The organism is Lewinella sp. 4G2 (genome assembly GCF_001625015.1).
In the GTDB taxonomy this organism is placed as follows: Bacteria; Bacteroidota; Bacteroidia; order Chitinophagales; family Saprospiraceae; genus Neolewinella.
Window position 1 is genome coordinate 2,364,530 of sequence record NZ_LVWJ02000014.1, and the last position, 57,671, is coordinate 2,422,200.

General features: G+C 55.1%; 42 protein-coding genes (1 of these 42 cut by a window edge). 25 read left to right on the plus strand and 17 right to left on the minus strand.

The window, feature by feature from the left end; genetic code table 11:
* Positions 1-193: the beginning of a glycosyltransferase family 39 protein gene (locus tag A3850_RS10095; RefSeq protein WP_068216142.1), read on the minus strand. The gene continues 1,310 nt to the left of window position 1, outside the view; the window shows 193 of its 1,503 coding nt (coding positions 1-193); its start codon is at positions 191-193; its stop codon lies off the left edge, out of view.
* Between the two features lie 369 nt (positions 194-562).
* On the opposite strand from A3850_RS10095, the gene A3850_RS10100 reads away from it, so the two are divergent.
* From A3850_RS10100 to A3850_RS10115, 4 genes are read left to right on the plus strand one after another with little or no spacing between them, the layout of a single operon-like run.
* On the plus strand, positions 563-2,200 hold the full coding sequence (locus tag A3850_RS10100) for a peptidase domain-containing ABC transporter (RefSeq protein WP_068216145.1): 1,638 nt from the start codon (positions 563-565) through the stop codon (positions 2,198-2,200).
* A gap of 4 nt (positions 2,201-2,204) precedes the next feature.
* A complete protein-coding gene (locus A3850_RS10105; RefSeq protein ID WP_068216147.1) occupies positions 2,205-3,584 on the plus strand; it encodes an HlyD family secretion protein in 1,380 nt (459 codons plus the stop codon).
* 6 nt (positions 3,585-3,590) lie between these two features.
* Positions 3,591-5,015: a TolC family protein gene (locus A3850_RS10110; RefSeq protein WP_068216148.1), complete on the plus strand. Its 1,425-nt coding sequence runs from the start codon at positions 3,591-3,593 to the stop codon at positions 5,013-5,015.
* Positions 5,016-5,022: 7 nt separating this feature from the next.
* Positions 5,023-5,451, plus strand: coding sequence for a thioesterase family protein (locus tag A3850_RS10115; protein WP_068216149.1), 429 nt, complete (start codon positions 5,023-5,025; stop codon positions 5,449-5,451).
* Here the strand turns inward: A3850_RS10115 and A3850_RS10120 are convergent.
* The 3 genes from A3850_RS10120 to A3850_RS10130 form a co-directional block, all read right to left on the minus strand.
* Positions 5,446-7,116 carry a membrane dipeptidase gene (locus tag A3850_RS10120; RefSeq protein ID WP_068216150.1) on the minus strand — a complete coding sequence of 557 codons (1,671 nt, stop codon included), beginning with the start codon at positions 7,114-7,116 and terminating at the stop codon, positions 5,446-5,448. The genes A3850_RS10115 and A3850_RS10120 overlap by 6 nt on opposite strands.
* Before the next feature lie 51 nt (positions 7,117-7,167).
* Positions 7,168-8,394, minus strand: coding sequence for an NAD(P)/FAD-dependent oxidoreductase (locus A3850_RS10125; protein ID WP_197494090.1), 1,227 nt, complete (start codon positions 8,392-8,394; stop codon positions 7,168-7,170).
* 225 nt (positions 8,395-8,619) lie between these two features.
* Positions 8,620-10,149, minus strand: a complete 1,530-nt coding sequence (locus A3850_RS10130; RefSeq protein ID WP_068216152.1) for a sodium:solute symporter family protein — start codon at positions 10,147-10,149, stop codon at positions 8,620-8,622.
* Between the two features lie 125 nt (positions 10,150-10,274).
* Between A3850_RS10130 and A3850_RS10135 the strand changes: the two genes are divergently transcribed.
* The 3 genes from A3850_RS10135 to A3850_RS10145 all read left to right on the plus strand — a co-directional run bounded on the left by A3850_RS10135 (position 10,275) and on the right by A3850_RS10145 (position 13,728).
* Entirely contained in the window at positions 10,275-10,949 is a 675-nt protein-coding gene (locus A3850_RS10135; protein ID WP_068216154.1) for a GDSL-type esterase/lipase family protein, read from the plus strand.
* A 36-nt stretch (positions 10,950-10,985) separates the two neighbouring features.
* Positions 10,986-13,130, plus strand: coding sequence for a methionine--tRNA ligase (metG, locus tag A3850_RS10140; RefSeq protein WP_068216156.1), 2,145 nt, complete (start codon positions 10,986-10,988; stop codon positions 13,128-13,130).
* A gap of 178 nt (positions 13,131-13,308) precedes the next feature.
* Positions 13,309-13,728, plus strand: a complete 420-nt coding sequence (locus A3850_RS10145; RefSeq protein WP_068219655.1) for an Hsp20/alpha crystallin family protein — start codon at positions 13,309-13,311, stop codon at positions 13,726-13,728.
* Between the two features lie 56 nt (positions 13,729-13,784).
* On the opposite strand, the gene A3850_RS10150 is transcribed toward A3850_RS10145, so the two are convergent.
* Positions 13,785-15,248 carry a DUF389 domain-containing protein gene (locus tag A3850_RS10150; RefSeq protein WP_068216158.1) on the minus strand — a complete coding sequence of 488 codons (1,464 nt, stop codon included), beginning with the start codon at positions 15,246-15,248 and terminating at the stop codon, positions 13,785-13,787.
* A 68-nt stretch (positions 15,249-15,316) separates the two neighbouring features.
* Positions 15,317-16,330: a right-handed parallel beta-helix repeat-containing protein gene (locus A3850_RS10155; RefSeq protein WP_157501046.1), complete on the minus strand. Its 1,014-nt coding sequence runs from the start codon at positions 16,328-16,330 to the stop codon at positions 15,317-15,319.
* Between the two features lie 462 nt (positions 16,331-16,792).
* Between A3850_RS10155 and A3850_RS10160 the strand changes: the two genes are divergently transcribed.
* The 4 genes from A3850_RS10160 to A3850_RS10175 all read left to right on the plus strand — a co-directional run bounded on the left by A3850_RS10160 (position 16,793) and on the right by A3850_RS10175 (position 26,508).
* On the plus strand, positions 16,793-17,854 hold the full coding sequence (locus A3850_RS10160) for a PorP/SprF family type IX secretion system membrane protein (protein WP_068216162.1): 1,062 nt from the start codon (positions 16,793-16,795) through the stop codon (positions 17,852-17,854).
* Positions 17,855-17,881: 27 nt separating this feature from the next.
* Positions 17,882-20,638 (plus strand): hypothetical protein, encoded by a 2,757-nt coding sequence (locus A3850_RS10165; protein ID WP_157501048.1) that lies wholly within the window; start codon positions 17,882-17,884, stop codon positions 20,636-20,638.
* A 30-nt stretch (positions 20,639-20,668) separates the two neighbouring features.
* Positions 20,669-25,288, plus strand: coding sequence for a PKD domain-containing protein (locus tag A3850_RS10170; protein ID WP_157501050.1), 4,620 nt, complete (start codon positions 20,669-20,671; stop codon positions 25,286-25,288).
* Positions 25,289-25,542: 254 nt separating this feature from the next.
* The gene (locus A3850_RS10175; protein WP_068216168.1) at positions 25,543-26,508 is read left to right on the plus strand and encodes a magnesium transporter CorA family protein; all 966 of its coding nucleotides are present in this window, start codon (positions 25,543-25,545) and stop codon (positions 26,506-26,508) included.
* 106 nt (positions 26,509-26,614) lie between these two features.
* Here the strand turns inward: A3850_RS10175 and A3850_RS10180 are convergent, their stop codons facing one another.
* The 3 genes from A3850_RS10180 to pheS form a co-directional block, all read right to left on the minus strand.
* A complete protein-coding gene (locus A3850_RS10180; RefSeq protein ID WP_068216170.1) occupies positions 26,615-28,459 on the minus strand; it encodes a DUF1501 domain-containing protein in 1,845 nt (614 codons plus the stop codon).
* A gap of 73 nt (positions 28,460-28,532) precedes the next feature.
* The gene (locus tag A3850_RS10185) at positions 28,533-30,221 is read right to left on the minus strand and encodes a DUF1800 family protein (protein WP_157501052.1); all 1,689 of its coding nucleotides are present in this window, start codon (positions 30,219-30,221) and stop codon (positions 28,533-28,535) included.
* 257 nt (positions 30,222-30,478) lie between these two features.
* A complete protein-coding gene (gene pheS / locus A3850_RS10190; protein WP_068216176.1) occupies positions 30,479-31,537 on the minus strand; it encodes a phenylalanine--tRNA ligase subunit alpha in 1,059 nt (352 codons plus the stop codon).
* Positions 31,538-31,711: 174 nt separating this feature from the next.
* On the opposite strand from pheS, the gene A3850_RS10195 reads away from it, so the two are divergent.
* Complete coding sequence (locus tag A3850_RS10195) at positions 31,712-32,965, plus strand: O-antigen ligase (RefSeq protein ID WP_068216178.1); 1,254 nt, start codon at positions 31,712-31,714, stop codon at positions 32,963-32,965.
* A 51-nt stretch (positions 32,966-33,016) separates the two neighbouring features.
* On the opposite strand, the gene A3850_RS10200 is transcribed toward A3850_RS10195, so the two are convergent.
* The 4 genes from A3850_RS10200 to A3850_RS10215 form a co-directional block, all read right to left on the minus strand.
* The gene (locus A3850_RS10200; RefSeq protein WP_068216180.1) at positions 33,017-33,316 is read right to left on the minus strand and encodes a putative quinol monooxygenase; all 300 of its coding nucleotides are present in this window, start codon (positions 33,314-33,316) and stop codon (positions 33,017-33,019) included.
* A gap of 142 nt (positions 33,317-33,458) precedes the next feature.
* A complete protein-coding gene (locus A3850_RS10205) occupies positions 33,459-34,049 on the minus strand; it encodes a hypothetical protein (protein WP_068216182.1) in 591 nt (196 codons plus the stop codon).
* A gap of 57 nt (positions 34,050-34,106) precedes the next feature.
* A complete protein-coding gene (locus A3850_RS10210) occupies positions 34,107-35,219 on the minus strand; it encodes an energy transducer TonB (RefSeq protein ID WP_197494033.1) in 1,113 nt (370 codons plus the stop codon).
* Between the two features lie 313 nt (positions 35,220-35,532).
* A complete protein-coding gene (locus A3850_RS10215) occupies positions 35,533-36,621 on the minus strand; it encodes a glycosyltransferase (protein ID WP_068216186.1) in 1,089 nt (362 codons plus the stop codon).
* Positions 36,622-36,883: 262 nt separating this feature from the next.
* On the opposite strand from A3850_RS10215, the gene A3850_RS10220 reads away from it, so the two are divergent.
* Positions 36,884-37,381, plus strand: a complete 498-nt coding sequence (locus A3850_RS10220) for a hypothetical protein (protein WP_068216188.1) — start codon at positions 36,884-36,886, stop codon at positions 37,379-37,381.
* A gap of 640 nt (positions 37,382-38,021) precedes the next feature.
* Here the strand turns inward: A3850_RS10220 and A3850_RS10230 are convergent.
* Positions 38,022-39,005: a pyruvate dehydrogenase complex E1 component subunit beta gene (locus A3850_RS10230; RefSeq protein WP_068216192.1), complete on the minus strand. Its 984-nt coding sequence runs from the start codon at positions 39,003-39,005 to the stop codon at positions 38,022-38,024.
* 200 nt (positions 39,006-39,205) lie between these two features.
* Between A3850_RS10230 and A3850_RS10235 the strand changes: the two genes are divergently transcribed.
* The 3 genes from A3850_RS10235 to mnmD are packed head-to-tail and all read left to right on the plus strand — an operon-like array spanning position 39,206 to position 40,473.
* Positions 39,206-39,388, plus strand: coding sequence for a hypothetical protein (locus tag A3850_RS10235; protein WP_068216194.1), 183 nt, complete (start codon positions 39,206-39,208; stop codon positions 39,386-39,388).
* Between the two features lie 55 nt (positions 39,389-39,443).
* Positions 39,444-39,779 carry a bacillithiol system redox-active protein YtxJ gene (gene ytxJ, locus A3850_RS10240; RefSeq protein ID WP_157501054.1) on the plus strand — a complete coding sequence of 112 codons (336 nt, stop codon included), beginning with the start codon at positions 39,444-39,446 and terminating at the stop codon, positions 39,777-39,779.
* A gap of 1 nt (position 39,780) precedes the next feature.
* Positions 39,781-40,473, plus strand: coding sequence for a tRNA (5-methylaminomethyl-2-thiouridine)(34)-methyltransferase MnmD (mnmD, locus tag A3850_RS10245; protein ID WP_068216196.1), 693 nt, complete (start codon positions 39,781-39,783; stop codon positions 40,471-40,473).
* 103 nt (positions 40,474-40,576) lie between these two features.
* Here mnmD and A3850_RS10250 read toward each other — a convergent pair whose 3' ends face one another.
* Entirely contained in the window at positions 40,577-41,224 is a 648-nt protein-coding gene (locus A3850_RS10250) for a hypothetical protein (RefSeq protein WP_068216198.1), read from the minus strand.
* Positions 41,225-41,446: 222 nt separating this feature from the next.
* On the opposite strand from A3850_RS10250, the gene ribD reads away from it, so the two are divergent.
* Positions 41,447-42,529 carry a bifunctional diaminohydroxyphosphoribosylaminopyrimidine deaminase/5-amino-6-(5-phosphoribosylamino)uracil reductase RibD gene (gene ribD, locus A3850_RS10255; protein ID WP_068216200.1) on the plus strand — a complete coding sequence of 361 codons (1,083 nt, stop codon included), beginning with the start codon at positions 41,447-41,449 and terminating at the stop codon, positions 42,527-42,529.
* Between the two features lie 311 nt (positions 42,530-42,840).
* Positions 42,841-43,764 (plus strand): hypothetical protein, encoded by a 924-nt coding sequence (locus tag A3850_RS10260; protein WP_068216202.1) that lies wholly within the window; start codon positions 42,841-42,843, stop codon positions 43,762-43,764.
* Between the two features lie 230 nt (positions 43,765-43,994).
* On the opposite strand, the gene lepA is transcribed toward A3850_RS10260, so the two are convergent.
* A complete protein-coding gene (lepA, locus tag A3850_RS10265; protein WP_068216204.1) occupies positions 43,995-45,782 on the minus strand; it encodes a translation elongation factor 4 in 1,788 nt (595 codons plus the stop codon).
* 537 nt (positions 45,783-46,319) lie between these two features.
* On the minus strand, positions 46,320-46,913 hold the full coding sequence (locus A3850_RS10270) for a hypothetical protein (RefSeq protein ID WP_068216206.1): 594 nt from the start codon (positions 46,911-46,913) through the stop codon (positions 46,320-46,322).
* Between the two features lie 227 nt (positions 46,914-47,140).
* Between A3850_RS10270 and A3850_RS10275 the strand changes: the two genes are divergently transcribed.
* From A3850_RS10275 to A3850_RS10305, 7 genes are all read left to right on the plus strand, one after another.
* On the plus strand, positions 47,141-48,175 hold the full coding sequence (locus tag A3850_RS10275) for a hypothetical protein (RefSeq protein WP_068216208.1): 1,035 nt from the start codon (positions 47,141-47,143) through the stop codon (positions 48,173-48,175).
* A gap of 214 nt (positions 48,176-48,389) precedes the next feature.
* Entirely contained in the window at positions 48,390-48,599 is a 210-nt protein-coding gene (locus A3850_RS10280) for a hypothetical protein (RefSeq protein ID WP_068216210.1), read from the plus strand.
* Positions 48,596-49,528: a YheT family hydrolase gene (locus tag A3850_RS10285; protein ID WP_068216212.1), complete on the plus strand. Its 933-nt coding sequence runs from the start codon at positions 48,596-48,598 to the stop codon at positions 49,526-49,528. Before A3850_RS10280 ends, A3850_RS10285 begins: the two co-directional genes overlap by 4 nt.
* Positions 49,529-49,584: 56 nt before the next feature.
* The gene (locus tag A3850_RS10290) at positions 49,585-50,094 is read left to right on the plus strand and encodes a hypothetical protein (RefSeq protein WP_068216214.1); all 510 of its coding nucleotides are present in this window, start codon (positions 49,585-49,587) and stop codon (positions 50,092-50,094) included.
* Positions 50,095-50,138: 44 nt separating this feature from the next.
* On the plus strand, positions 50,139-51,410 hold the full coding sequence (gene purD / locus A3850_RS10295; protein ID WP_068216216.1) for a phosphoribosylamine--glycine ligase: 1,272 nt from the start codon (positions 50,139-50,141) through the stop codon (positions 51,408-51,410).
* Between the two features lie 150 nt (positions 51,411-51,560).
* The gene (locus A3850_RS10300) at positions 51,561-54,353 is read left to right on the plus strand and encodes a two-component regulator propeller domain-containing protein (protein WP_082921745.1); all 2,793 of its coding nucleotides are present in this window, start codon (positions 51,561-51,563) and stop codon (positions 54,351-54,353) included.
* A gap of 256 nt (positions 54,354-54,609) precedes the next feature.
* Positions 54,610-57,669, plus strand: coding sequence for a TonB-dependent receptor (locus tag A3850_RS10305; RefSeq protein ID WP_068216218.1), 3,060 nt, complete (start codon positions 54,610-54,612; stop codon positions 57,667-57,669).
* Positions 57,670-57,671 lie beyond the last annotated feature (2 nt).

The window sequence follows — 57,671 nt, forward strand, 5'->3', positions numbered from 1 at the left end:
AGCTGCGCGGGTTAAAGATATTCGCGTCGTGGCGGACGAAGTTGCGGATGTTCCACACCGTCTGCGCCTGGCGGATCCCGTGCACCCCCTGAATCTCCGTATTTAAATGCGGCCCGTGCTGCAGCAAGCTGACGCCGATGGCCAGCAAAAGCAGGATAAAGCAGAACCGAAACGAGTGGATGGTCTGGTGCATCAATAGGGTGGGGTGGAGCAAGCGGGCCTATTGGACCGGCGGGCGGGCAAGCGCCAACAAAGGTCGCACAATTATTTAACCCGTACTAAAGTGGAGGGGGAGCCTTGCCTCCGAAATAAGGCCGAAATACGGACCAATTGGGGGAAAGTCAGACAAGCCCGATCCGGCGACCCTAAAGGAGGCAAAATTGGCTGACTACTAACGGTCTAGCAAGACGGTGCATTTGTCGGCTACTGCCATCGGGTTACCATTGGGAAACTCTTTACACTAAGGCGAATAAATGCAGTCAACAAGGGGCGGAATTGTGGGTTAAGCAGGAGTCACTTGTTCTAACACCGGGCCAAAATCCGGACTTTAACCAGCCCGTAAATGACCCAAACGCCGCCCGTCAAAAGGTTTTGGAGCCTACTTACTCAGTACCGATCGGAACTGAGGGCGATTTACGTATTCGCCATCCTTAATGGTATTGTTAACCTGAGTTTACCGCTGGGTATACAGGCCATCATCAATTTCATCCAGGCGGGGGAAGCTACTTCCTCGTGGGTATTCCTGGTGTGTATTGTCCTTGCCGGCATCACCATTACGGGGATTCTTCAGGTCCTGCAGCTCCGTATTTTGGAGGACGTGCAACAGAATCTGTTCGCTCGCTCCGCCTTTGAGTTTGCTTACCGCCTACCTAAGATCAGTTTTATTCAGCTGGACCGCGTCCACGCACCCGAGCTCGCTAATCGCTTTTTCGATACGCTCACGATTCAAAAGGGTTTGCCAAAGATCGTGATCGACTTCTCGTTAGCGGCCTTTCAGATTGTGTTTGGGATGATCGTCCTGGCGATCTACAGCCCCTACTTTATTATCCTAGCGGTCTCCTTGGTACTGATCCTGTACGTGATCTTTAAGGTGACCGGCCCCCGCGGCCTTGATACCAGCCTGATGGAGAGTAAGTACAAGTACCGCCTGGTACACTGGCTGGAGGAGATCTCCCGCAACAATCGGACCTTCAAACTGAATACGAGTAGCAAGTTTCACCTGGACCGCACCGACGACATCGTGGAGGGTTACCTTTCCAACCGGGAGAAGCACTTCCAGGTCATCATCAACCAGTACCGCGCCTTCATTGGTTTCAAAGTATTCATTGCCGCTGGTCTGCTCTTTCTGGGGGGGTGGCTGGTGTTCGCCCAGGAAATGAACATCGGGCAATTCGTAGCCGCGGAGATCATCATCATCCTGATCATCAACTCGGTGGAAAAAGTGATGCGCATCATCGATACGATCTACGACGTGTTGACGGCACTCGATAAGATTGGCTACGTGACCGACCTGGAGTTGGATAGCAACTCCGGCATGGCGACCGTCGATCAGGACAGCCCGATTGGCATCCGCGCCTCCGAAATTGAGTTCTCCTTCCCCGGCGACCGGCATAACGTGATCGACAATCTGTCCTTTAACATCGCGGCGGGAGAGAAAGTCATCCTCACGGGCAAGACCGGTAGCGGAAAGACCGTATTACTGCAAGTGCTGGCGGGTATCTACCAACTCAACGACGGGGAGATCTACCTCAACGGTATCCCCCTCACGACTTACAACCGGGAGGCGCTGAACCATAAACTCGGCGTCGCTTACCCCACCAACCAGATTTTTGAGGGCACCCTCCGGGAGAACATAACCCTCGGCCGGGAAATTAACGGTCAACGCCTTGCGGAAGTCACGGAACTACTAAGATTAAACGATTACCTCGTCCACCAGCCAAAGGGCCTGGACTCCTTCGTGGATAGCGGTGGCCGCCGTTTGCCCCGCTCCATCATTCAAAAGATCATGATTGCCCGCCTCATCATTGGCTCCCCCAAACTGCTGTTGATGGAGGATCCACTCATGTTCGTCAGCGACGACGAGAAAGACCGCATCATTGAATACATGATGTCACCCGATCGCCCGTGGACGGCCGTAGTCGTCTCCAACTACCACTACTGGGGCAAGCGCGCTACCACTACCCTTAACCTAGACCGATAGACCCATGCTGAACATCACCGAAAACACCATTTCCGGGTGGGTAGATACGGACCGACTTAAATCATTTCAACTGGTCAAGGCTGCCCATGGCCACCGTTGGACGATGCTGGCTTTCTCCGCCATCATGTTCCTGGCGCTGGGCTGCTTGTTCCTTCCCTGGACGCAGAATATTAACACGAAGGGCTACGTCACCACTCGTTCGCCGGATGCACGTCCGCAGGGTATTCAGGCCGTTATCGACGGGCGTATTGAGGAGTGGTACGTACAGGAGGGTGATTTCGTAGCCGCCGGCGACACCATCGCCTACCTGACGGAGATCAAAAATGAGTATTTCGATACGGCGTTGGTGGATCGTACCCAGGAACAGGTCGACGCCAAGCGCCTGGGCGTGCAGGCCTACGATAATAAGGTGGATGCGCTTCGCGCCCAGTACACCGCTCTCCAGCAAGCCCTGACCTACAAGCGTGAACAGGTCCGGAACAAAATCATACAGGCCCGCAACAAGATCACTATCGACAGTGCGGACCTGGCAGCCAACGTAGCCAATCTAGAGATTGCCGAGAATCAGGTAGTACGAATCCGTGAACTGTACGAGCAGGGGTTAAAGTCGCTCTCCGATCTACAGGAGAAAGAACTTAAAGTACAGGAATCCCGCGCCAAGGTCACCTCCCAACGTAACAAGTTGATCAACCAACGTAATGAGCTTTCTAACGCCATCCTCGAGCAATCCCTGACGGAGCGCGAGTACGCTGAAAAGCTGGCTAAGGTGCTTTCCGACCAGCAAACCGCGCTTTCCTCCCGCGCCGAAGGCCTCGGCGAAACGGCCAAGTTGGAGAACCAGCTCAGCAATTATTCCTTCCGCCGGCAATTCTACTACATCCGGGCTCCCCAAAATGGCTACCTGACTAAAACGGTAAAACAGGGCCTGGGAGAGATTATCAAAGCGGGCAGCGACATCGCTACCATTGCGCCCAGTAATCCCGAACTGGCCATCGAGATGTACGTGCAACCCCAGGACCTTCCCTTGGTCGACATTGGGGAAGAGGCACGCATTCGTTTCGACGGTTGGCCCGCTATCGTCATCAGCGGTTGGCCCGAGGCTTCCACGGGGATCTTTACCGGAGAAGTAGTCGTCATCGATCGCTTCATCAGCGACAATGGGAATTACCGTATTCTCATCAGCCCCAAACCGGGGGAACGGGACTGGCCGGAAGCCTTGCGGGTGGGTACCGGCGCCCGCGCGTTCTTGCTGCTGAACGACGTACCACTTTGGTACGAACTCTGGCGCCAACTGAATGGCTTCCCCGCCAAATTTTACGAGGAGGATGCTAAGGACCTTCCGGAAGAACTTAAGAAGAAAGCCCCGCTTAAATCGGTTAAATAACTGCTGATGCTCCCCAAACAATTTCTCTGGAGTGTGCTCTTTGCTCTATGCATTGTCAGCGATCAGGCGATCGCCCAGACACCCGTGGGCGCGGAAGCGAATATCTTCACGCTGGAGGAATACCTGACCAACGTCCAACTCTACCACCCGATAGCCCAGCAGGCCGGCCTGCTGACGGAGGCCGCGCGGGCGGAGTTGCTTTTCGCCCGTGGTTTTCTCGACCCCATGCTCGAGGCGGATTGGTCACAAAAGAATTTCGACGATAAACTTTATTATCAGAATTACCGGGGCAAACTAAAAGTCCCGACGGTTTTTGGAGTAGACGTCGTAGCCGGTTACGAACAAACGGATGGCGTATTCCTAAACCCAGAAAATACGACGGATAAATTCGGGCTGTGGAACGTTGGCTTGGAGGCTGACCTCCTGCAGGGACTCATCGTAAACGAGCGCCGGATCGCGCTGGAGCGCGCCCGCGTCATTCAGGACCTCAACGAAAGCGAACGACTGGTTGCGCTAAACGATTTGCTTTACGATGCTGGGATGGCGTACGTGGACTGGCAGCAATACTATAATAATGGTATCGTTCTGGACACCAACGTCGTGCTCGCCGAGACCTATTTTGAAAGCACGCGCCTCAGCTTTATTAACGGCGAGTATACGGCGATGGATACGCTTGAGGCCTTTATTCTATTACAGGATGCACTGACGGACCGCCAGAAGAATGAGAACGAATTAATTAAGGCTCGGCAATCACTGGAAAATTACCTGTGGTTTGATGGGACACCACTGGAGTTGCAGCCCGGTATCATTCCGGCGCCCTTCCCCCCGGGCGTGCCGTTCTTCCAACTTGACCGGGCGGTTAATTTAATTGCGAATAACCCTACTATTCAATATTACCTGAATAAGCAGGAGATACTGGAGGTGGAGCAACGGCTAAAGCGCGTCAAGGCTCGGCCAAAATTAAAGGTGAAGTACAATGCTCTTCTCGCAACCGGGGAGGAATCGGTTCGGCCTACCTACAGCGAAAATGATTTTAAATGGGGCTTTGATTTTTCCGTACCCATTTTTCTTCGCCAGGCCCGGGCGGACGTGCAGTTGGGGCAAATCAAAATTCGGGAGAATGGCTTGACGCTCCAGGCCAAGCGTAACGAAATGGAGAATAAACTGCAGGCCAGCATTCAGCAACTGGATGTGCTGCGCGAACAGGTAGCCATCACCGAAGCGAATATTGATCGCTACGCGCTCTTGCTTGCAGGAGAGAATACCAAGTTTATTTACGGCGAGAGTTCCGTATTCCTCTTAAATAAACGCCAGGAGAAATTTATTGAGGCGCAATTAAAATTAATTGAGTTAAAGGCCAAGATCCGTAAGGAATTAATTAATTACCGTTTCTTGAGCAATAGCCTGACGACGCCTGCCCTCAGCAATTAAATTCCGTATGCGACTTAGCCCCGAAGATTTTAAAATCACCACCGAATTTCCCACGCACTGGGGGGATATGGATTCCGCGCGCCACATCAACAACATCATTTACTTGCGCTGGGCGGAAACCGCCAGGGTGATCTACTTCAAAGCGATGGGCATGAACATCGAGTTCGCGGGCGCTGGCGCGGGTGCCATACTGGCGTGGCAAGACTGTAAGTATATCTTTCCAATGGTTCACCCGGACGTAGCCGTGGTGGGCGTTCGTTGCACGGAGGTGTTGGAAGATAGGTTCACGTTGCAAACGGCCGTGTTCACTAAGGAGCATGGAAGGATTGCGGCAATCACCCACCAAAGTATCGTCCCCTACGATTACGCGAAACTTAAAAAAGTACCGATGCCCCAGGAGTGGAAAGACAGTATCGCGGCTCTGGACGGACTATAACCAACGGTCCAGAAACTCCCTGCCGTTATCGTACATCACCCGGCGCAATTGCCAGCGGACGTCGCCCAGGTGATAGCGCTCCCGAAAGCCCGGGCCATCAGCCTCAATCAGGTCAATGATGATCTCGTAAAGGTGGGCCTCCAACTCACTGAACTCAGTCGTGTTGACGCAGTTGTTGGGCGCGTCCACCAGTCCATCGAAGTCTGAACCGATACACACGACCTTCCAGGCTTCTGCGCCGCCGATCTTGGCCACGTGCAGGAGGTTGTTCGCAATGTGCAATAGGTGTAGCCGTTTCCGTTTGCCGAGCTTTCGATAAGAGCGTACCCTATCTCCTCCCAAAGACCTCCGATCCGTATCGTAAGTTGATGGTTGGTCTTCGCCTTCATCTTCTCCGCCGAATAGTTCCTTGACGTTCTCCCTGAGACCACTTACCATTTCGCCGGCACTGAAACTGGGGAGGGAGAAATACTCGGAGAGCCCATCCTGCGTGAGGTCCTCGACTACTTCAGATTCATCGCTGGCCAATTCCATGCGCTGCCCTTCCGTTCGCGTATCCGCATCAAACTGAGTGGGGAGTGCGTACAGTTGGTCGTGGTCTTCCTTGGCGAAGTACTCAAATGGTTTTTTGCCCGCCCCCAATTGCCGTTGGTCCATCATGATTCCAATCAGGCCACCAGACTGGACGATCGCCTCAATGTCCTCATCATACAGGTTAATGGAAGCGGGATTGAAGTAGGATTGTAGTCCATCCAGTTCCAGGCCGGGTAAGCGATCGTACTTGATGGCCACCTGGCCCAATGCGCGGAGGTACTTGACTTCCTTGTGCAGCCGGCTTCTACTTTCCGGTGTCCAACTGTGTCCAGTAATGCCGACGTGCGAAGCAATGATGGGTAAATTCTTAATCGCAGCATCGCTAACCTTCCAATCGTAAAACTGTTGCCGTCCGGATAGGCTGAGGTGCTTCACGTCCAGTAAAATCCGTCGCCCTGCGCTGTCATCGTAGGCGTGGTGTATAACCCGCTTTCCCAGGTCGGTCAGGCCGGTTCCCGCGGGGAAGAAGACCGGGGCTTTTTCGGGGTTCACCAGCTTCATCGCAAAGGCGTGGTTACAAAGTGGGTTCTTGGTGAAGTGGCACAGCGTCAGGTAAAGAATTTTGTGGCGAAACCGTTTGAGTTCGTCTAACTTGGCGATGGGGTCATCCCCCTCATTCGGCGTAAGCACGTGGGCACCCTCAATGGAAAGCACCAGGTTATTGACTTCGGGGTCGATGTCGGCCGCCCGGGAAACAATTTGGAATGGTCTGCGCCCGCCCTTAGGCTCAAGGCTCCCTTCCAGATGGCGGACCTCCTCCATCAACTTATCGTAGTAGGCTGCCGGCTTGATGTCGCTCACCATATCCTTATCCAACTGGGAAATGATGGGTGCGATCCTTTTGATCAGCCCGATTTCGTCGAGGCCGTTCTCAAAAGAGTAAAGGGCTGCCACCGCCACGTTGGTACGGCCGCGCTCAATCTGCCGGTAGCTGGCCTGAGAGTCGATGATGCTACCTACCGTAAAGTCGATACAGTTGCGGTAGGTCGTCCAGCAATCATCCCGTTTCTCTGGTTTTTCATCGGTGAGAAATGATTTGAGGGCGGGGTGGCAGTGGAGGTCAAAAAACATGGAGGGGAATGGGGAGGTGATGGTAAGGCCACGAAAAATACGACGGCTAGCCTACTTGCTACGACCGATGAGGTAACCACCCGTCCAGGCCGCCTGAAAATTAAACCCACCCGTGATGGCATCAATGTCCAGCACTTCCCCTGCCAGAAAAAGGGTAGGGTGGACCTTTGACCGAAAGGACCGGAAGTCGATCTCTTTCAAATCAACTCCACCCGCAGTAGTGAACTCCTCCTTATTGGTACTCTTCCCCGTAATGTTAAACTTGGCGGCCGTCAACTGAACCACCAGCGCCGCCCGGGATTGCTTGCTGAGTTCCGCCCATTTCTTTTCGGCGGGGATGCCCGCAGCTTCCACCAGGGATTTCCACAAGCGGACCGGTAAATCGAACTGGGCCCGGGTTCCCAACTGGCGCTTAGCCTCCGATTGTTGGATGTCCTTCAGGGCCGCCTCCACGTCGACGGGCCGCATCGCCAACCAGTTGACGACGAGCTTAAAATTGTACTTATGCGGCGCCAGGTCCCTTGCCCCCCAGGCCGAAAGGCGCAGTACCGCCGGGCCACTCAGCCCCCGGTGGGTGATGAGTAAGGGGCCATCCGCCTTCAACTTCTCTCCCTCAATGTGGAGTTGTGCCCAGGGCAGAGAAATACCTGACAAACCGCGCAGCCGCGTATCCTTGGTGTCAAAAGCAAAGAGACTGGGCACTGGGTCAATCAGTTGGTGGCCAATTTTCTTGAGGATCTTCCAGACCGCTGGGTTACTTCCCGTAGTGATGACCAGCCGGTCCGCCACGTGTTCTCCCGCCGTGGAGGTCACCTTCCACTTACCGTCCTCCTCGGGAATGCTAAGGTCGACGAGCCGCGTTTTCGTCAGCACCCGGATGCCCTTAGCCTTTGCCGTATTCCACAAACAATCGATGATGCTTTGGGAGGAATCGGAGGTAGGAAAAATCCGCCCGTCCTCCTCGATCTTTAGGGGGACGCCCCGATCTTCGAACCAGCCCATCGTATCCCCGCAGGCAAAGTTGTTGAAGGGGCCAAGCAATTCTTTCCCGCCCCGCGGGTAATACTTGACGAGCTCCCGTGGGTCCCAGCAGGCGTGGGTCACGTTGCAGCGCCCGCCACCGGATATCCGCACCTTCTCCAGTACCCCCTTACCCCGTTCCAGGATGGTGATCTCCTCTTCCGGAAAGTGGTGGGCGCGTTGGATGGCGGTAAAAAAGCCGGCCGCGCCTCCGCCGATGATGAGCGTTTGGGGTCGTGATTGAGTTAAGGAGTCGATATCAACTGTAGGTTTTTGTTTCGCAGGAGAGGTAGAGAATTGGAGTAAGAGGGATTAATATTAGAATGAATACTAATCCTTCAGGGAATTTCTGAAACCGCGCATGGATACAAATAATTTGTAATACTCACTGGAAAATATCGGTGACGTTAGTCACCGACCCTAGTTCTCTTTATCTCTATCTCTCCTGCGAAATTACAACGCCCCCGCGGGAGCAAGATTAAATTAAGTACCGGCTCTATCCGCAACCCGGCTCACCACCAATATCCCTACCAATCCACACCCCATCGCAAACGTCCGGAACGGGAAATCAGCGGGGTAGGGGAGGTAGTCCGGCAAACCCAGCGTAGCATCCCCTCCCCCAAAACGGAGGAAGGCCGCTATCAGAAAACCTACCAGCGCACCCTGCCAATTCGCCCGGGGATCAAACAACGCACAAACCAGAGCGGGGAACAGCAGGCAGTACACGAAGTCCGAGCACAAAAACCACAACTCGTACACGCTCTGCACCCGAAAGGCGATCAGGGTAGCTGCTACCCCTACTATCCAAATGCTGCGCTGGATGAATTTGGCAAGTTTAGAATCCGGTAACCCAGGGTCCACCAGTGGGCGGTAGACATTCCAAACGCCCATGCTGGAAGCGCTCAGAACGGAGCTATCCACGCTCGACATCACCGCCGCCGCCACCGCACCCAAACCAATTACTGCCACCCACGGCGAAGTGAGATAGCGGACCACCCACGGCAGCGTCGCACTTGCCTCCGGAGGTGCGCCCGCACTGATGGCGGACCAATCCACCGTCGCCGAAACCATGCCGATCAGCACCGGAGCCACCGCCGCCAGGACGCACACGACGCCGGCGATCAGGCTGAGCCGAACGGCCGAGTTCTCATCCCGCGCCGACAGCACCCGCTGGAAATAGACCTGCCAGGGGATGCCACCGAAGATGAGCAACAGCGCGTAATCCCACCAGGTCCAGTAACTATCGCCGAGTGCTTCCCGGGAGGGCAGCAGACTGGCCGCCGCGCCGAACTTGTCCTGGTAGGCCGCGTAGGTGGCCGAAAAACCACCGGTGTAATCCAGGGTGATGGGAACGATCAGGGCCAGGCCCACGAATAAAATGAGGAGTTGCACCACGTCCGTCATGGCCACCGCCCACAATCCACCGATCGCGGTATAGGCCACGGCAATCGTGGCAGACAGCAGGATGGCCGTCTCCAGGTCGATATTGAGTACCGTGCCGAACGTCGCCCCCAGTGCCGTCAGAATGGCGGCCGTCCAGAATAATTCACCCGTGAGGGCCGGCAGGAAGAGGAGGGCAGTCATCCGTTTGCCGTACCGTTCTTCCAGGGGGTCGAGCATCGTCCGGTACTGGCGGCGGCGCATCGTCCGGGCGAAAAACAATCCACCGATCACGAGGGACAGGGCGTAGCCCCACGGTGCCTGGACCCACACTAATCCGCTCGTCGCCGTCATCTCGGCTGTACCGTTGATAAAGCCACCACCGACCCAAGTGGCGGACATGGTGAAAATACCGATCCACACCGGGACGCCCCGCCCGGCGAGCATCATCCCGTCGGCATCATTCGCTTCGGCGTCCTTCTTCTTACCCGCCAGGATGCCCACGTAATAAACGATGGCGTAGAAGACGGACATACTGATGAAGGCCGGCCAGTTCACGTCGTTATCTGTAAAAAATCCGAGGTAGAGGGCAGCCAATCCTAGTAGGCCAAAAAGTAGCAATAGCGGTCGCAAGGGCAGGTTCTTTTCGTAAAGCTACGTACTCCCCGTTCCCCGCTATTTTATCCTTTACTTTGCACCCGCGACAGCGCCAACTCCTTAGTCCCCCATAAAGTCGGGGCGCAATAAATTCTGCTGGCATGATTCAATCCCTGCGTCTAGGCATTTGCCTTTTATGTGGACTCCTACTTACGACCTGTTCCGTTCCGCTGAGCGAAAAGAGCCTGCTCGTGATTGGGGACAGCAACGGTGAACGGAAGGGGTGGGTGTACCAATTGCAGGACCTGCGCGAAGGTGGCCCACTCGTCAATACCTCCATTAGTGGTAACACTGTTGGGTTCAGCTACGGTGGCAGCGAATTGCGCACGAATACACTGGAAAACCTGACGAACTACCTGCGCAAAGGCTACGCCGAAATGGGCAAAATCGACGAGATCCTGATCGGCCTCGGCACCAACGACTGTAAGGTGGAATTTCGCGGCCAGGAAAGCGACGTGGCGACTAATCTCGAAACGTTGCTCGACCGCACCGCCGCATTCTTTACCGAACGGGGGCAAAAAATGCCCCGGATTGTCATTCTTTCGCCGCCCCCCCTGAACGACGTCGGCGTGATGCCCCTGTTTGCGGACGCTACGGCCTGCGTGAAGGACCTGACTGAGCGGTACCGGAAAATTGCAACCGAACGTGGGCACTGCTTCGTTGACCTACAGGCCAACCCCGGCCCCTCAGTGCTGGAATACAGTAAGGATGGCATTCATTTTAGCCGCGAAGGCTACGTGATGATCGCCCGCAGCGTCCTCGATTCCTGCTACTGATTTTTCGATTGATTGCCCCCAGAATACCTTAAGTCTATGCGTACCCTTCTCACCTCGGCCCTCCCTTACGCCAACGGTCCACTACACCTCGGCCACCTGGCTGGTGCCTATCTGCCCGCCGATATTTACGCGCGTTACCTGCGGCTGCGCGGGCGGCAAGTGCTCTGGGTGTGTGGTAGCGATGAACACGGCGCGGCCATCACGTTGCGGGCAAAAAAGGAAGGCATCAGCCCCCGGGAGATCATCGATACCTACCACAACCTGAACAAGGGAAGCTTTGAATCCCTGGGCATCAGCTTTGACTACTACCACCGCACGAGCGCTCCCCTGCACCACGAGACCAGCCAGGATTTCTTCAAAGCGCTGCTCGAAAAGGGCGACCAGTTCGAGGTCAAGACCACCGAGCAGTACTACGATCCATCAATTGACCAGTTCCTGGCCGACCGCTACATCAAAGGAGAGTGCCCCAACTGTGGCAACCCCGAAGCTTTTGGCGACCAGTGTGAAGTGTGTGGCCGCGACCTCAGCCCCACCGAATTGATCAATCCCGTTTCCGTAGTGAGTGGCGCCAAGCCAGAACTGCGGGAGACCAAGCACTGGTTCTTCCGCCTCGACGAGCACGAAGCCTGGCTCAAAGAGTGGATCCAAAACGGCACCGTGGACGGCCAGCAACTGCACGATCCCAAAACCTGGAAAAAGCACGTGATCGGCCAGTGCATGAGCTGGCTCAATGAAGGGCTGCACGCCCGCTCCATTACTCGCGATCTTGACTGGGGAATCCAGGTACCCGTCGAAGGCGCCGAAGGAAAAGTGCTCTACGTTTGGTTCGACGCCCCGATTGGCTACATCTCCGCTACCAAGCAGTGGGCCGCCGAAAACGGTGGCAACTGGGAAGATTGGTGGAAGGGGGAGGACTCCCGCCTCGTCCATTTCATCGGTAAGGATAATATCGTTTTCCACTGCATCGTCTTCCCGGCCATGCTCAGCGCCCACGGAGAGTACAACCTGCCGGAAAACGTGCCGGCGAACCAGTTCCTCAACTTTGAGGGAGGCAAATTCTCCAAATCCCGTGGCTGGGGCATCGAGCTCCAGGAATACATCGACGAGTTCAAGGATTTCCCCAATGCCGCCGACGCCCTGCGCTGGGCCCTCATCCGTAACCTGCCCGAGCAGCAGGACGCCGACTTTACCTGGGACGGCTTCACCGAATACCACGACAAGGACCTGGCGGATAAGCTGGGCAACTTCATCAACCGCGTAATGGTGCTGATGCACAAATACTACGGTGGAAAGATCCCCGAAATCCACCTCGCCACCGACGACGTGATCAACGTAAACGCCAACGTCTTTTCGAGCCTACGCAAGATCGGTGACGACATCGAAGCCTACCGTTTTAAGGACGCCGCTACCGCCTTCGTGGAACTGGCTACCTACGGCAATACTTACCTGCAGGATGCGGCGCCCTGGACGCTCTTCAAGGCTGACCCCAACGACCCGGCCATCGCCATCACGATGTACAACAGTGCCCAGATCGCGGCGGCGTTGGCCATTGCGGCGGCGCCCTTCATCCCCGAAGCATCGGCGAAACTGCGCGCGGTACTGCTTCAGAAGGAAGCGCAAGCCAGCGACTGGGAACTGGCCTTCGTGCTCCTGCAGAAGGGGCAGGCTTTGCTACCGAGTGGCCACGAGATTGGCAAGGCAGGTGTCCTCTTTCCCAAAATCATTGACCGCAAGGACGATAGCCGCAACGCCATCATCCAGTTACAACGAAATAAAATGGCCAGTGCGCTCGCACTACGTGAGGAGGAAGAACTGGCCGCTGCGCCGGTTGTTGCGGAGCGGGCACCAGCCAAAGCGGAGATCACGTTCGATGATTTCCAGAAGTTGGATATGCGTACGGCGACCATCCTCACCGCGGAGAAAGTCAAGAAGTCCAGCAAGCTACTTCACCTGACGATCGATCTTGGTAACGAGGAGCGTTCCGTCGTGTCCGGCATCGCCAAGCACTTTAGCCCGGAGGAAGTCGTCGGTCGCCAGGTGGTCACCGTTACCAACCTCGCGCCCCGGAAAATGGCGGGGGTACTGAGCGAGGCCATGATACTGATGGCGGAAGACGATACGGGTAAACTGCAGTTCATCAGCCCACCCCCCGGTTTCGGAAATGGCTTTTTAGTCAGCTAGTTATTCATGCAACACAAGGGGGCGCTGCCGCAGGTGCGAAACAATTTGATTGACAATGTGTCAGTCTTGTTTGTGTTTGAGTGACATTATGGCGTAAGGAGTGTACGACGATTGTTTTGGAACGGAGCTTGCCTTAATCGGGGCGTACACTTTCGTACGTAAGCTAAAATTCCGAACGATGAAACTTGTAAATTATAACCGCCCTTTCCCAACTGATGTGTTCCGCTTCTTCGATGACCACCGCACTCAGGCCCGCCAAGCGCAGCGCCCCGCGGTAAATATCACCGAGATGGACGATGCATTCGCCCTGGAACTCCTTGCCCCCGGCCGTAAGCGTGATCTCTTCAACATTGCCTTTAACGAGGGCACGCTCGAGATTTCCTACACTTCCGAAGCCGCTGGCGAAACTACTGACGCCGGTACCGTTCGCCGCCGTGAATTTGAACTGAAGGACTTCACCCGTTCCTTCAAACTCGACGACACGGTCATTGACGACGAAGCAATCAACGCTACCTACGAGGATGGCGTACTGCGCCTGACGCTTCCCAAGCGTGAGCAGGCATTGCCAAAAGCACCCCGCCAAATTGAGGTTGCTTAATTTGCTTGAGCAACTCACGAAAAAGCCCCCACGGAATGGTTCCGCTGGGGGCTTCTTTATTGCTCTTCGACGATGAGGATGACGGAGTCCCTCCCAAGCGCAACTTGTAAAAATTGTTGGAGGGCTGCTTTCTCTTGCTTGATTGCCTTTAGCGGCGGCCTTCTGCCGGGACGTTCTAAACTTACCACGGCTAATGGCAAATCACCATTAGAGGATAAGGTGTCACCACTAACCTTGGCCCGCGATAGCGCCAGGTTTGTCACCATGGGGAATTGTTCGATTAACTGTCTTCGGGTTCTATTGAACGCTACGGTGTCGCGAAACTGAGCGGGTAGCTCCTCCAATTGTGCTACCTCCTGCGCTAGCAATTGCAAGCGGTACTCTACGTCGGACAGTCTCGTCTGGTGGTTACTTACCGTTGAGAGTTTACGCTGAATGGAAGCCATGGCACTGGCGCTGAGACTAGTATCCGTTACAATACGTGCGTTTGTCAAGCCGTAGGGAGGTTCGCGTAAGATCTTGGTGTAGTGATCAATGCTATCCCGGCTCATCAGCCGATTTTTGATGGGGTAGATCAACAAGGGGGCCGCCTTATTCTCTCGATCCAGCAAGTAAGAGGAGGAGCTGGCGGGAAAAAACGTCTCCGTGAAACTCTTCGCCGCCTCGTTTTCGCGTAGCCTCACAAGAACGTCACTCAGGATGTAGACACTGGGGATGATCATCAGAATACTGATGGCTCCAACGATGAGCATACTCTTGCGAGCGTCCGCTTTAGTGAGGTACTTCCGGTAGGGGAATCGCAACAGCCGGATGATGACGTAGGCCGTCGCCGCAATGAAGAAGGAGTTGATGAAGAACAGGTAGCTACTCCGCCAGAAGACCTGAAAACCAGCTGCGGGGTCAGTTAGGGCTAGTGCAATCCCATACCCAGCAACACAGAGCGGGGGCATCAACGCCGTAGCGATGGCTACACCCGGGATGGCGTTCGTCTTATCCTTGCGGGTAACGGAAATGATACCAGCCAGCCCGCCAAAGACGGCAACGAGGGCGTCGAGAATGGTCGGTTCCGTCCGCGCCTGCATCTCCGGTGTAAAGGTGTCAATGGGCGTTAGCGCGAAATAGAGTACACTGGCCGTGAGGGCGATGGCGATGGAGATACCAAAATTCTGGAGGGCCTTCCACAGCAGTGGCGTATCATTTGTACCCACGCCGAGCCCGATGCCGAGAATCGGATTCATTAACGGGCTGATGAGCATGGCCCCGATGATGACGGCGCCAGAGTTCAAATTCAAGCCGAGGCTGGCGATCAGGATGGAGCAGACGAGCATCCACGCATTGGAGCCCCGCATTTGCTTACCGCTGATGATGGATTCTACGGCCCCGGCACGGTCGCTACCGGTCCGTAGGTCCAGGAAATCATGGAACCATTCCGCGAGGCCTTCACCGGGGGTGACTTCCTTTTCGTTGGTCGAAGAGGGAAGGGGAGTAGCGGGATGTTTAGGATCCTTGGGGTCTGCCATACGAGTAGTGAGGTGGTGCCGCGCACCGCCGATGATGAAAGGCCGTAAAAGTAGGAATTGGGACGGACCTAGCGGCGCTTGGCGGCTACTGGGCGGAGGGTGCCTCCCTGTTGGCCGGTGGTCTCTTCCAAGTAATTGAGGTGGGCACCATCTCCCTGGTCGAAGATGTCATCACCAATGATGGACTCGTTGCCGATGAACTTACAATTTTCGATGACGGGCTCGCCCTTGCCGGAATCCTTACGAATGTTGAAGATTGCGGCCCCGTTGATCAGGGAGACGTTGTCGATGAATTGACAGCCGATCAGCATGGGGGTGGTTTCTCCGTTGACGGAGTTGTTCGTCAGCCCCGCGCCGGTACTGCTGGCGTTATCGATGAATTCGCACTGCTCGAATACGGGGTTAGATAGTTTACCCTCGCCGTCGTTGTAGACGCCGCCACCGTTGAAGTCGGCGGTGTTGGTAACGAATTTGCAGTTAGAGAAAAGCGGCCGTCCACCACGGATGAGTACCGCCCCCCCGTTGTGTGCCTTGTTGTCTTCGAAGGTACAGTTGATGATCTGGTGTTGGGTGGTATAGTCCCCATTGCTCAGGACGATCATGCCGCCACCAGCGCTTTTGGGTGATAGCCCATCCTGGTAATTCTTACTATTGCCGCCGATAAGGTTAAATCCATCAACGACGCTGGATAAGTCTCCGGCTGCTTCCAGGGTCATTACGGTGTGCGCGTTATCGTCGTGGTTATGTGCTTCCCCTAGTTCTCCGCTTAGCGTCGACCGCCCGTCAACGGGCCGTTGCTGTAGTGATTTTTCCTTTCCACGGAAACCTCCGTAAACCTTTACACCCGCGGGAACGGTGAAGGTGGCGAGCGGATTGTTACTTGTAGAAGTTGGGTAGGTACCCATTGCCACCCAGATTTCGTCTCCTGCGACTGCGTGATTCAGTGCCTGGCGTAAGGTGGTAGCCCTGGACCACTTTTTCCCCGTATTCTTCGCCTTGGCGTTGGGGGTGACGTGGTAGATCATCGCATTCATCGGGATGATGGAGACGAGAATAATAACAGCCGAAAGTAGGTACTTCAAGTTTTCCTATAATTTACCTAATGTGTAAAGACCGCTCAATTGCGGTGGTTTCTTGGTAGTTCAAGTGTCTGGGTGAGATATGACATCGGGTAAAAGGAAATCCGTCGGCAAATAAAACGAACCTGAGGCTTGAAATTGTATTCTTGCTTTCGGACCGTGTGCCGGAAAAACTAGGCTAAAAATCGAACGCCCAAAACTAGCCACTTACTCGCTAATTACCAACAGTTTAACGGCAAATTAATTATCCGAGCCGGCGGAGCGCTGCCGCAATCTAGCGGACATTATTCCTTAAGTGCGGATTGTATTGTACTTTTATCGTGTATTCCAAGCTAGACCCTCCGGCATTACTCATGGTGCCCAAGAAATAACCAACTCACAACATCAGCTCCGCCCCCAGCGCGGAGCGTACCGACGACCTACCATAGTATGAGAATACTTTTACCATTTCATAGAATCTCACTCATGAATTCTCCCCGCTCGCTCCTGGTAGCCCTCCTACTGGTAGGGCTGTCCTCCCTGTCTTATGGCCAGGATTTCCACTACTCCCAGTTTTACAACGCACCGCTGCACCTCAATCCGGCCCTCACCGGAGTGTTCAACGGTGATGTTCGTTTTATGGGCAACTACAAATCCCAGTGGGTGGACGTACCGGTGGATTACCAAACCGTGACGCTGGCAGTCGATAAGCAGTTCCGCAAAACAAGCAATCCGAAGGGATTCTTCGCAGGTGGCCTTGCTTTCAATTACGACAATGCCGGTGATAGTAAGTTGACCTGGTTGAACCTGGACCTGAACGGATCCTACACCCGAGCACTATCCCAAACGGCCTTTGTCACCATTGGTGCCAAGGCAGCCGTGATCCAACGGAGTTTTGATGAAGGTGGCCTCCGGTTCGACCGTCAATTCGATCCGGTTCGTGGAGAATACGTCGAATCCCTTCCCTCACAGGAGTCCTTCGACAATACCAGTCAGATCTTCCCCGATTTCAGCGCCGGTATCAACCTTCGTTTGCAGAGCAAGCAGACGGATTACCTGGTTTTCCGCAATAACCGCCGCAGCAAGGTGGACCTTGGTGTTGCCCTTCACCACATCACTCAGCCCGAGCAGGCATTCTACGATGATGATGATGCACCCCTCGAGCGCCGTTTGAGCCCATACGTAAATGCTACGCTTCAAGTCCTCCCCATCGTTGACGTGGTTGGTAACATTACTTACCAGAACCAGGGAGCTTTCTACGATGAACTCGTCGGTGTACTGGGTGGCCGGATCTGGCTAACTAACAAGCTGGGCCGCCAGATCAGCCTGATGGCTGGCATGGGTCTTCGCCGCGATGCTCGCCAGGATGCCTACTGGCCTACATTCGAGGTAACCTATAATACGTTACGGGTAGGCCTCAACTATGATTTCAATACAAGTGCTTTCGACATCGCCACGGAAAACAAAGGTGGTCTGGAACTGTCAGTACGCTACATCATCCGCAAAGCTCGCCCACTCCCCGAGTTTAAGGTTTGTCCACTGATTTAAGCATCCAACTACTAGAGATCCATTATTATGCAAAGATTTATATACCTAATTGCACTTTTGTTCCTCGCGTCAGTTGCGCTTGATGCTCAGAACCAAAGTTTCTCCGGCTACATCGAAGCCGGCGATCGCGCCATGCAGAAGGACGATCACTATAATGCCTACCGACTCTACTCAATCGCTGCAGAAGATGAGTGGGATGGATCCGCTGGCCGCAAGGACCGGCTTTCCGAGGTTTACTACAAAGCAGGTGTAGCCGCTTACAAAACGGCTGCCTACGAACAGGGGCAGATGTTCCTGATGAAGTTTGATTCTACTTCAAACAAGGGAGACTACCCACTGGCCAAGTACTACCTCGGTGCCAACCAGTTCCGCCAAGGATTCTACGACCAGGCCGTCGCTAGTTTCCAGACCTTCCTGGATATGCAACCTAGTGCGGATGCGAAAATGCGCATGGATGCCACCAAAAAGATTAAGGACTCCAACTGGGCCATCGACCAACTCGCCAAGGCGGAGGACATGCAGATTCGCCACCTCGGCACGGATGTTAACTCTGATGACTCTGATGTCGCTTACACCCGTGGGCCAAACAATACCGTTTACTTCTCCTCCAATAAAATGGAGTGGGACGGTGATAGTTTGACGCCAAACCGTACCATCAGTAAGATCTTCAAGCAGACGGGAACCGCTGGCATTCAGCCCCTCGCAGAAGGCATCAACGTTGCGGACAAAAATGTTGCGCACACCGCCTTCACGAAAGACATGAAGATGGTGTACTACTCCGTCTGTGACTTCCGTGACTACGATCAACTCCGTTGTGACTTGTATAAGGCTAACGTAGGTACGGACGGTAGCTGGACCAATGGCTCCATGCTGAAGATCAATCAAGCTGGCTACTACACCGGCCAGCCAAATGTTGGCGTCGATAAGAATACCGGCGATAGCTACCTCTTCTTTTCGTCCGACCGCCCCGGTGGTGTAGGAGGGCGCGACCTCTACCGTGCTAGCCTCAGCGCTGACGGTACCGTCGGCACCCCCGAGAACTTACGGGACATCAACACGGAAGATGACGATGTCACGCCCTTCTGGCACGAAGGCCGCAACACCTTGTTCTTTGCTACGGATGGTCGGTTCACCTTCGGTGGCCTCGACATTTACCGTGCTTCTCTTTCCGGCACCTCCTGGAGAGAACCCGTCAACCTCGGCTCTCCCATCAACTCCGCTGCTGACGACGCTTACTACGTACAGTACGACGAGACGGAACAGGCCTACATGGCCAGCCGCCGCCAAACTGGTGAAGCCATCTACTACGAAGATGCCAAAGAGGTATGTTGTTACGATATCTACGAGTTCACGCCTCCAACGGGCATCGAACTTAAAGTACTCACCTTCAACGACCTAACTAAGGAAGAACTCGAAGGTGTAACCGTAGCGCTATACGAGATGACTCCCGGTGGCCCCGTCCTCGTTGAAGAAATGACCAACCTCACCGGTAACGGTTTCGACTTCATCGTTGAGCCCGGTGGTAAGTACCAACTAAAGGCTACCAAGGATGGATTCACCACTGCCATGGATGAGTTTGATCTGAACAGCCCCGAGCTGGTGGACGAAACTTCCATCGAGCGGATGATGTACCTCGCACCGGCAGTCAAATTGGATGTATTCACCTTCAATAACGTCGATGAGCAGCCGCTACCCGGATCTACCATCAAGTTGTACGAAATGGCAGATAACGGAGCGCTCACCCTCATTGATGAGGTAACCAACACCGGCGGTAACGACAGCCACTTCGAACTGGAGATCGGTAAACGCTACAAGGTGGAGGGCATGAAAGCCGGATTCGGCGAAGCTTCTACGGAAGTTGATCTCCGTGACTACGATGCCAACAGCGGTTCAACGACCATCCGTAGAGATCTGTACTTAGGGCAACAGCTCGAAATTCGGGTCATCGATGGTATTACTAAAGAGCCACTCTCCAATGCCGCCATTCGCTTAGTGAAGCGCAGCGGTAAATTGGTTGGAGAAGACGTCAACCCCAATGGTAACGACTTCTACTACACCGTGAATCTGGACGAACCCTTCTACCTAAACACTACCCGCGACGGTTACTTCCCCCGTCGGGATACGCTGACCTTTACACAGCAAGATCTGATCGATGGTGGTGGTAAACTAGTGTTCATCGTTCCACTCTTCCCAGATGACCCCGCTAAGTTCCTTCCGTTTGAAGTGTATTTCGACAATGACTTCCCGGATCCAGACGCCTACAGTTCCAGAACGCGCCGCAACTACGAGCAGACCTACTACCCTTACCTCGACCGCCAGCCCGTATTCCGGGAAAAGGCATCTGAGGGAATGGACAACCAGCAAGCTTTCTTGACGCGTAATAAGATCGACCAATTCTTCGATACGGAGGTTCGTGCTGGTTGGACTGAATTAACCAACTTCAGTGACGCACTGATCGCTTACCTGGAGCGTGGCAACACTTTCAATCTTGAACTGGCAGGCTTCGCTAGCCCCCGCGCCCCGACGGAATACAACCGCCGTTTGAGTGCACGCCGTAATATGTCTCTCGAAAAATTCTTCCGCGCTTACCGTGGAGGCGTGCTGGGTGGCTACCTGGATAGCAAGCAACTGACCCTTTCCGAGACCGCGTTTGGTGAAACTACCGCGAAACTCGAAAAGATCTACGAGCGCATCGACCGTGAACGTGAATCAATCTACAGCACCGAAGCATCGCTTGAGCGCCGTGTAGAATTGCGTAAGCCATTGTCCACGTCCAAGAAATAATCTCCTCAGCGACTTTTAAAGTATTCTACCGTGAAAACAATTCTAAATCAACGCTTCTCCGCTGTGGCAGGTAATCTTTTTACCCTGGCTTTAGTGGCACTGGCATTTTCTTTCTCTATTAACCTCTCTGCTGCCGGCATCCGGGACGTTGCGCCTACGGCCGCTGATGCTCCGGTGATGCTCGAGGCAGAGAACGATGACCTAGGCAATTTCGCCTCTTTTGACTCCGAGCCGTTCAATCGTCTCGTAGCCACCATCACTAATCCCGGAGAAACCCTCTTTATGGGCCTCTCTGCAGAAGCCAACCGGGATGGTGATTTTTACACCACGCTTTCCGTATCGCGTTACCGCTTCCGCGTTCGCCGCATCAACGATGATGGCACACTGACTGTTGTACACGGTCCTTTCACCGTGGATAACAACAACGCCAACGTTAATGATTGGGCGGGTGCCGAATACGGTGTCTACGCAACTGATGCGATGCAGAATGGTGAATCTATCTACGCATTTACCCCAACGGAAGCTGGTGACTACTCCATCGAATTTAGTGACCTTCCCCCTGACGTCAACGGTCGCCTCTTGATCCCATTCTGGGACTTCACGGTAGCCGACGCAGGTGGTGCCGCTATTGATGGCCGTGTTTGGTCACGTAGCTGGTCCTTCCGTACCCCACCAATTAATGGGGAAGACCTACCACTCTGTGAATTCGACCGCCCCTTCAACGGTGATCTCTACTCCTACACGGATGACGGGTTCGTATCCCGGATCGACTTTACCAATTCTGGATTCATCGGTTTGTCCTTTGACGTTGCCTTCAACGCTACTGGCCCCGGTACTTCTGGCGATCTCGCTGCGGACCGGATGTCCGTACCCGGTGTCAATGCTACTGGCCAGGCTGCTCGCTTCCCCATCTTCCTTACGCTTCCCGACGAGGCAGCGTTCCCAAGTGGAGAATGTGGAACGGTGACGGTTGCTGACCAATTCAGCTGTAACGGCCCCGATGAGTTCTGTCTTGACGTTAGTGTGTCCAATCCTGGGCAAGCTGACGTAATCCTTGACTTCGACGGTAACGGCATGTTCGACGAGGGAAGCAACGATGTACTTCTAGTATTTGAATTCACGGAGGACAACTTAATGGCTTGTATCCCTTGGGATGGTCTGCGTGGTGACGGTACTCCCGCAACGGATGTAGACACTGTCGATATCTTGGTGAACTACTCGCAGGGTGTCCAGCACTGGGCTGTATTCGACGTAGAATTCATGAGCAATGGCTTCTGTGTAGAAACCGTCCGCCCAGCTTGTGCGGCCACCGCAAACAACATCCTTTACTGGGATGATCGCGACATCACGGAAGATCCGGGAACCGGTGCACCAAAAGACGCCCGTAACGGCGCCGTTTGTGACGAGACACCACGCTCGTGGGACTTCTTTGAAATCGCTGCCGGTCAAAACTGTCGGAACTTCCAGGATGATGAGACCGTCGGTTATGGCGATAAGAATACGCTTAATACCTACTGGTTTGCTAATACTACCGTCGAGTTCAGAGCCCGCGTACCCGTCGTATCCGTTCGGATCGAAGGTGAGTTGCAAATTTGTGAAGGAGGTGAGACGACGCTTACTGCGATTGACGAATCCACTGCAGGAATTGTTTCTTACGCCTGGACGGGACCCGGGATCACTGGTGCCGTTACGGAATCAGTGGTGGTGACCGAGCCAGGTGAGTTCTGCGTCACGGTTGTCAGCGACAATGGTTGTTCCAATACTGTCTGTGTCACCGTGGAGGTTATCGACTTTGACGTGACTGGCTTCCCCGACGATCTGTTCATCTGTTTCGGTGAATCCATTCAGTTTGACCAAGCTGGTTCTGAGGACCTCAACTACAGCTGGTCACCCACCACGGGCATCGATGATCCTAACTCAAATGACCCAACATTCTCTCCGGAAGTAACTACGGAGTACATCGTAACAATCTCCAACAACGGAGGGTGTGAGGCAATGGACACCGTACTCGTGACCGTATCTCCAGAGATCGGCCTTGAAGTTAACGGTGGCGGCCCCATCTGTGAAGCAACCGCTACGGTAACGGCTACCACGGTCAATACGACTACCATTGAACTACTGGATGCTGACGGCAACGTCATTAACACGATGAGTGGTACCAATGCCAGCTTCGAAGTAAACGTAAGCGGAGCTACGGACTACACCATCCGTGCCACTAACGCGGACAATTGTACCGAAGAGATCGACTTTGACGTCACCGGCGGACCCGTTGACATCAGCCTCCCCGATACGATTATCTCCTGTCTCAGCCAGGACCTCGAGCTATCAGTAGAGAACCTTGACCCTAACGATGTCCTGACTTACAGTTGGACCCCCGCCGACATCTTTGCTGCGGGTACCGAAACGACGGCTAACCCCGAATTTGTCGGTGATGCCGGTATTTACGATGTAACGCTAGTTGCTACCAATCAATTCGGCTGTGATACCGAAGAAATGGTTACCCTGATCGTGATTGACGAAGACGATGCACTCAGCTTCACTTCCGAAACCGACTGTGATGGTTTGACGGTGAACTTCACCAATACCAGTACCGTAGATTTCGGTTACCTCTGGTTGTTTGGTGACGGCAGTTTCAGCCGCGAAGCGAACCCAACCTACACTTACTCTTCCGTTGGAACCTTCGAAGTAACCCTCACACTCTTCATCGACCAGGAGTGCGTTAGCGAGTTTACCACTACGGTAACTACCGTAGAAGACCCACTCGTGCCGGAGTTCACGGCTGATCTGAATAACTGCGACGGTACCTCTGCTACTTTAGACTTCACCGACCAGACTACTAACCTGACTGGTGGAGATCTTAGCTACAGCTGGACTTTCACCGGAGGTACGCCAACCACCTCTACGGATGCCAACCCCTCACTTACCGTGACGGAATCCGGAACGGTAACGGCCACATTGGTCGTAAATACTTCCAACGGTTGTTCCGATGAAATTATGCGTACGGTTACCGTAGAGCTTAACGAACTCGAGCTTACCGACGTGACCATCTGTCCGGGAGAAAGCACCGAGCTCAATCCCGGTGGAGAAGGTGATGGCCGGACCTACACCTGGTCACCATCTCCTGATTTCGACCCTAGTGAGAATAACCCAACTACTTCTGTGGCTGGTATCTACTCCGTAACCGTTACGTCCAACAATGCGGACTTCAACTGTGAAACGGAAACGACCGTAGAGGTAGTCATTGCCGATAGCATCAGCCTAATCATTAATGGTCCCGACGGCCCCCTTACCGGCCCAAATGCGCCTGACCCAGGCACTGGTGGCGGTGGTACCGGTGGCGGCGGAACCGGCGGCGGTGGCGGAACCGGTGGTACACCTGGCATCGTAATCCCCACGGTACAAACCTGTGGTGAAGACGTTGAACTGACGGTAGACCTTAGCGATAACGGAGACAATACCATCACCGTTACCTACACGGACATCAATGGTAACCCAATTGGCGATGGCACCGGAATCACCCTTACTCCTAACGGTGTTGATACGGTCATCGTTACGGGTACTAACCAGTTCGGTTGTACGACGATGGACACCATCGCGATCCAGAACAACCAAGTGGACGCTGCCATCGACGCTGATTTGGCGGGCATCGCTATCTGTGGCGGTACGGATACATCGCTCACGGTAGTCAACAACCGTGAAGGTGACGAATTGACTTACGCCTGGGAGGCCAACGATATCATCAACGGCCCACTGAATGAGGCTACAGTTATGATCACCACCCCCGCTGAAGGTTCAGTGGACCTCATGGTAGAAGTGACTAACCAGTTTGGTTGTGATACCACCATCACGGTTACCATCGCTGCGCAATCTCCCCCAACGCTCGTACTTAACGAGGTTAATGCCTGTGCGGGAGATGATGCTCCGCAGATTATTGCCGAAGGATTTGATAGCAATCTAGATTACACGTTTGAGCCAGCAGGTTCAGTCATGTTCGACGGTGAAGGCCGTCCAATCTTCGTCGGCACGGAAGACCAGACCATTACCGTCACCGCTACTGACCCTGAGACAGGATGTTCAACTACCGAAACGACGACGGCTACCTACCGTGATCTGAGCGGCCTCGGTGGCACAGCCGAACCTGACATGATCATTCTGGGCGAAACCTCTACGTTGACCGTTACCGGATGTGACGACTGTGATTACGACTGGACTATTCCTAACGGAAGTATTGATCCCGATGACGGATCAACCGTAGTTGCCACTCCGGATGCACCCGGTGACTTTGTTTACATGGTGGATGTATCCTCCAATGGGTGTACTGAAGTGGTAGAAATTGCCCTTCTCGTCGAAGATCCCGTTTGTGATGTAGACCGCGTATTCGTACCGAATGCCTTCTCACCAAACGGGGATAACATCAATGATGAGCTTCGGGTACGCTCCAACTTCGGTGAGCGCCTCACTGAGTTCCGCTGGATCATCCACGACCGGTGGGGACAGGAAGTCTACGCTAGCGATTCCTTCCTGGAAAGCTGGGATGGTACGACGGACGGCGACCGGCTGGAGCCCGATGTTTACGGCTACTGGCTGCGCGTAGTTTGCCCGACGGGTGAAGAGCTCATCCAGCAGGGTAACATCACGATCCTGCGTTAAGCGATCAGACCCCCGCGCTTGAATCCGCCGTCCAATGATTTGGGCGGCGGATTTTAGTTTTAGCTCGTTCATTGGTTAACGGTTCGTCTTCCATTTGGCCTGCACCTGCGGCAGCGCCACTCAATTATTCGCGCGCTTATTGGGATATACACACCACTTTGATTTGTCCCGCCTAAGAAAATGCGAGTGACACCAGAGTGCTTACATAGTTGGCTAGCGACTATCTTTGCCACCCATTACCAAAATCCTCTTCCATGATCAGCTACTACGCCTACCGGGGCACGCGTTTGGAAGAAGTGCCGGCGCTGGAAAACGACTGTTGGGTACACCTCTGCCCGCCCTTTGCACCGGATGAACTCAAAGGGGTCGCCGAGCGCCACGAGCTACCGATTGACTTCCTCACGGACCCACTGGATATTGACGAACGCTCACGTTACGAACGGGAGGAAGAGAATCGCCTGATCGTAGTGAATACCCCCGTTTTGTCCCGGGAAGAGCAGTCAGAAGAATCAAATGAAGGCATTTACGTGACGGTACCACTCGGTATCATTCTCACCGGTGGCTATCTGATCACGATTACCAGTACCGAAGTGCATCCTGTCCTGCGGCTCTTTACGGATAACAAGCTTAAGAACATCGACCCCGCTGACCAGGCAAAGTTCGTACTGCGCATTCTGGAGAATACGGTTTACCGGTATTTGACCTGCCTGAAGCGGCTCAACGTAAAGCGCAATCTGATCGAGCAGGAACTGTACGAAAGCAGCCGAAATCGGGAACTTAAGCAACTCCTCAGTATTGAAAAATCTCTGGTCTACTTCATCAACGCCCTCAACGGTAATGAACTACTGAAGGCTAAAATGAAACGTACGGATTTCTTGAGAATCCGCCAGGACGAAGACCTGACGGACCTTTTTGAAGATATCGTGATTGACAATGGGCAGGCCCTGGAGATGGCGCACATCTACACCAATATCCTGAATGGCACCATGGATGCTTACGGTTCCATTATCAGTAACAACCTGAATATTACCATTCAGCGGCTTACGCTAATCACCATTGTCTTGACCGTACCGATGGTAGTAGCCTCATTTTTTGGCATGAACGTCGCGGTACCATTCCAGGGGCAGAGCAACCTGCTGGCGTTCCTGGGCATCATTCTCATTTCTATCCTGCTGAGTTTCGGAGTCATCTACTACTTCCGCAGCAAGCGCATGTTCTAAACATGGCGCTGCCGCGGGTGCAAAGTAATGGAGATAAAAAAGGGCGACCGTCCACCAGGAACGGCCGCCTTCAGCAATTGGGAGTATGATGAATTAATACAAAATCTTAATTGATAATCAACTTCCGGGTTCGGTAATCACCGTTGTCAAAAGCGAAGCGTACGGTGTAGGCACCAGCCGGTAGCCGGCCGAGCCCAAGGTTGATTCTGGTATCCCGACGGCCCAGCAAATTCGTGGAGTCTCCCGCTACCCGCTGGCCCGCAGCGTTGAAAATAGAGAAGCTGACGCGGCCATCAACGGGAGCATATACCTGAACGGTCGTCGCCGCCGTCGCCGGGTTCGGGAATGGATTTCCGACGGACCACTCACCAAGGGCACTCCCCTTCAACCGCGCGGTCTTGACGGGAGAATATTCAAAAGCACCGTCCAAGTCACGTTGCCGTAGGCGGTAGTAGTACAAGGGGCCAACCGTAACATCCTGATCGCTTAGTTCGTAAGCGCGCACGCCCGACCGATCGGAGCTAGCTGCGGGAACCCAGCCAATGCGGCTAAAGGTTTGACCATCCATACTACGCTCGACTTCGAAACCTTCATTATTGGTTTCGTTCGCCGTCTGCCAAGCCAGATCGATTGACTTCTGCTTACCGGTGGCAGTGAAGTCCATTAGATCAACCGGTAGGGAAGCCGCACAGCCATTGGCGATTGGAAGGTACACAAAGCCAGGGTAGAGAAGGGTGCGGATATCAGCCTCAGGAACTTCGAACCAATCCTTCAGAATGGATCCGTACACATCACGGAAGTCATACTGCATGGGGACGCCGGCATCCTGATCCACCTCAATATCGATGGTGGGGTTGTCGCCCAGTACGGTACCGCTGACGCAGTTGCCAAAGATGAATTGTGGAGCCGCCGTACCGTGGTCGGTGCCCATACTGTTGTTCTCCTTGATGCGCCGGCCAAACTCACTGACGGTCATACCCATCACGCGGTCGGCGATGCCCTGGGCTTCGAGGTCATTCTGGAGGGCGGCAATGGATTCGGATAAGTGTTCCAGCAGATTGCCGTGGTGGCCGGCACTGGAATCGCCACCTTCTACCTGGGTAGCGTGGGTGTCAAAACCATTAAGGGTGGCTACGTAAACCTGAGTCCTGAGGCCACCGCTAATCAGCCGGACGATGTTCTGGAACTGGTTTTGTAACTGCCCCTCGGGGTAAGTAGCGGTGGTAGTACCCGCAACGGCGGCGTTGTTGATCACCGTACCGTACTCATTCGTTTGCTCGATGGAGATTCGCAGAAACTCCAATTCATCACCGTAGGCATCGTCGGGGATCGGCGTATCACCCCCGGGGGAGAGAAAAGTCAGGTTGAAGGGGTTCTGAACCGTTTGGCTCAGGTTGGTCACTACCCCCTGGCACGTAGCATTGGCTACGTTACCCATGGAAATGGCCGGAGGATCTGTCTGCGTAGTGTTCGGGTAACCATCGGGGAAATTGGGAAAGTCCACATCGAGGTGGCGGGCCAGCCAGCCGGTATCCAGTTCGGTTGTTGCGTCCGATCCGGTACTCCAGATGTCGGTACTGCGGAAGTGGCTACGATTCTGATTGGGGTAACCCACATCCTGAATGATACTCATCTTTCCCTCATTGAAGAGCTGCTGCATGCCGCCCATCCGGGAGTGCAAAGACAAACTGGTCGTAAGCGCTTTCAACGGACCAGTAGCCTGGTGGGTAACGGGCCGAACGGCTTGGTAGGCACCCAATTGGTCAGTAGGAATGAGCGTATTTAATCCGTCGTTTCCGCCGTTAAGCTGGATAAGGATAAGTACCCGGTCCGAATTACGCGGCAACAGGCTGGTAAGGAAGGAAGACCCCGCCGCCCGTACGCCGGGAAGGCCGGTGAGCAGGGGGAGACTTAGCGCGCCACTGCGGCGCAGGAATTTTCTACGATCCATGATCGGTATATTTTTGCGAAGGCCACCGTTGCACTAATTGCCGTGCAAGCGGAAGGCAGCTCCGGGATAGTTACTATTGAAGGTGGAATTCAGCCATGCTGAAGAGGGAGCGGTAGAAGTCCTTGATCTTGTTGCGCAAGGGGTTCACCGTATCCGGATCGAAGGGGCTATCCAGGTAGTTGTTCCACTGAATCGTCCACTCGCCGTCTTCCTGGCCCTGGAGGAGTTGGTCCTTGAGGGCATCAAATTGGTCGGGGTGCAAGTCTCGCGGTAGGAAGATCTCTATGGACTCCTGCACTACTTCGTTGACGTCCGCCGGATTACTGAGCGCCTCCATGAAGCCCATCCAGTCGAAGGGGCGTGGGTCGTAGTCGCCGTCATTCGTCTGCGTGTACAGTCCCCCGTAGGTGAAGCTATTTACCGTGCGGCGCCGTTCCTGCAGCATGGAAGAGCTGATCCAGTTGCGGTAGTAGTTTGGCGTTTGGTAGTAGGCCTTCCAGCCAGCTACGGTGGGCGGGTAGAGGAAGTCCATGTTTAGGGAGTCCCCTTTCCAGTGGTAAGAGCGGCCGATATTGTAGATCGTCCAGATCTCAGGAGAGTTCTCGTTGCCCACGAGGTTAAGACCGAGGTGAGTGTACCCGCCTAATGGCCGGGCAATCGAGAGCATGTACTCGTATGGATTCTTGATGATGGGCCCGCGAACCGCCATGTCGTAAAAGTGCTCGCTGCTGAAGAGTAGACGAAGCGTTGACTCCATGCTGAAGTCATTATCGATCATGTGTTGAGCGAGGGGCTCAATAACGTCCGCCTCGATGGCGTCGGTAATGTCGTAGTACACGAAGAAGCGGTAGATCTCCCGGCACATAGCGCGGGCCGTTTCGGGTTGGTCGAAGATGATGGCGATGAGATCCTTATACTCATTCTCATCGTTGTTGGGGATGATGGCATTCCCGAACTTCTCGCTCAGTTGCTTGATGTTCTGATTCGGATTATTGGGGTCCGTCTCATCGTCGTGCCACTCTGCGAAGAAGTAGCTCTCTACGGGGATGTCCTCCTCACTCCACATGCCACGGTTGCGCCAACCGGTCAAAATCCGGGCCGCTACTTTAATGTCCTGCTCGGTGTAATGGGTGTAATCACCGGGAGCAATCTGGGGACCTTTTTGAATGGTAAATAGCTCCAGGAGTTCCCGGGCGTAATTTTCGTTGGGTTCCCACTTGTTGGAGTAATCACCGTTCAGGAAACGCAGCATGGCGGGGTGCACGGTGATCTTTTCGATCATCTCCTTGTAGCTGCCGGCGCCAAACTCCCGGAAGAGTTGGATGTACTGGTACTGCGCGCGCTGCTCACCGACGTCGGACATACCAAAGTGGTTGATCCAGAACATCGCCAGACGCTCCATGATGGTACCGGGCGCATCGATCAGGTGGTTCCAATACCAACCCCGGAGCGAATTGGAACGGTACGGGCCGACGTCAACGTTAGGGTTACGCGGCGAATTGACCCAAGTCTGACCCACGGCTACGTAGGGGTCATCGGGGAAGAAGTGATTAACGGGTGGGGCCGGGACGACGGGCGTCGCGAATAGCTTATCCAGGGTAGCGTCGAGGCCGTCAGCAACGGCATCATTAATCTCTACGGGTTTTGGGCCCATAATGCAGCGGCGTAGTAAATGGGCTGCCTGGGCCTTCTCCCACGGTCCGGTATAGGGGGACAGACCGGATACGGCAGCCGGTGCAACGGGTGCAGTGGATATAGTCACAATAAAAATTATTTAGTTACAAAAGCAGGTTCCTTCCGCTCGCCGTTGCGAGCAGTCCAGTCAAGATAGTGATTTACTGTGGGGTTGGTTTACGTAAGCCGACGACAGTTGCCGTGCAAGGCGCTCCGTCGTAATTCGATTCTAAAGATAAGGCACGCACGGTCAACTGTGCAAGATTTTAACGTCTGCATAGTGCTAGGGTTCCATCACGTGTGCCAAATTCTGTGCCTGGCAAATGTCGCTACGTCCGGGTTTGGCTACAGGACGGAGGCAAACTGCTTCAGGAAGCGAACGTCGTTCTCAAACATCAACCGGATGTCCGTGATGTTGTAGAGCAGCATGGCCTGGCGTTCGATGCCCATCCCGAAGGCGTAACCGGTGTACTGTTCGGGGTCGATACCGCAGTTGATGAGCACCTGGGGGTCCACCATTCCGCAGCCCAGGATCTCCAGCCAGCCGGTTCCTTTAGTGATGCGGTAGTCATGCTCTGTTTCGAGGCCCCACCAGATGTCCATCTCGGCGCTCGGCTCGGTGAAGGGGAAGTAGCTGGGGCGCAAGCGGATTTTCGTCTTGTCCCCGTACATCTCGCGGGCGAAGTGCAGCAGGGTCGCTTTCATGTCGGCAAAGCTGACCTTTTCGGCGATGTATAGTCCTTCCACCTGGTGGAACTGGGCGTGGCTCCGCGCGCTGATCGTCTCATTACGGTACACCCGGCCGGGGGCAATGATGCGGATGGGTGGCTTTTCGTTTTCCATCGTCCGGGCCTGTACGGAACTGGTGTGCGTCCGCAGCAGCATGTCCGTATTATTCGGTCCGGAAGGCATTTGCTCACCAACGTAGAAGGTATCCTGCATATCGCGGGCGGGGTGGTCCTCCGGCGTATTCATGGCGGAGAAGTTGTGCCAGTCGTCCTCTACTTCCGGCCCCTCGGCGACGTTGAACCCAATGCGGCTGAAAATACTGATGATCCGGCGCATCGTCAGGGCAATCGGGTGGCGGCTGCCCAGGGGCATCGGCTCACCCGGCGCCGTCAGATCCAACCCGGCACCTGCGTCAGCGCCCGCTGCTTCCTGAATAGCGTCCTGCAGTTGGTCGAATTTTTCCTGCGCTACCTGCTTAGCCTTGTTCACGAGCTGGCCGAACGCACGCTTCTCCTCATTGGGGATGTTGCGCATCTCGCCCATCAGTGGCTTCAGCGTGTTCTTGGAGCCCAGGTACTTGATGCGGAAAGCTTCCACTTCCTGCGCCGTCGCGGCCGTCGCGCCATTGATCTCATCGATGATCGCTTCTACGCGACCGAAAACTTCGTTTGCCATATCGGCCGCAAATATAGCGCATTCGGTGGCGGCTTTTAGTGCGTTCGCACCTTGCTAATCCTAGTTTGGGCGCTCGCGCGGGTGCGATGAAATGGGGGGTAAATAAGGGTGAGCGTGGCGCTAGAGGAAACACTTTAGAGCCTCCCGGTATCCTCTTGCTAACTTGCGCACGCTATGTCGAGAGATCGGATCGAAACCTACCGGATATACCTCTACCTACTCTTCCTGGCCGGTGCCCTTTTCGGATTGGTGATCTCCCCACCCGTTCTTTCCATCGGGCTAATCGGCATCGTGGTGCTGGGCCTGCTGGACCCACTGAAGGGCCTAAATCCAAAGTGGCGGGCCGAGATTGGGGAATGGATTAAAAGTCCACTTCCCTTAGCGTTGATCGCCCTCTACGTTCTCCTACTCCTGGGCGGCTGGCAAACGGAAGACTGGCCCTACTACCTCGAACGCCTCCGCATCAAGATCCCGCTGCTGAGCCTCCCCTTGATCTGGCCGGGCCTGCCAACGTTGGACCGGAAGACCGGTAATTTGATCTTCGGCGGATTCGCTCTCTTCCTGGGCGTCGTCCTGCTGGGGGTATTCGTCAACTACGGATTTCACTTTGCGGAGATCAACGAACTCATCAGCCAGGGCCGGCCGATGCCGGTGCCGCGGAACCACATCCGATTCAGTTTGCTGGTAGCGATGGGTACGTTCTTCGCATACTACGCAGGACAACGGAAAGCGCTGGGCTACCAAAAGCGTTGGTGGGGCCTGGCCGGCTTCCTTTTTGTGGGGCTTCATCTCCTGGCCGTCCGCAGTGGGTTGGCGGGGGCGTACGCCGGGGTAGGGGTACTGATCCTGGCGGAGGGCTGGCGCCGGGGAACCTGGTGGCCCGCCGCCGTCGCCATCGCCGGATTGATCCTGCTGCCCATCGTCGCCTACGTAGCCGTCCCCAGCTTCCGGACGAAGATGGATTACGTCCGCTACGAACTCCTCCACCGCGACGTCAACGTAGACCAGCATGAGTACAGCGACGAGGGAAGGATGACCAGCATTCGCATCGGCTGGGATATTTTTTTAGACCATCCGCAGCTGGGAATTGGCCCCGGTAACCTGCTGCAGGAAACGGACCGCCGCTACACCAATATCGGTCTCGGCCCCAAGGGGAAACGACCCCACAACCAATTCGTCAGCGCCCTGGCCGGTAGCGGCCTTCTTGGTGGAATCATAACACTGGGTAGTTTCTTGGTACTGGCCCGAATAGGTTTCCGCCGGCGTGATCCGGCATACCTCGCCATTTGGACGGTCTTTTTCCTGAGTTGCCTGGTGGAGAATACGCTTGAGAATACGGTAGGGGTATCGGCTTTCGCGTTGATTTTGCTGCTCGTGGGAACCAGAGAGCCACCGGCTACAAATGAGCAACCCGACGCTCATTCCTGAACGCCGGGTTGGCAGTAGTTGGCTATCGTCTGTTTGTAGGGATCCGGAACATTATTCCATCCCCATCACCAGGTCCGCTTCCATGACCTCCGGGTCCTTGCGGAAGTGCTTTTTGATCTTGCCGAAGAATTTTTCGTGTTCCTCGTCGGCGACGTGCTGCTCGAAGTAGCTGTAATTCTCCCAGCATTCCATGGTTGCAAACTTGCTCGGGTCATCCTTATCGCGGATGAGGTAGAAAAAGAGGCAGCCCACTTTGGCGCGGCTGGCCTTGGCGTGCTTCTTGAAGATGGGGTAGGCTTTGTCGGCCTTCTTGAGATCGAACTTGGCGATTAGGTAAAGTTGCTTAGACATGTTTGGTGCTTTGGTATTTTAGTTCTTTGGTGCGGCAATGCGCTCTCCGCACACTGCACCAAAGAATCTGAGCACGCAATTGTTGCTGCCTATGGGTATCCTGCACCAGAAAGTTGGTCCGAATTCAAGAAGTTTGCACCAATTACTCCGGCGGGTCGAAAAGCCGGAAGGAATCGAAAAATTTATTTGCCGCCTTGTTCGGTCCGGACGATTTGAGGCTGAAGACCTTCAGTTCGTAATACCGGTTACCTGCCACGACGGCGAGCGTCCGGGCGGTGGCGCCGTCATTGTTGTAATCGATCCGCCACTGGCGGCCCGGGTAATTGGAGATCGTTTTTTCGGAGGCGTAGACGAGCGTCCCACCCACGGAGCGAATGGCTTCTTCTTCGGTCGTGGTCAGGAACTCCTGCACCAGTTCCGTACTATCGTGGTGAAGGCTGCCCGCCGGGTAATCGACATAGCTAAGGACGTAAATCACGTTCTCCGCCTTGCGCGGGTCCGGCGTTTTAAAGAAATAGGTGTGGAAGGCTTGCTGGCCCAGTTCCGTCTCCAGGCTATCCACCTGGTGCTCGAACTCCTGGGGGGAGAGGAGTTGAAAACGGCCGTCCGCATTGTTAATTTGGTCCCAGTACCGTGTCTGCTCCCAGGTCGCCTCGTACTTCTTCGCCGACTGAGCCGTTTGGGCGGGCAGCAAGGTCGGAAGGCACAGTAAGAGAAAGAGGACGTACTTCATACGAGGAATGACACCAGGTCTGCAAAAGGGTTGGTTGGTCGGTGATCGCCAGTCTGCTTACTCCTCGACGCCGCGGCAAAGGAGGGGCAAAACCTGATCGTACCAATCGATGAGCGCGATCCTCTTCGCCACCCGGAAGTCTTCGCAGGCGCCACCCAGCAGGTTGTTGTCCATCCGCGTTTGCCCCCGGATGATGCGGAAACGACCATCCTTGGGGAACTGGGCAATGGCCAGGTCCATTTTAGCCAGGCCGGCGTCGAGCTGATTGGTGTCCTGCACCATTACCTGGGCCTCGTTCATAGCCGCCGCGGCGGAGTTGTAATTGGTCACCGTCGACTGGCAGGCGGCGGATTGGGGCGCAAAGACGACGCTGATGTCGTAAGCCGTCGTCACCTTGCGGCCCTGGTACTCGGCGGGCTTCCACTGGCGGAAGGAATTGGTAGCGACGTTGATGGCTTCAAACGTAAAGTCAGTACCGAGGTCATTATAGTCGGTAATGTCCTGTACGGTAACGCTACCGTCCTGCTTGATGAGCAGCTGTACGTCCAATTGACCGATCTGGCAGGAGTCCTCCCCGGAGCTGGGGTAGGAGATGTTCTTATTGAAGTAGTTACCAAAAGTGCTATCCGCCCCGATAAATTTTGCGGGCTGCTCGAACTCGACGTACACCGTATCCCGGTCCGTCAGCACGTAAGGTTTGGGCGCTTCCAACTTAAAGCGAATGGGCAGCGTGTAGCGGTAGCGGACGGGTTTACCATCCTTCATCGCTGGAATCCAGCGGACATTGGAAGCCATCTCCGCCACGGCGCGCAGGGCGCTGATACCGAGGCCACCACCCGGGTCACGCAGAATCCGCGCCTGGGAAATGATACCCTCTTTTTCTACGACAAAGGCGATGACCGCCGTGCCACTAATGTTCTGTCGACGCGCCTCCTCGGGGTAACCTGCGCGCTGGTTGACGTAATCCAGCACGGCAATGTCCGAACATTCCGTTTTTGCCTGCGCGGTCGTGTCGTAACGCTCACAGGGGGTAGGGAAACGCGCGGCCGCATCGGCGAAAGAGTAAATGGTCGTATCCCCGAGCGCTGCGGGAGCAAGGGTGTCCGCCGGAGCCTCCTGCGCAAACAAGAGGCAGGGTAGGGAAGCGAGGAAAAAGAGGATAAATTTCAAACCGGTAAAATTTGGGGTAAAGCTAAATAGGTACGGCAGCTTGGTGCCGGAGATTTTGAAACCATCCGCCCAACGACTTTTGAACGTCCCGTGAACCAAACCAATTTTTGGCATTGATCGGTGGGATTATCGGGTAGCCGCTCGGTGTCTGGCCAGCGTACACGCACTTATTACGTAGGTGCTAGCCGAAAGGACTCACAAAATTATGTTATTACCCGCTGATTCGGGAAGATTGCCCCTCACCAAAGGTTTTCCCTAACGTATTGGGTCGCAGAACTGACGTGGTAGTCAGGGTAGAATGCTTACGAATACACTAGTCCGTAATCTCCGCCAGGTAAGCCAGCAACTCCTGGGCCCGGTGGGCGATGGTGTGTTCGCCGAGGATGCGTTCCCGGGCCTTCGTGCCCATCTTGCGGCGGCGGCCCTCGTCGGTGCCGTAGAGGACGTCCAGTACGCTCTGCCGGTCCTCCACGGTGTAGATCTCACGGTCGGGTTCCAGGAAGGAGGATAGCCCTTCCCAGTGGCGGGTAAGCACTGGTACGCCACAGGCCGCAGCGGCCAGCAGCCTGCGGGTAGGCGTATAGCCCATTTCCTGCCGGTCCGCCCGGCTGATGACGAGGGTACAGAGTTGGCGGTTGTAAAAATCCACCAGGTTACTGGCGGGGAGGTGCTCCAAATAAGTCAGGTTGGAGGGCCAGTGTGAGCGCTCCGGATAGCCACTGCCGGCCAGGGCGAAGTTACGGGCCGGCGTGTACTCTGCGGGTTCGAAAAGGAGAGCGCCGAGCGTTTCCTTGCGGTCCTCCTTATAGTTACCAATGAAGCCCAATTCGTAGGTCTTAGTGGCGTCCGTCCGGTAGAAGTCGAAGGGGTCGATCGATTCGTAGAGGGGGCGGGCGCACTTTAGCCCATTTTCCCGGGCCAGTTTATCCAGGGCCGGGCCGCCAGTGGTGCTGAGGTAGAGGTTGAAGTTGACGATCGTCCGGCAACTCAGGCAGTCCCCCATCTTCTGGGCGGCGGAAAGGGAGGCTACCGTCCGGCTGAGGTCGGTATCGTAGTAGATGGACTTTCCCCGGGACTCTTCGCTGATCCAGACCGCGATGTCCTCTGCATCCTGCACGCCACTACCCATCATCACAATGTCGGCGGATCTGATCAGAAGCGTGTACTGGTCCTTTAGGTGGCTGAGGCTGGCGTAGGTCCACACCTCACAGTAGGGAGAACGCAACATGTCGCGGAACTGTACGATGTTGGGCTCGGCGTACTCTAGGAAGATCGTCCGGTGCCCATGCTGGGCCAGTTCATTGATGAGGCCCCGGTACAGCCCCGCCGAGGGGTTGTCCACCGAAGAAAGGATCGACCGGCCGATGATGACGAGGTCCAGTGGTTGGGAGCCAAATTTCATGGGGCGCTAAGGTAAGGTTTAGGCGGAATGTGGGGGAGGGTACGAAACCCTTAGTTTGAACCCTTACTTTAGCCGGCACCAGTGGTTAAGGTTGGGCTGGATTTTACCTAGGGTAAATGTGTAATTATCGCGCTATGCTCATCTTTGGTACACTGCTACGATTGAGTAATCTTAAAGTGTCAGGCAAATACTCGAAATCTTTGCCATTCACTGTTGCTTCAATTCTGGGGGCAACGAGTTTACCAATTAACCATTTACGCTTATGTCCTCTCCGAAGAATGCCAACTTCAAATTAATTAAATGGGTAACCTGTCTATTACTTTTGGTAGGCCTATGTGAACTCCCCGCCCAAGACCTATCCCCAAATTTCGTCGCCAAGCTCCTCGACCAACTCCAAGCCGACAAAAAGATCAGTCGTGGTCCGGAGGATACGACCATGATTTATCAATTGACTTTCGTGCCACAGTACGAAATAGAAGATGAGGTAGCGGCCGCGCTAGTACTCGCGGAGGCCAATCCACCATATACGTCGGATCTGCTGAATGGCGGAGCACCGATTTTGCTAAAGCGTTCCTGGTTTAAAGATCTGGATCTTCATCTTTTGATGATTCCCGTGCTGATCGAATTAAACCAACACGCATTTACGCATCCGGTAAGTAGGGATGGAGATATTGATCAATGCGAGTATATCAAGAAAAAATTAGCGTTGGGGTATACGGTGTGTAAACCTCTTGTTTATTACTCTTGGTCCGGAACCTAGATTTGAGATGCCTATTCAAATATCAATATCGTAAATAATAATAGTTGTAGTGAGCAAAGTAGCAGTTTCTGTCAGACGTATGTTGGTGTTTATCACAATATTCGCCAGCACAACCTTTGTGTGTGGCCAACATTCGTCTGACGAATTACTAAAAGTTGTCGCGAATGAAATTGTTGGCAACAACCTTTGGCCTTACGATAAGAATAAAGACACTACCATCATTCGGTACGTTGATTTTCATCTAGTGTCCGAAGATTCAGCCTCGGTTTCGGTGATACTCTCGGTAGTGGACCTTAGCCTATCACCACGGATCCAAATAATTACCAAACCGAACCTCACGATAAGCAAGCGTGTGTTACCCGCTGGAAGTATTGCTAGATTACTGGTTCCCCTGGTGATCCGTCAAAACGGTAACTGGTCCACCGCACAATGGAACTCGGAACCCATCACCATAACTGCTGAAGAACAGTCAAAAATCATCCAGTCAAGTTCGCTCGGATACGAGGTTACAGAACCCATCATTCTGGGAGATACTGGATCACATTATTAAAATCTCAAAAAAAGCGCCCACCCCAACCAAGGAGTGAGCGCTTTTTTATTTCATATCAAGTCAACGGCAGCAAAATCCGCTAACCAGTACTTACTTCACGTAAGCCACTTCCTTCACCGCGCGGATCACCTTGTCCGCATTCGGGAGGTATTCCTCAACGAAAGTCGGGGCGTAACCCAGGCTCGTATCGGCGCTATTTACGCGGATAACTGGGGCGTCGAGGTAATCGAAGGCGGCTTTCTGGATCTCATAGGCAACTTCGGAGCTGACACCGGCGAAGGGCCAGGCTTCGTCCACCACCACTGCGCGGTTGGTTTTTTTGACGGACTCCACGATCGTACGGCGGTCGAGGGGGCGGATGGTCCGCAGGTCGATCACTTCGCAGGAAATGCCTTCGGCTTCCAATTTTTCAGCGGCCTCCATGGCTACGAGGACCATTTTGTTGTAGCTGATCAGCGTCACGTCGGTGCCTTCGCGGCGGACGGCGGCCTTGCCAATCGGCACGAGGTATTCACCCTCGGGCACCTCGCCTTCGTAACCGTAGAGCATTTCGGACTCCATGATACAAACGGGGTCGTTATCGCGGATGGCGCTCTTCAGGAGGCCCTTCGCGTCGGCGGGGTCGATGCAGGAGATCACCTTCAGGCCGGGGGTGTTGGCCATCCAGCTTTCGAAGGTCTGGCTGTGCTGCTGGGCCAGCTGTCCTGCGCTACCGGAAGGGCCGCGAAACACGATGGGGCAGTTGTACTGGCCACCACTCTGGCTCAGGGTCTTGGCGGCGTTGTTCACGATCTGGTCGAAGGCCAGGATGGCAAAGTTCCAGGTCATGAATTCCACGATGGGGCGCAGGCCATTCATCGCGGCACCAACACCGATACCGGCAAAACCGAGTTCGGCGATCGGCGTATCGATCACGCGCTTGGGGCCGAACTCGTCGAGCATCCCCTTACTCACCTTGTAGGCACCATTGTACTGGGCGACTTCTTCACCCATCAAAAATACATTTTCGTCGCGCCGCATTTCTTCGGACATCGCTTCGCGCAGGGCGTCTCTCAGGGCTAATTTTCTGGCCATAGTGGTTGCTTGGTTTGGGCGGCAAAAGTACGATTTGTCGGTGAAATTCTTTAAGTGGGCGCTGCCGCGGGTGCGAGGTAAGGAAAATCCCCCGATCTTTGCGCCGATTAAAGCGCGAAAACCCTGGGGACCGACGTTAAAACTAACGTACCGCCCCGAATGAGGTTTCGTCGGTCCTCCAAAGAAAAAGCAACGAACAAATGAAATCCCTTAAGTCCTCCACCACATCCCTGCGTACCGTTTCCATGCTCCTCGCCGGGGTGGCCGCCGTTAGCCTGAGTTCCTGCAACCGGGGGATGGGCTGCCCAACCAACTTCAGCCTCTCCGAATCAGTGGCCGACCTCGCCCAGTGTCTGTTGGCGACGCTTGCGCTGCTCGGCTAGGGCAGCCAACAACCATCGGTGAATTGCGGTGTTTGAGTTGCCTAAAGATTATAATATGAATATCAACTGGCAGTCGATCACGAGTATCCACGACGTCGAGGCAATCATCGAACGGAGCAAAGAAGTGCCCTGTCTCATCCTTAAGCACAGTACCCGCTGCCCCATCAGCTCGATGGCGATGCGCCGGCTGGAAGCCAGCTGGGACCTCACTGAGCAGGAGGTCGAAACTTACTACCTCGACCTCATCCAGTACCGGGCCGTCTCTAATTTTATTGCGGATGAATTTGGCGTCCGCCACGAATCACCCCAGGCCCTATTGATTAAGAACGGCACTTGTGTTCACGACGCTTCTCACCTCGACATCAGCGTCGCCGGCCTCAAAGTAGCTTAGGATGGTTTCGGACAGCAACGAACTATTCGTCACGGCGGACGGCAGCCACAGCTTAAGGAGTACCCGTTTTGACGTGTCCTACCACAGCGTCCACGGTGCCATTCAGGAAAGCCAGCACGTATTTATTGAGGCTGGCCTTAACGATGTCCTGGCCCGGCCCGGCGTATCGCAGATCAACATCCTGGAAATGGGTTTCGGTACCGGACTGAATGCATTGCTGACCCAATTAGCCATTAAGGATCATCCTGAGGTCAACGTCACCTACTACGCTTACGAACGCTATCCCCTTGGCATCGCACCCGCGGCAGCGTTAAATTATCCACAGGAACTCGACGTGGCGGAGGCTGATTTTCTCCGGCTGCACGAAGTACCCACCGATGGTTTGGCGCACGAAATTGCTCCGAATTTTAGCCTGGCGAAAGTGCAAGCGGATTTTCTGGACGGCCTGCCGAGTCATTGGGCCGCCGTCAATTTCGACCTGCTTTATTACGATGCCTTCGCCCCCGCCAGCCAACCCGAATTGTGGACGCCGGTGGCGATGGACCTCGCCCACGCAGCGCTAGCGGACGGCGGAATCTTTGTGACCTACTGCGCGAAGGGCCAATTTAAACGCGATTTGCGCGACGCCGGTTTCACCGTGGAGCCGTTGCCCGGACCACCCGGAAAACGGGAGATGACGCGTGGACGGAAGTAAAGGACAGTAGCCCCACAACGAGAAAAGCTCAGACCACCAAAAGGTGATTTGAGCTTTTTCTAATTCTTAAAACAACAAACTATTCGCGTAGTGAGGGGAGTGTTTACTCCTTTTGATTTCTGAATTGCTCGCGCCCGTTGGCCCGCTCGCCTTTCTGGGCTATGATGCGGCCGATGCCAGCTGCATTGCCAATGGGAGAACCATCGGGAGCGGCGTGGGGGCGGATCACGTTGAGCTTGCCGGCCTTGCCGTATAGCTCAATGGATTTGCGGTTGTAAGCCATGGCGGCTTCTTCGGCGGTGGCGAACATCCCGATGTGAATGCTCTTGCGGTTCTGAGAAATGACCGCACGGTAGCGGTTGTTCTCTTTGTAGACGCCGGTGTAGCCCAGCTTGGAGCTGGATTTACGTTTGCGGCTCGCTTCGGCCCGGGAGCGGTACTCGAGGTTTTCGAGGCGGCAGTCCAGCTTATTGCCGTTGACGCAGCCTACGAGATTTGCCTGGGCAGTGCGGGTGTCCGCCAGGTAGCGCTCGGCTACGAGTTTGTGCAGGTAAATGGTCTCGGTACGGTACTTTCCGGAACCATCGTTGCGGGGGTGCGTCTTTTGAAAGACGACGCAGCGCGATGAATGGAGGCGAAGGTTGTTGAAGAAATTCACCTCCTGGAGGTGTTGGTCCCGCTGTAGTTCTTCGTACACTTGCGTGTCCAGAAGAACCCGCTCAGCGGAGTTCTTAAGAGATAGCTCAGTCATTACAAAATGATTTATTGCAGTTAAAAATCCAGTTTAAAAGGTCGGAGAATGGCGTTGAAAAAAATCAGTAGCAATACTGAACATCCAAGGTTCCTATCCGATGCTGGTAAATCTACTCCCCCCCGCAACCGTTATTTGCTTGGTGTAACGATTGTTTGGGATGAAATTGGGAATACGTTGTATGAAATAGCGCATGAACTTGTCCTCACGCATTGTTAAGGCATGAATACAGACACTAAGTATCTTTTTCGGACCGCCCAACTCGCATTGTTGGGTGATAGTAGGGTACTGGATTCCCCACGTGTAGGAAGTGTTTTGGTGCACGGCCAAAAAATAATTGGTGAAGGCTACCATCAACAAGCAGGAAAGGCCCACGCCGAAGTCAACTGTTTAAACAGTGTAATTCCGGAAAATCGACACCTCATCAGTGAATCCACGCTGTATGTCAGTTTAGAACCCTGTTGCATTGTTGGTAAGACCGGTGCATGCTCTACCCTGATCCTGAATCATGGCATCAAACGCGTCGTCATCGGCCAGCGGGATAGTACCCCCGGCGTCGACGGCGGAAGCGTCGAGCTACTGCGAGCGGCAGGCGTAGAGGTCGTTGAGTATCCGGACTTTGAACCTACCCGAATTGCGGGGCAGTTCCGCGAAACCCTCGTTACAAAACACCGGCCGTACGTAACGCTGAAGTACGCTCAGTCCGCCGACGGCTATCTCCGCCCCGCAGACCGAGCGGCGGAGTATTGGATCACCAACCCGATCAGTCGAAGATTGGTCCACCGCTGGCGGGCCGGGAAGACGGCCGTCATCGTCGGTGCCCGCACGGTACTGGATGACAACCCCAGCCTGACGACTCGCCTCTGGCCGGGCCCTTCCCCCCGACCGGTAGTCATCGACCCGCGTGGCCGGCTGACGGGTAAAGAGAAGGTCTTCTCCGGGCCTAGCTCGCCCATTCATTACACGAGCCGGCCCGTTGAGTTGCCAAGGGGGAATAGCGTGGTAATGCCAAATAATTTGGATAAAGCCACGCTGGAGTTAGTCCTACAAGATTTGGCTGAGCGCCGGCTGGCCAACGTTACCGTTGAAGGTGGTGCAGCTATCCTGAATACTTTCTTGACCTCCGGGTTATGGGATGAGGCGAAGGTGTTTACCGGTGAGGTGCACTTTGGTGGGGGAGTGGTGGCGCCGGAGCCGGGTGCCTACGGGGGAAAGGTGACGGCTAGTTATGCTGTTGGGTCGGATAGGGTAGTTGAGTACCGCAATTTTGTCATAGCTCGGAGACCCGACCTCCGGTCGGGTTGAAGGGGTGCGGGTACTTGAATCGCGGTAAATTTCGGGTGGTTGAAAAGAACACGACCATACCCCGACCGGAGGTCGGGGCTCCGATATAGTCAGACCTCTAGTCGGGTTAGATGGGGCAAATACTTGAATCGCGGTAAATTTTGGGTGGTTGAAAAGAACACGACCATACTCCGACCGGAGGTCGGGGCTCCAATCACAAAGTCCCGGTCCGTACCAAATACACGGAGGTCGGGCCCCAAGCTCCGATCCAACATTTCAATTATTACCTTTAGTATACCTATTTACCACACCCCCTATCAAACCTACTCACAATGACTACCGCCACCACCCTGACCGATTACGGTCGGGAACTAGACTTCCGCCAAGCTCCTAAAAGCATCTTTGGCCTGTACCGGGGCAACCTGATTAACATCATCCACGGAGGATCCGTCGACAGCCTCGGAGAAAAGGTGCTTTTCATTCAGACTGGAGAGATCAGCGAGGAAAACCAACAGTTGCTTAGTAGAAAACTCAATACTCGTAAGGATGATATCGGCTTCGACGGTGAGCTCGTGGTTACCGAGGACACTATCCAACTCGTGTTCGAATCCACCATTCGTAAGATCAAAGCGGAGAAAATTGATCGGGCGCTCACCATTATTCAGGAGGGGTTGGATCAGTTCGGCATCCCCGCCCGGTTCACTGAGGAGGAAAGCCGCCACCACGGCTACTACGTCCTGGAAGGAACTGGCGTGGTTATGGATACCAACGAAGCCAGCTCCCTGATGCGCGAATTGGACGACCACGACGAGCGCCGTAGGGAGGCAGAAAACGATTACACCATGGGCGCCGCCGGTGCCATCTTGGGCGGCATGCTCGGTGTAGCGGCCTGGGTGGCCGTCGCTTACTTCACGGGCTACATTACTACGCTGGGAGCCTTCGTAATTGTCTTCCTGAGCTACTTAGGCTACGGTAAACTAAATGGTAAACTTGGACCGCTTACGAAGCCCATTCTAATCGTCGTCAACCTGATCCTTATCGTCGTCGCCCAATTCCTGACCCTTTGGGCGGAGATCCGCAACGAGGGGTACAGCATCGGCGATACCTACCAAATCCTGGCGGAATTGCCCGACGTGCGCAAGGAGTTCTTCATCGGCCTGGCGCTCCCCCTGGTCTTCATGGCCGTGGCCATCTTTTACATCGTTCGCGACGTGAGCGTAGAAGGGGTGAAGTTGGTGAAAGCGGAGAAGTTGTAGGAGGCTGAGTGCCGAGGTCCATGCCTGGAGACCCGACCTCTGGTCGGGTCTGAGGGGTACGGGTACTTAAATCGCGGTAAATTTTGTGTGGTTGAAAAGAACACGACCCTACCCCGACCAGAGGTCGGGGCTCCTTATGCAACCGTCGGAGGGCCTCCGTTTGTAGAATGGGCCGCCTAACGGCGTGCCATCGCTACGTAGGCCGGCCCTTCGGGACGGGGGGGCCTGGACTAATCCAACTTCAAGCACTCCAAAAACGCCTTCTGTGGCACTTCCACCTTACCGAATTGGCGCATCTTCCGCTTACCGGCCTTCTGCTTATCGAGGAGCTTGCGCTTCCGGCTGATGTCACCACCGTAACATTTGGCGGTTACGTCCTTCCGCATGGCGGAGAGGGTTTCGCGGGCGATCACCTTGGCGCCAATGGCCGCCTGGATGGCGATCATGAACTGCTGACGGGGAAGGAGTTCGCGCAATTTCTTACACATCCCGCGTCCAACGTAAGCGGCCTTGCTGCGATGGACGAGTGCGGAAAGCGCATCCACGTTCTCGCCGTTGAGTTTGATGTCCATGCGCACCAAATCCGTTTCTTGGTATTCCTTCGGCTGGTAGTCGAAACTCGCGTAGCCGCGGCTGATGGATTTGAGGCGGTCGTAGAAATCAAAGACGATCTCCGCCAGGGGCAGCTCAAAGTGGAGCTCCACCCGCTGCGGGCTGAGGTAAGTCTGCTTCGTCAGGTGGCCCCGCTTATCGATGCACAGGTTCATGATGGCGCCGATGTAGTCGGTCGTCGTAATGATCTGGGCGTTGATGATTGGTTCTTCCACCATTTGGCGGTTGTTCTGCTCGGGGAGTTCCGCGGGGTTGCGGATCTCGGTCACGTTCCCCTTCGTATCCGTCACGCGGTAGGTTACGTTCGGTACGGTGGTGATGACGTCCATACCGAATTCGCGGAAGAGACGCTCCTGGACGATCTCCAGGTGCAGCATCCCCAGGAAGCCACAACGGAAACCGTAGCCGAGAGCGGCGGAGGTTTCGGGCTCAAAAATGAGCGAAGCATCATTTAACTGAAGTTTTTCCAAGCTATCGCGCAGTGGCTCGAAGTCGTCGTTGTCGAGGGGGAAGATGCCGGCGAAGACCATCGGCTTCACTTCCTCGAAACCGGAGAGCATCTCGGCGGGGTTGTCCTTGGTCGTGATCGTGTCACCCACCTTGATTTCCGAACTATTTTTCACGCCAGTCACGATATAGCCAACGCTGCCGCACTTCACCTCCTGCATGGGCCGGGGGTTGATTTCCATCGCACCTACTTCGTTTGCATCGTACTCGGCACCCGTCGCGATGAACTTGACGGTATCCCCTTTGCGGAGGGTACCGTTCATAATCCGTACGTATGCGATCACCCCGCGGAAGGGATTGAATACGGAGTCGAAGATCAGCGCTTGGAGGGGTGCTTCTGGGTCGCCTTCGGGGGCGGGGACGCGCTCCACGACGGCCGTCATGATGTCCTGCACGCCGATGCCGGTCTTGCCGCTGGCCAGGATGATGTCCTCCCGGTCACAGCCAGTCAGTTCCATCATTTGGTCGGCCATCTCTTCGATGCGGGCCGTCTGCATGTCTACCTTGTTCAGGACGGGGATGATTTCCAGGTCGTGCTCCAAAGCCAGGAAGAGGTTGGAGATCGTTTGGGCTTGAATCCCCTGGGTCGCGTCCACCAATAGCAGGGCACCTTCGCAGGCGGCGATGGAGCGGCTCACTTCGTAGGAGAAGTCCACGTGGCCGGGCGTGTCGATCATGTTGAACACGTAATCCGTCCCGTCCAGGTGGGTATAGTTCATCTGGATGGCGTGGCTCTTGATGGTGATGCCCCGCTCGCGTTCGAGGTCCATATCGTCGAGCTGTTGGTCCATCTTTTCCCGTTCACCGACGGCCTGGGTAAAGTCCAGCAGGCGGTCAGAAAGGGTAGATTTGCCGTGGTCGATGTGGGCAATGACGCAAAAGTTACGGATGTGCTTCATAATTAGCGCAAAAGTACGAAACGTGCTAGTGGCGGGGCCGGCCGGCGCGTCACGGAAAGGTTATTTGTTAGGCTGCGTCGGCGGGCTTCCGAACGGTACGAAAACCGGGCGCTGCCGCAGGTGCGGAGTTCAGGGGCAAGAAGGAAAAAGAGATAGCTTACGTTACGACGGAAAGCCCGCCGGGTAAGGAGGAAACGTCTTATGACGGGAACGGTTGCAAAATTTATTTGTCCGAATTCAGTGAAAATAGCTCCAGGTGGCGAACAACGGTGGTTACGTGTACGCTTTACTATCAAAGGTGACCAAAGCGAATAATTGGGCCTACCTAACAAACACGCGCCAGTAGCGGCCCGTTGTTATAGACATACTCCAATATTATTCTATCTGAACTGTTATTGCCCGCCCTTTTAGTCAGGGGCGGGCTTTTTTATGGAGTATAGTCCCGATTTACCCATTCCCTGGCACCTGCGGCAGCGCCACGCAGTAAGTCCCGTACGCTGTCGGTGCGCGCCTAAATTGGTGAGCGAAAGCCTAGCGCTAAAAATTAAGCAATAGACCCAAACCATCGGCGGTGCCGCCCAGTCGCAGGGGAAGCGTGCCATTCAATTTGGTCGCAATCACGTAATTGACCAAGTCAAACACAAAGAGAAAGCCACCCTGTAGCATGATGCTGTTACCGTACCCTTTCAGTTGGTCGGTATCGACGCCGGGCCGCTTTGCCCGCTCCGTCAGGTACAGGCCACCGAGCACGTAACCGACGTCTAGCCCCGTGTTGAATAACAAAATTTTCTGAAATTGCTGGTGTTTCTGCATACTCGTAGCCAGGTCCCAACCCGCCGGATCAGCCTGCAAATAGCTGTAGTAGCCAAAGCCGGCGATGGCCAGGTTGACGGTATTCCAGAGCGCATTCATCTCGTGGAAGCGGCGGGTGGCACCCTCGGACCCACCACGCAGTGCCAGACCCGTGCCAATGTTCGCCACGGCCCACCCACCGAGCGTAAGCATGGCCACCTTTTGTTGCTGGAGGCTGGCCTGATTATAGGTAGCCAATAAATCCGTTTCCACCTGGGCAAAAAGCAGGCAGGAAGACAGGAGAATGAGGGTGGTCAGGCCGGTTTTGAGAGACATCATGGACGGGGAAATTGAAAAAATCTTAATCCCCTGAGCGCATTTCGGTTCACCGCCGCAAGCTTTTATTTACGGGGCCTCGAGCGGATTAGTGGAGCAGGAAAATCACCACGTTGTTGTGGGGTGGGACTTCCCGTTATCGAACATGAGGTAGGGTTTTTCACGTTTAAAGAGCTGAATGCGGCCGTTGAACGCCGCTGATTTTGTGCATTTTTAAACTAACCAAACCAATGAAAAAGTTTATTTCAACCCTGGCCTTGACCGCCGTACTTGCCGCCCCATCATTCGCTCAGGTAGAGCGTGTCAATCCGATGAGTGACCGGTCCGCAGACGTGACCAGCTACTCCGACGATCGTAACTACTCCGAAGATTACGCCAAGATGATTCGTAGCCAGTACGAAGTCGATATGCGGTCCCTGACCAGTAAAGCGTTAGGTCTTTCGAGCGAAGAGATCACCGGCTTCACGCCACTGCTGATGTCCTATATGGATGCCAAGAAGGCCCTCAACGTTGAGCGCAACGAATTGGTAGACGAATACGGCGAGGAGATGGCCGAAGACGATACCGTGAAGGACGAGAACGAAGAAACCGCCGACTTCATCGAAAATTACATGGAAGTTGATATCCGTGAAATGGAGCTCAAGAAGGATTACTTCGACAAACTCGAAGACGTAATCGGCTACGACAAAGCCCTAACCTTCTTTGACATCGAAAAGATGTACAGCGACCGTATTCAACGGATGGCCCTGGTGAAAACCATCCCCACCCAACCCGTACTGTACGTACTCGAACCCGTTACCTACAGCTACGAAACCCAGGTGAACGACTACAACAACTGGAATAAGATCTACATCAACGGTGAAGTAGGCTTGGACCACAACTACACCTACAACGGTCTGCAGAAGCTACTCACCGCCGCCGAGGCCATGGTAGCCGCCGAGGGCATCAACGTAGTGAACTTCGACAGCCGCAAAGCCATGATCATGGAGAAAGCCGGCCAGATGAAAGAGAACTGGAGAAGCCTCAGCCACGCCGACCTCGCCCGCCAAGCCTTCACCGAAACGGCTAGCATCCTGAAGGACATCGCCAATGACGGCCGCTTCAGCGTAAGCGATACCTGGACCAACAAGTTGGTTAACAACGCCAAGGCCATCAATCCCAGCGTAAAGCTCACCGACCAGGGTGATGAAGTAAACGCATTCTTCAGCTCCGCCCAGTACATCGTCAACGACCTCGTCGATCAAGCCAACGGAATGACGAAATAGTAAGTGATAAAACCTACTTAACAGCAGATGGCCCCCTCCTTTTCACTAAGGCGGGGGCTTTTTGCGTTTATACGACGGATCAGAATTGGTGACTTCCGTTCCCGGTAGGGAACACCAAGATAGCCCGTGATCAGACGAGACCGAAGGTCCGTCAGATCCCGGCGAATAAGGATGGAGAAGAAGAACCATTTACCTTTACCCCACAACCTCCCCAATGCGCAAAGAACTCCCCGACCACGTAATCTGGCTCGTCGACGGCGACGAAGGGCGCTACGTCCACCAGTACGAATTTCGCCCCTTCGCCATTGGTGACGTCGCTACCTTTTACGACTACCACGAGGACGGCACCTTTGATTACGACTCCGCCACCACCTGCCGGGTAGAACGGGATGCCGTCTACGGCGAAATCGCCCGCAAAGTATGACCGGGCTCAGAGGGCATTATCAAACCATCGTCCCCAACCTCTTCCGCAAAGTGCCGGTCAACTACCGGCGGGAACGGATCGATACACCGGACGGAGATTTTCTCGATCTGGACTGGCTGGACCAATCCGCCGCCAGCAAATTGGTCATCCTTTCGCACGGCTTGGAGGGGGACAGCAGCCGCGTCTACGTCGCCAGCGCGGCTCGGTTCTTCCACGAGCGGGGGTGGGAAGTCTTGGCATGGAACTGCCGCAGTTGCTCCGGCGAAATGAACCGCACCCCGCGGCTGTACAGCCACGGGCAATCGGAGGACGTCGAAACCGTCGTCAACCATGCGCTGCGAGATGATCGTTACGAGCAGGTAACCATGATCGGCTACAGCATGGGGGGCAACCTCACGCTAAAATATTTGGGCACGCTGGGAGACCGCGTCCCCGCCGTCATCACCCACGGTATTGCCTTTTCGGCGCCTGTTTTCATCGAGCACAGCGCAGATAGCCTGGACCACCCCGGTAATTGGGTGTACAGACGGAAATTCAAGCGGTCACTCTTTGCGAAGATCATGGCCAAGGAAGCCCAATTCCCCGGCCGCGTCAACGCTGCGGACATCTCCAAAGTGAAGCGCTGGCGGGATTTTGACCGTTATTTTTCCGCGCGCATCGGTGGTTTCGATAACGTGGACGATTACTACGCCTACCTCTCCTCCGGCAACTTCCTGGCGGGGACTACGACGCCGGTCCTGATCGTCAACGCCAAGAACGACCCCATCGTACCGCCCGCCTGCTCACCGCGGGAATTAGCGGCGACGCATCCGCTCGTCCAATTGGAGGAACCCGCACTGGGTGGTCACGTTGGCTTCGCGCTGCGCGGCAAACCGTATAATGGCATGGACGTACGGGCGCTTGCCTTCATCGAGGGACGCGAACCCTAGCGTAGAGTCAGTCATTTTACCCATAACTCCGTACGTCCAAATTAGCCATTCACCCCATGACCGATCAAGAAGTAGCCCTGTTGCCCGATTTGCCGAACCCGATGGACTCCGGGCTGTACCGGACCATCCCGCTGGCGGCCGTCATCCTTGGCTTTGCGACCGTGGCAATGCTGTGGGGGGAGATCCCCGATCTGATCCCCATGAAGAATGACCTTGATCCCGACGATAACCTCATCACGAAGTACGTCCTCTGGCTGGTACCGGTCGTCAACCTGGCCATCTTCGTGCTGCTGAAAAATGCCGTAAAACCGTCCTGGCAGAAGTACAACGTACCGCTCACGCCCATTACGCCGGAGAACGCCGAGCGGCAGCAACGCATCAATTTAGAGATGACGGCGCAGGTGCGTCTGGTCATCTGTTTGCTCCTCGCCTACATTGCCTACGCGACGGCGCAGTCGGCGGCGGGGCTCACCAAAGGAATGGATATGCGCATCTTCTGGGTCCTCTTCGTCGCCCTGTTCGTCGTAATCGGGGTACAAGTTTACCGAAGCTTGCGGGCGAAGTAATTCCCTCGGTCGGTTACCTTCGCGGCGAACTCACCAATCGACTTATGAACGTTCTCCTCCTCGGTGCCGGCGGCCGCGAACACGCCCTGGCCTGGCGCCTCACCGAAAGCCCCCTCTGCAAGCAACTTTTTATCGCTCCCGGAAACGCCGGCACGGAGGAATTCGGCACCAATCTGGCGCTCAACCCCAATGATTTCGACGCCCTCAAAACGGTGGTGCTGGAAAAGAACATCAGCTTAGTCGTCTGCGGCCCGGAAGAACCGCTCGTCCGGGGCGTGCAGAACTTCTTCAAGAACGATCCGGCGCTGTCGCAGGTGAGGTTTTTAGGACCGAGCAAGGAGGCCGCTCAGCTAGAGGGGAGTAAAGCTTACGCCAAAGTATTCATGCAGGAGTTCGGTATCCCGACCGCCGGGTACCGCGCCTTCACCAACGAAACTCTCTCAGAGGGTGTGGACTACCTCGCCATCTCAAAGACCCCGATCGTCCTCAAAGCGGACGGGCTGGCCGCCGGCAAGGGCGTCGTCATCCTCAACGACCGGGGTGAAGCCCAGGCAGAACTGAAGGCCATGCTCGACGGGAAGTTCGGCGACGCCGGCAGCGAAGTCGTCATCGAAGACTTTTTGGACGGGATCGAGTTTTCCGTATTCGTCCTTACTGACGGGAAGGACTTCGTCACCCTGCCGGTGGCTAAGGACTACAAAAGAATCGGGGTGGGGGATACCGGACCCAACACTGGCGGTATGGGTTCCGTAAGCCACCCACCTTTCGTCGACGCCGACATGATGGCCAAGGTGGAGCACCGCGTCATCAAACCCACCCTGGAAGGCATCCAGGCGCGAGGGCTGGATTACAAAGGCTTCATCTTCATCGGCCTCATCTCCGTCGAGGGGGAACCATACGTCATCGAATACAATTGCCGGATGGGAGACCCCGAAACCCAGTCCGTGATGGCCCGCCTCAACACTGACCTCATGCAATTATGCCTGTTCGCAACGGACAGCGAAGTCTACCGCGCTACGGTGGATATTGAGCCGCGGCAAGCCGCTACGGTCGTCCTGGTAAGTGGTGGTTATCCCGGTTCCTACGAGAAAGGGAAGGTCATTACTGGTCTGAATGACGTAAGCGGTAGCCGCGTATTTCACGCCGGCACCAAGCGGGATGCGGACGGTGACATCGTTACGAACGGTGGCCGCGTCCTTGCCGTGACGAGCTACGGAGACACCTTCCAGGAAGCACTGGCCCTGAGCTACGAGAACGCCCGGAAGATTCACTTCAAAGGGGTTAACTACCGGAGTGATATTGGTTTTGACCTCTGAGTAATGGTTGGCAGCGGATTATTACGGTCCTTAACCTAATTAGGTAGCAGCCGTAATCCGCAACAATTCAATTAGGGCGGTTACGTCGGTTTCCCGTCGAGCAGGGTCAGGCAGCCGTAGCGCGCCCGAGAATCTCATTACCTTGGCGGTATGCGGTTGCCGATGATGCTACTTCTTTGGTTAATGATGCTGGCTCCGGTGACGGGGCAGGTCCTACCACCCGCGAGTTCCTACTCACCGGATGTGTACGGCGCGGGCACCCAGAATTGGGCCATCAGCCAGGACGATCAGGGTTTTGTATACGTCGCCAATAATCAGGGCCTGCTCCAGTACGACGGGGAACGGTGGACCCTCCAGCCATCCCCTAACGGTAGTATTGTGCGGTCGGTGAAGTCCATCGCTGACCGGGTTTACGTCGGAAGCTATATGGACTTCGGCTATTATCCCCAACCTGGCACCCGCGACAGCGCCTACGTCAGTCTGGCCGATCGGGTGCGGGATAAATTGCGGGCCGACGAGCAATTCTGGAAGATCGAGCAAGTCGATGACCTGATCCTCTTCCAATCCCTCAACAAACTCTATCTCTACGACCCGGCGGCCGAGACGGTGAAGATCGTTTGGATGCCGAAGGGCCTGACCAAACTCTTTTCCACCGAGGACGCCGTTTATTTTCAGACGGGTGATCAGGAACTGTTTCGCCTTGAGAATGAAGGCGAACCAACCCTGCTCACAACTGGGGGCAACCCCTACGTGCTCGTCAACATCTGGGACCAAAACGGCGTGCTCTACGGTCAAACGGCTAACGATGGTACCGTGAAATTGGTGAACGGCATCTGGGAAGCCACCTCAGATTTCCCTTTTCTGCGGGGTAAGCGCCTGTACAGTTCCATCAATCTGCGCAACGGCGGGAAGGCCTTCGGCGCCATCTCTTCCGGCTTGTACGTAACCAATAAGCAAGGTGAACTGATTCACCACGTGGACCGCGTTTCGGGTTTGGCCAACAACACCGTGCTCTCCCTTTTCGAAGATGAAGTTGGTGACCTCTGGGCCGGCACCGACAACGGAATCAGTATCGTCAACCTGCGGTCCCCCATCCGGAAGTATACAGACGTCACCGGCCAGATCGGTACCGTCCACGCTACCGCCGAGCACGAGGGGATGCTTTATTTGGGTACTAATCAGGGACTTTACGCCCAGTCGCTGAATGGTGTAGGGGAGCCCCAACTCGTGACGGGAACGCGGGCCCAGGTGTGGTCACTCTTCAAGTATGAAGGCACGCTGTTTTGCGGGCACGACCGGGGCACCTTCGTGATCGACGGCCTGGATGCTACGTTGATTGACCCGAGTACTGGAACCTGGTCCATTCAAGAAGTGCCCGGTCGGCCGGAGCTCTTATTGCAAGGGACGTACAACGGGCTAAGCGTACTCCGCCGGGTAGCGGACGGGTGGGCTTTCAGCCACCGGGTGGAAGGTTTCGAGTACTCCGCCCGTTTTCTGGCGGTAACGGAAGCCCTGGAAGTTTACATCAGCCACGAATACCGGGGTGTTTACGGACTGCGTCTCAACGAAGCGGCTACCCGGATCACCGAACAGCAGCTCTACGAGCAGCCAGGCAAGTACCCGAACGCCGGCCTGATCAAGTACGAGGGAAAGATCTACCACTACTCCGGGCTGGGCGTTTACCAGCTATTAGACTACGAGCGTGGCTTTGAGCGCGATAAGCGCTTGAGTGAATTATTGAACGCCGAAGAATATGCCTCCGGCACCATGGTAAGGGAAGGCCGCAGACTCTGGTTCTTCACGAAAACGGGGCTGACCTACCTGAGCCCCGCCGCCCTCGGCCGGGAAAATAAAGTGGAACGAATTGCCCTGGACCGCCAACTGCTCGGGGCCAAACTCGGCTACGAAAACCTGATCGGAACGCAAGATGACCGTATCATTCTCGGGATCGCCGACGGCTACCTCAGCCTCGATTTGGATGCGCTGCGGGATAACCGCCACGAGGTGTTTCTGCGCGGAGCTAGCGCGGTTTCCTCGAAAGGCGACCGCCGACCGCTTCAGCTGGATCAGGCCGGAAAATTGGCCCACTTTGAGCACAACCTGGAACTCCTCTTCGCCGTCCCGGACTACAGTAAATACCTCGGCCCGCAGTACCGGTACCGAGTGTTGGGTCTGAACGGTGACGACTGGACGGAGTGGCAAACGGAGGCCCGGGCCGAGCTGAATGAGATACCGCCGGGTACGTATACCGTGGAGGGACAGTCCTGCATCGGCGAGCAAGTTTCGGACAATAGGGTCACGCTTAGCATCAGCGTCGTCCGGCCCTGGTATGCTTCCCGGCTGGCGTGGACTTTATATCTGCTCGTGACTGGGCTAATGTTATACCTCGTTTACCGTTATAACCGTCGGTATTACCACCGCAAACAGGAGGCGCTCCGGCAGGATAATGAGCGATTGATCAAAGAGCAGCAACGAGAATCGGAACTGGCGCTGAGCCGGCTGCAGAACGATCGCCTGCGGGAGGATGTGGAGAGCAAATCCCGCGAAATGGCCTCCACGATGCTGAGTCTGGTGAAGAAGAATGAACTGCTGCAGGAGATCAAGGAACAACTGGAAAAGAAGGCTGCCCCGGAACAGAATATCAGCCGCGTCGTCGAGACGATCAACCACAATTTGAACGAGGCGGAAACCTGGTCCGTTTTCCGCGCCGCCTTCGAGAACGCGGACCGGGAGTTCTTCAAAAACATCAAGGAACGGCATCCCGCACTCACGCCGAGTGATCTCAAGTTATGCGCCTATCTGCGGCTCAATTTATCCACCAAAGAGATCGCCTCGATGCTGAACATCTCCCCCCGCAGCGCGGAAGTCAAACGCTACCGGCTGCGGAAAAAGATGGACCTGGAGCGGGAAACGGGTCTGGCGGACTACATCATGTCACTTTAGCTACCTCACAGCACCACAACATTACCCCAACATTAATGCCATCCCACGTATTTATTAGTGTCGGGTGGCTAACAAACGATTGCGGGAATGCTTGCCAAACAGTCAGTTCACGGCCATTTGTCCCCTAATGAAAGTTTTGTAGGGGTATGAAAAGATAGAAAACATAATGGGCGCGGCTACATTTGTAGACACGAACGTCGGACGCTTCTTGCTACTACCCGGCTTCTCATCAGTTGATGTCTTTTCAAAGTTTATCATGCGCATTTATACCATCGTTACGCTACTCCTCCTGGGTAGCCTGAGTGTCTTCGGCCAGGGTATTACGGTGACCGGAATGGTCACGGATGCCGAAACCGGCGAAGGCCTCATTGGGGCCAGTGTCATCGTTGTCACGGACGGCGCCCAGTCCGCCGGCCTATCCGGAACGGTTACGGATTTTGACGGCTCATATAGTCTCAACAACGTGCCTACCGGCGCCACGCTGCGGTACTCCTACACCGGGTACGCAACAACGGAACAAGTAGCCGCTGCCGCGGGTACCATCAACGTGGAAATGGGACCGGACGTCCAGGCTTTGGACGAGGTCGTCGTCATCGGATACGGCTCCCAGGTAAAGCGCAACGTCAGTGGATCAGTAAGTACGGTTGACGCCGAGACCATCGAAGAACTTAAGCCGGTGAAAATCGAGCAGGCGCTGCAGGGAACCGTTGCGGGCGTAAACGTTACGACCCAATCCGGCGCGCCGGGGGCTGGCCTAAACATTCGGATTCGCGGCGTTTCCACGAACGGGCAGAATGCACCTTTAGTCATCATCGACGGCTACCAGGGAGACTTGAGTACGGTGAACCCCAGCGATATTGAGACCATCACCGTTCTGAAGGACGCCCAGGCCGCCGTTTACGGTACCATCGGCGCCAACGGCGTCATCCTGGTGACGACCAAGACCGGTAAGAAGAACTCACCCACTCGCTTTAGCTACAATACTTATATCGGTACCCAGCAGACGAGCCGCAAACTCAACCTACTCAACGCTACGGAATACGGACTGCTCCTCAACGAAAGCTACGCCGCCGGTGGTCAGGCACTACCTTTCCCCGATGCCTCCAACCTGGGGGCGGGTACGGACTGGCAGGACGAGGTTTTTGGTAACGCGCCGATCATGAGCCACGACCTGACGGCTTCCGGGGGCAGCGACCGCGTGACCTACTCCGCTGGCATCTCCCACCTGGAGCAGGAAGGCATCATTGGCGGAGAAAAGGCTGGCTTCCGCCGGAATACCGCCCGGCTATCCCTTGGCGTCGATCTGCTGGATAACCTCAAGTTGACGACTAATGCCATCTATACTTATATCGATCGCGACGCACTGGCGGAGAACGGTCTCGGTGCCGTACTCTTTAACGCCCTGAATGCGCCACCAACCCTATCCGTACGTGAGGGCGATGACTTTACGCTCGTCCCCAATACGCCCGGACTAGGAATCGAGGTGATCAACCCAGCGGCGCAGATCGCTAATACCTTTAATGACTACGACCTCAATAAATTGAATGGGGTGGCTAGCCTGGACTGGACGGCCCTGGAAGGATTAACCATCACCGGCCGGGTGGGATTCAATACGGCCAACAGTGAGAGCCGCAGCTTCGCCAAGCAGATCAGCTACGGCGGGAAGGTCTTTGACGTGCAACGCAGCAGCGTAAGCCAGAACGCCATTAACGACAACAACTATTCCTTCGACCTTTTTGGTACCTACCAAAGGGACTTCGGTGAGAAGCACAACCTGACGGCAACGTTGGGCACCACGCTGTTTCGGGAGTTGGGCAACGGCCTCTTCGCTACCGGCTTCGACGTGCCGAATAACGACTTCGAGTTTGCCGACATTTCCCTGGCGACTGGCACCAGCCCGGAGGGTGCGCGCGACGTGGGTTCCTACAGTTACGACGAGCGTCGCCTTTCCTACTTCGGACGGGTGCAGTACAATTACCTCCAGCGTTACTTCCTGACCGCGATGGTGCGGCGGGATGCCTCCACCAAATTTGGCCCCGAGAACCGGTCGGCCATTTTCCCCTCCTTCACGGCGGGCTGGATCGCTTCGGATGAACCCTTCCTGGGTGGTTTTGATGCAGTCGATCTGCTTAAGTTCCGCGTCAGCTACGGTATTTTGGGTAACGACCAGATCCTGAACAACGGTTTCATCGGTACGCTGAGTGGGGAAGGGACTTACGTTCTCAATGGTGTCCTGGTGAACGGAACGGCTATTGGCGCCCTCCCCAATCCACTCCTGCAGTGGGAGGAAGCCAAGAAATTCAACGTCGGTTTCGACCTGGCAATGCTGGATAACAAGCTGAGCATCACGGCGGACTACTTCATCAATACCCGCGACGAACTGCTGATCTCTAATATCCCGGTGTCCGGAATCGTAGGGACGGCCGCCCCCGGTTCCGCCGCGCCGACGGTGAACGCCGGATCAGTTCAGAATAAAGGGCTTGAACTCGCCATTGGCTACCAACAGCGGATCAACAAGAACTTCAAATTCAGTGCCTCCGTCAACGCCACTACGCTCGACAATGAGGTGCTGGCCGTCAATAACGGTACCGGCTTCATTGAAGGTGGTGGCTTCGGCGTAGGGCAACTGGCTCCCTCCCGTATGGAGGTCGGCCAGCCCATTGGTTATTTCTTTGGTTACCGGACGGACGGGATTTTCCAGAACGCCGACGAGGTGGAAGCCCACCCCTCCCAACTGGCGCTCGGCGCTAACGCCCAGCCGGGTGACCTCCGCTTCGTGGATACGAACGGTGACGGAGTGATCGACCCCAACGATCGGACCTACATTGGTGATCCAATTGCGGATTACACCTTCGGTGGAAACCTCCGCGTGGAAGTCCGCCGCTTTGATCTGAGTGCCTACGCCTTCGCTTCCGTTGGCGGTGACATCGTTCGGGCTTACGAACGGGCGCTATCCGACGTCAACCGCCTGGACTACTACCTCAGCCGCTGGACGGGAGAGGGCACTAGCACAGAGGTTCCCCGCGTAACGACGGCGGCGACATCCAATCAGGTCTTTTCCGATTTCTACGTTGAGGACGCTTCCTTCCTGCGTTTGCAGAACGTTACCCTGGGTTACACGCTGCCTTTCCGCCAGGGGACGCCGCGACCATCTTCTCTCCGCATCTACGTCAGCGCCAATAACTTGGTCACGTTGAGTGGTTACCGTGGCTTTGACCCCGGAGCATCCAGTGGCGCGCCGATCGGTGGTGGTATCGACTACGGCTTTTACCCCATTGCCCGGACCTTCCTCTTCGGCGCCAACGTGACCCTTTAACT

Excerpts from the sequence above, each read along its gene's own strand:
- A3850_RS10100 (WP_068216145.1), top strand. The coding sequence starts at position 563 with ATGACCCAAACGCCGCCCGTCAAAAGGTTTTGGAGCCTACTTACTCAG.
- A3850_RS10105 (WP_068216147.1), top strand. The coding sequence starts at position 2,205 with ATGCTGAACATCACCGAAAACACCATTTCCGGGTGGGTAGATACGGAC.
- A3850_RS10110 (WP_068216148.1), top strand. The coding sequence starts at position 3,591 with ATGCTCCCCAAACAATTTCTCTGGAGTGTGCTCTTTGCTCTATGCATT.
- A3850_RS10115 (WP_068216149.1), top strand. The coding sequence starts at position 5,023 with ATGCGACTTAGCCCCGAAGATTTTAAAATCACCACCGAATTTCCCACG.
- A3850_RS10120 (WP_068216150.1), bottom strand. The coding sequence starts at position 7,116 with ATGTTTTTTGACCTCCACTGCCACCCCGCCCTCAAATCATTTCTCACC.
- A3850_RS10135 (WP_068216154.1), top strand. The coding sequence starts at position 10,275 with ATGATTCAATCCCTGCGTCTAGGCATTTGCCTTTTATGTGGACTCCTA.
- metG (WP_068216156.1), top strand. The coding sequence starts at position 10,986 with ATGCGTACCCTTCTCACCTCGGCCCTCCCTTACGCCAACGGTCCACTA.
- A3850_RS10145 (WP_068219655.1), top strand. The coding sequence starts at position 13,309 with ATGAAACTTGTAAATTATAACCGCCCTTTCCCAACTGATGTGTTCCGC.
- A3850_RS10150 (WP_068216158.1), bottom strand. The coding sequence starts at position 15,248 with ATGGCAGACCCCAAGGATCCTAAACATCCCGCTACTCCCCTTCCCTCT.
- A3850_RS10160 (WP_068216162.1), top strand. The coding sequence starts at position 16,793 with ATGAATTCTCCCCGCTCGCTCCTGGTAGCCCTCCTACTGGTAGGGCTG.
- A3850_RS10165 (WP_157501048.1), top strand. The coding sequence starts at position 17,882 with ATGCAAAGATTTATATACCTAATTGCACTTTTGTTCCTCGCGTCAGTT.
- A3850_RS10175 (WP_068216168.1), top strand. The coding sequence starts at position 25,543 with ATGATCAGCTACTACGCCTACCGGGGCACGCGTTTGGAAGAAGTGCCG.
- A3850_RS10180 (WP_068216170.1), bottom strand. The coding sequence starts at position 28,459 with ATGGATCGTAGAAAATTCCTGCGCCGCAGTGGCGCGCTAAGTCTCCCC.
- pheS (WP_068216176.1), bottom strand. The coding sequence starts at position 31,537 with ATGGCAAACGAAGTTTTCGGTCGCGTAGAAGCGATCATCGATGAGATC.
- A3850_RS10195 (WP_068216178.1), top strand. The coding sequence starts at position 31,712 with ATGTCGAGAGATCGGATCGAAACCTACCGGATATACCTCTACCTACTC.
- A3850_RS10200 (WP_068216180.1), bottom strand. The coding sequence starts at position 33,316 with ATGTCTAAGCAACTTTACCTAATCGCCAAGTTCGATCTCAAGAAGGCC.
- A3850_RS10205 (WP_068216182.1), bottom strand. The coding sequence starts at position 34,049 with ATGAAGTACGTCCTCTTTCTCTTACTGTGCCTTCCGACCTTGCTGCCC.
- A3850_RS10215 (WP_068216186.1), bottom strand. The coding sequence starts at position 36,621 with ATGAAATTTGGCTCCCAACCACTGGACCTCGTCATCATCGGCCGGTCG.
- A3850_RS10220 (WP_068216188.1), top strand. The coding sequence starts at position 36,884 with ATGTCCTCTCCGAAGAATGCCAACTTCAAATTAATTAAATGGGTAACC.
- A3850_RS10230 (WP_068216192.1), bottom strand. The coding sequence starts at position 39,005 with ATGGCCAGAAAATTAGCCCTGAGAGACGCCCTGCGCGAAGCGATGTCC.
- A3850_RS10235 (WP_068216194.1), top strand. The coding sequence starts at position 39,206 with ATGAAATCCCTTAAGTCCTCCACCACATCCCTGCGTACCGTTTCCATG.
- ytxJ (WP_157501054.1), top strand. The coding sequence starts at position 39,444 with ATGAATATCAACTGGCAGTCGATCACGAGTATCCACGACGTCGAGGCA.
- mnmD (WP_068216196.1), top strand. The coding sequence starts at position 39,781 with ATGGTTTCGGACAGCAACGAACTATTCGTCACGGCGGACGGCAGCCAC.
- A3850_RS10250 (WP_068216198.1), bottom strand. The coding sequence starts at position 41,224 with ATGACTGAGCTATCTCTTAAGAACTCCGCTGAGCGGGTTCTTCTGGAC.
- ribD (WP_068216200.1), top strand. The coding sequence starts at position 41,447 with ATGAATACAGACACTAAGTATCTTTTTCGGACCGCCCAACTCGCATTG.
- A3850_RS10260 (WP_068216202.1), top strand. The coding sequence starts at position 42,841 with ATGACTACCGCCACCACCCTGACCGATTACGGTCGGGAACTAGACTTC.
- lepA (WP_068216204.1), bottom strand. The coding sequence starts at position 45,782 with ATGAAGCACATCCGTAACTTTTGCGTCATTGCCCACATCGACCACGGC.
- A3850_RS10270 (WP_068216206.1), bottom strand. The coding sequence starts at position 46,913 with ATGATGTCTCTCAAAACCGGCCTGACCACCCTCATTCTCCTGTCTTCC.
- A3850_RS10275 (WP_068216208.1), top strand. The coding sequence starts at position 47,141 with ATGAAAAAGTTTATTTCAACCCTGGCCTTGACCGCCGTACTTGCCGCC.
- A3850_RS10280 (WP_068216210.1), top strand. The coding sequence starts at position 48,390 with ATGCGCAAAGAACTCCCCGACCACGTAATCTGGCTCGTCGACGGCGAC.
- A3850_RS10285 (WP_068216212.1), top strand. The coding sequence starts at position 48,596 with ATGACCGGGCTCAGAGGGCATTATCAAACCATCGTCCCCAACCTCTTC.
- A3850_RS10290 (WP_068216214.1), top strand. The coding sequence starts at position 49,585 with ATGACCGATCAAGAAGTAGCCCTGTTGCCCGATTTGCCGAACCCGATG.
- purD (WP_068216216.1), top strand. The coding sequence starts at position 50,139 with ATGAACGTTCTCCTCCTCGGTGCCGGCGGCCGCGAACACGCCCTGGCC.
- A3850_RS10300 (WP_082921745.1), top strand. The coding sequence starts at position 51,561 with ATGCGGTTGCCGATGATGCTACTTCTTTGGTTAATGATGCTGGCTCCG.
- A3850_RS10305 (WP_068216218.1), top strand. The coding sequence starts at position 54,610 with ATGCGCATTTATACCATCGTTACGCTACTCCTCCTGGGTAGCCTGAGT.